Genomic DNA, 57,671 nt, shown 5'->3' on the forward strand with positions numbered 1-57,671 from the left:
TCCTGTCGATGAACCTTCCTTATACCATGGATGTGGAGCAGGCGGCCAGCACAACCCTTGACTTTAAGCCCAAGGTGATTTACCCCTACCACTACCGCGGCCAGAATGGGTTGAGCAACGTGGCGGCTTTCAAGAAAATGGTAAACGACAAGTATAAAAACATCGAGGTGCGGCTCCGGGACTGGTATCCCGCGAAATAACCCCATCTAAGATTGCCTAAAAACAGAAAGGACCGAAACGATTGCTTCGGTCCTTTCTGTTTATAGGTATGGCCGGTTTACCAGGTGAGCGGCACTTTCTGGCCTGATTTGGCTGCCTCGTAAATAGCCATCAGAATCTTTACGTCGCGCATACCCATTTCGCCGGGCACGATGGAGGCCTTGTTTTCCATGATGCTCTGCGCCTGTCCGTCCAGCTGCCGGGCCTGCTGATTCACGTGCGGGAAGTCCATCCGGCCTTCGCTCGTCTCGCCCTGCAGGCCGCCGTACGCATAGGCCGGGTTCAGTTTCCACCAGCCATTTTCCGCTTCTCCGCTCAGGTAGCTCTCACTCGCGTTGTAACTGCTGCGGCAGTCTGCCATTGCCCCGCCCGGAAATTCCATCTGCCAGAAAATGGTTTCTTCCACCTCATCAAAAAAGTCGGGCTTTGTTACCTTCCCGAACCGCGCGGTAATGGACACTGGGCTCTCGCCGGTGGTATAGCACGCCCCCTGCACGCAGTAGATGCCCATGTCCATCAAAGGGCCTCCGCCCGCCAGTTCCTTGTCCAGTCGCCATATATCGGGGTTGCCCACCACAAAGCTGTTGCCCGACTCAATTTTCCGCACCGCCCCGAAGACCTTTTGCTGTCCCAGTTCCATCACGCGCTGGTTGTAGGGCTCGTAATGCAGGCGGTAGCCGATCGAAAGGGTGACGTTGTTCTCGTTGCAGGCGTCAATCATGCGCTGGCAGTCCTCTACCGAGGTGGCCATCGGCTTCTCGCTGATCACGTGCTTGCCCGCCTTTGCTGCCCGGATGGTATACTCGGCGTGCATCGCATTGGGCAGTACCACATACACCACGTCAATAGCGGGGTTGTCTTTGATCTGGTCGAAGTTCTCGTAATTGTAGATATTCTGGTCGGGGATGTTGTATTTCTGTTTCCAGGTCTCCGCCTTGGAGGGAGTGCCCGTTACGATGCCGGCCAGGTAGCAGTTTTCGGTTTCCTGCAGGGCAGGGGCCAACTGTCCGGTGCTATACCCCCCGAGGCCTACCAGCGCCACGCCCAGTTTTTTTCGCGACGAGCCGTTGGCTCCTTCGCGCTGCTCTTGTTGCACGGTTGCATCCGAAGAGCCTTGTTGGCAACTGCTCATAGATAGCAACGGAAGGCCCAGGGCTGTGGTGCCAAGCGCCAGCGACACGCCTTTGATGAATTCGCGCCTGTTCGGGGATTTGCGGAAATGTTTGTTCGTCATGTCTTCGTACAGTTTGTTGAGGAGATTGTTATATAGGGGGTATATGGATTCAAGACCAAAAGGTTAGCCATTTTTAATCAGTAGTGCACAGTACCAGTGCGTGGCGTTTCACGAAGCCGGCATATTAGGATTCCGGTTGCTGGCGTAGCAGCGGTATCCGATTGATTTTGCTTTTTATACATCACAAAAATGTATAGCTTTAGTTGTTGTTCGCGCTTACCGCCTTTGGGGTGTAAAGTTTGCTGCAACATTGCTTCTATATCCAGCTAAACTATACGCAACATCAAAAACTGCTCTCCATGATTCAAAAGTTTCTTGTTACCCTATTATGCTTGCTCTCGGTGCAAGTTGTCTCCCGGTGCCAAAGTAATGTGGCCAAAATGAACCCCAATCAGTTGGATCTGGTATGGGAGGTGAAGCAGGAAAAATACCAGGGCAAGACACAGACGCTCTCCACCCTGACGCTGAAAAACACGAGCCAGCAGACGCTGCCCGCCACGGGCTGGAGCCTGTATTTTAATGCGTCGCCCTCGCTTAAGCCTGACGGGACCAATGCCCCCGTAAAAGTGGAGCACATTAACGGCGACCTGCTGCGCATGGTGCCCGCCGCCTCCTTCAAAGGATTGTCTCCTGGCAGCTCGCTGCCCATCGCCATCGTGACGGGGGGCCAGATGATCAATGAGTCGCGGGTGCCGGACGGTTTCTATTTTGTTTGGGATGAAGACAATACGAAAGGGTTGGCGGTAGGAGACGTGACCTATCTGAAGCCGTCACGCAACGACGTGGGCTGGATTAAAGCCGAGGAAATTTACGCCCAGAACAGCACCATCACCGACATCCCGGAAGCTCAGTTGACGAAGATTTTCCCGAGCCCGGCACAGTATACCGAAACCGGAGCCGCCTTCACACTCACAGCCGACGTCCCCCTTGTAGCCGATGATAGGTATAGCAATGTGGCAAATCTGCTCGCTGCGTATCTGGGCACGGTGTTCGGCCGCAAACCGGCGGTGCAGGCCAGTGGTTCCGGAAAGGCCATTCGGCTGCAGCACAAGGCAGGTCTTGGCCCGGAAGCGTATACGCTGCAGGTGACTTCCGAAGGCATCCTGATTTCGGCGTCTACCCCGGCGGGTATGTTTTATGGCACACAGTCTGTTAAGTCGCTTATACCACCCGCTGCGCTGGCCACCACGCAAAAAGCGCTTACTATCCCAGGCGTTGAGGTGCAGGACGCGCCCCGCTTTGGGCACCGAGCCTTCATGATGGACGTGGCCCGCAACTTTCAGAAAAAGGAGCAGGTGCTGAAAGTGCTGGACCTGATGGCGCTGTATAAACTGAACGTGCTGCACTTCCACCTCAACGACGACGAAGGCTGGCGACTGGAGATCCCCGCTCTGCCGGAGCTGACCGAACTGGGAAGCAAGCGCGGCCATACCCTCGACGACAGTCAAAACCTAGTGTCTGCGCTCGGTTCCGGGCCCACGGTCGATGCCTCAAGTGGCAGCGGCTATTATTCAAAAGCCGATTTTATAGAGATACTGGCATATGCCACTGCCCGCCATATCCGCGTAATCCCGGAGATCGAGACGCCGGGCCATGCCCGTGCCGCCATCAAGGCGATGGATGCCCGGTATACGCGGCTGATGGCCGAGGGAAAAAAAGCTGAGGCTACCCAATACCTCCTCCGCGACCTGAACGACAAGTCCGTTTACCGCTCGGTGCAGAACTGGAACGACAATGTGATTGATGTCGCGCTGCCTTCCACCTATACTTTCCTTGAAAAAGTGGTTGACGAGATGCTGGCGATGTACAAGGAGGCAGGCGCGCCCATCCAAACGGTACACTTTGGCGGGGATGAAGTGCCGCAGGGGGTATGGACGAAATCGCCGGCGGTGCAGCAGCTGATGGCCAGTAACCCGAAAGTGAACAACACCGATGACCTTTGGTATTATTATTTCGGCAAAGTAAACGACATGCTGAAAGCCCGAAAGCTATACCTGTCTGGCTGGGAGGAGATTGGGATGAGGAAGGTAAAGCAAAATGGCAAAACAGCCTACATAGCCAACCCCGACTTTGCCAACGAGAACTTCCATGTGGATGTATGGAACAACCTGGGCAGTAACGTAGATCTGGCTTACCGGATGGCCAACGCTGGCTACAAAGTCGTGCTCACCAACGTAACGAACCTCTACCTGGACCTGGCCTACCAGAAAGCCTATGAGGAGCCGGGCCTGAACTGGGGCGGATACGTGGATTTGGACAAGCCATTTTATTTTATACCCTTCGACTACATGAAGAATATGAAAGTGGACACGGAGAACAAGCCGATCTCAGCTTCTGCTTTTGCGGGAAAAGAGCGTCTCACAGAAGCAGGGAAGAAAAACATTGTGGGCTTGCAGGCACCGCTCTGGAGCGAAACCGTCACCACCCCGGAGCGGCTGGAGTATATGCTGCTGCCCAAACTACTTGGCCTGGCCGAAAGAGCCTGGGCACCCGACCCATCCTGGGCGACAGAAACAGACGCGGCGAAAAGTGAGGCAGCCTATGCCAGGGATTGGTCTTCGTTTGTGAACGTGCTGGGCAAGCGCGAACTCCCGCGCCTGAACTACTACGGCAAGGGCTTCCAGTACCGCATCCCGACGGCCGGGGCAAAAACTGAGAACGGGAAAATAGTGGCAAACGTGCAGCTGCCCGGCCTAACGATACGGTATACCACGGATGGGACTGAGCCCACAACGCAAAGTAAGCAATATACAGGCCCCATCGCTGCCAAAGGCACTGTCAACTTTAAGGTTTTTGATGGTACCGGCAGGTCGGGCAAGGTAACTACGGTTGGCGCCAACTAAGCACCTCAAAAAGCACTTATCCTATACCACAAACCGCAGTCTTCGGACATACATCTGAAACATATATGGCAAAACCACGCATCGAAATAAATTACTGTACCCAATGCCGCTGGCTGATGCGAGCAGCCTGGATGGCCCAGGAGCTGCTAACTACTTTCGAAACTGAAATAGGAGAGGTGGCCCTGGTACCGGGCACAGGCGGCGTGTTCGACGTGCGCCTGAACGATGCGTTGATTTACTCCAGAAAAGAGGCAGGTCGGTTCCCGGAATCCAAGGAGCTAAAGCAGCTTGTCCGTGACCGTATAGCCCCGGACAGGCCCTTGGGCCACAGCGACCGTCAGACTACTTAATACTACTATCAATTAGAATTTGCACAGTCAAATTTGAAGTTACGCAGGAGAGTCGTGAAGTTCGTAAAAGTCCCCCTTTGAAGGGGGCAGGAAGTGTCATCCCCCTAACCCCCTTCAAAGGGGGACAAAAGAGGGCATGGCGTAACAGAAGGTAATATACATTGCACGAAAATACTTCAATACGCTAAATCCAGTCGATAATAGTATAAAAACTGGTAAACGGTTTGTGAAGGAAACAGAAAGGCGAAGGTGCTCATGCGCCTTCGCCTTTTTAATGAATCTTTCCCTGATGCAAACCAACCCTTTTACAGGCCGGCTTCCTGGTTGATGTTTTCCTTGGCTTCGGTTGCGATCCTGTCTACACGGGCATGATCCGCGTGCACACGCACTTCGCGGAGGCGCAGGCGCTCTTCCACGGCACGCGCTATAATACGGCTCCGATTGCGCACCTTTTCTGCCCGAACCTCGCGTTTAGTTTTGGCGAGCACGTCTTCTGTCTGGGCAACAGGCTGTGGGGCTTTCTCTTTATCAGAAACGGGATTTGCGTTCGAAACAGCATTTTCGTGTCTGCGGGTGCGCTCGTCCAGGTTCACGGCACCGTACTCGTCCAGGATATCGGCTGCTTTCTCGGCGTCAGGGGTGTTCAGGGTATGCACCGTCACGATAGAGCCGGAACGGGCATAGTCTGAGTACTCTTTCGAGCGTTTTTCGCTGCCAAAAAGTGAGCGAAAAAAATTGCCGATGCTGTCCTCGCGCATCGCATCGTCAAACTCCAGCTCGTCGTCCGCTGATTGGAGCGTCACGTCGATATAATCCTCGGCAAAGCCACTGTTGATGAGATGCTGCACGGCTGTTTGCGCTTCTTTGGAGCTATCAAAAACTCCTACTACTGTATGTGCCATAAGTGAAATCAAGTTTGGTGGTTACTAAGTTTGTTTGTGTGCTTTTAAGGTATTCCTGCTACAAGCGTTTCCGTGCCTGAAATGTTTAGCCATTGACGCTACACACGCGGCATTTCTGCATACTTGCCCTGATACGTAACGATTTGGTGTTTTGACAAAGCATTCTGATGCGTGTTGTCTTATTTAAAAGGCTTTGTAGTATAAAATCTGAAAGAGAGGGAATTCAACTTAGACTTGTCGGAAGGAATAGCGCAGAAAAGCACTTCAGCCTTACGTACGAATGCACAAAAATAAAGTTATAGGTATGAAGAGCAATAATAGGCATCGGGTCGAAAAAAGAAAAGCCCAAACACTTGGTTTGGACTTTTCACTATCAGGCTGGGTTTGTAGACCATAACCCGGCTTCCTTCACGAAAACCCGGCGATTGAGTTTTAGCTGGGCAATCATAAACTCGGCCAGGTCCTCGGGGTGCATCACCCGTTCCTCATCGCTACCGATCAGGTTGTTGTTGTGGGCCAGCTCCGTCACGACAGTGCTGGGGGTTAGGGCGCTCACCCGGATGTTGTGCTTGCGCACCTCCTGCATCAAAGACTCCGTAAGGCCCATCACGGCAAACTTTGACGCACTATAGGCGCTCGTAACAGCCGCGCCGCGCTGCCCGGCTGTGGAGGATATGTTGATGATATCGCCGGTGGCACGCGAAATCATATCGGGCAAGACGGCGCGGGTGGTATAATAAACGCCCATCAGGTTCACCTTGATTATATTTTCCCACGCTTCAGGTTCCAACTCCAGGAATTTCCCGAAAGAGCCGGTACCGGCGTTGTTGATGAGGATATCGATCGGGCCAAGTTGCTCTTTTATACGTGACGCCGCCTGGTTTACTTCCTCTATATTAGCCACATCAGCGGTTGCAATGGCTGCTTTTACGCCGAGCGCTGTAATTTCCTGTGCCACTTCCTGTAACTGACTTTCCGTGCGGGCAAGCAAGCCCACATGTACGCCCTCCTTAGCCAGTGCCACCGCCACGGCACGGCCAATGCCTTTGCCCGCGCCCGTTACAAGGGCTACTTTCCCTGCTAATGATTCCATAAGTTTATGTTTAGGTTCTACAATGTTTGTAGCTACAAATATACGACGAATACTAGATTTCGATACGGCATGGGGGAGAAGGATGTGAAATGAGCGCGCGGCGAGGGCCCTAGCCCAGTATCCTTCTGATGTCGTTGGCCTTTTCCATCAGGGCTTTTGCCTGCTCTTCATCCTGCGCGTCGATGGCGTCTTTAAACTGCTGCAGTTGCGCGATGTACCCTGCCAGAGCCTCTGACACATTCTCCCGGTTCTGACTGAAGATAGGCCCCCACATCTGGGGTGAGCTTTTGGCAAGGCGCACGGTGGAGGAAAAACCGCTGCCCGCCATATCAAAAATGTTTTTCTCGTTCTTCTCTTTATCCAGCACCGTGAGCCCAAGCGCGAAAGAACTGATGTGGCTCAGGTGGGATACGTACGCAAAATGCAGATCATGCTCGGCTGCGGGCATATACCTTAAGTGCATGCCCAGGGTATGGCACAGTTTCTCTGCCCTGGCCAGGGCAGCCTGGTCAGATTTTTCCCGCTCACAGATAATCATGGTCTGGCCTTCCAGCAGTGTGGCAAACGCGGCCTCGGGTCCAGAGTACTCCGTACCCGCAATCGGGTGCATGGCCACGAACTGCCCTCGCCTGGGGTGTGTCTCCACAACAGCGCACAGCTGCCCCTTCGTGGAGCCGAAATCCATCAGGGCTGCTTTTGGCGGCAGGAGGTCCAACACTGTGGGCAGCAGTTGAAGGATGGCATTTACAGGTGTGGCCAAAACCACCACATCCGCCTCCGCAATCGCATGCTCCAGGGGCATGATTTTATCCACCAATTTACGCTTAAGCGCCTCGGCTGCGTGCGCCGTGTTACTGTCCACACCGATGATCGATACAGCGGCGCCTTTTGCCTTTAACCCCAATGCAAAAGAACCTCCTAGCAGGCCAAGCCCGATGATACTGATATTCATGCTATTCCTCCTGTTACCATGGCTGCCTGAGTCACACTGTGTGCGTTGCGCCATGATGGTTTTGGTACATCCCTGCAAATGTAGGAGGATTTGGGATAATTACGGGTCGGGGAGCTTAAAGAAACCGGCTGTGCGCAACAGACCAGTGCGGCAAAGCCAAACGCACATTCACTGGCCACACCTCATGACAAAAAAATTCCCCCTGACCGGCATTGCCAATCAGGGGGAATAAAAGGATGCTGGATACTACGTTTTGCTTACTGCTTTACAAACCGTTGCTGCATTTGCTTCTGCCCATCATGGATCTCAAGCAGATATATACCGGCTGGCAATGCCGAGATGTCAAGTCGGCCATTGCCGCCTTCCACCTTGCTTTGCAGGAGCGCTGCACCCGTCATGCTCATCACCTTCACCGTGGCATGCCCTGAAGGGATGGTCAGTTGGAGATAATCTGAGGCTGGATTCGGGTATACGGCCACTTCCTGCGCTGCTTCGTTGCCTAGCGCTACCGCCTGCAGCGGCTGGGCACTGGATACTGCCGCAAAGGTGTTTGTAATGTTCACGCTGTAATCTTCCACCTCGCCGTAGCCGAACGTTTCGCAGGCAGTCTGCGCTGCGTTGTACTTCATGGATACGCGCATGCGAGTTTTGCCCAGAGTGGCGGTGGTCGGAATCGTGAAGGTTGCACTCAGGGTGCCACTGCTAGTAGACGAACCGCTAACAACCTGCTCCCCGGCATCGTCAAAATCACCATCCTGGTTAAAGTCCAGCCATACCTTCCAGTACTCTGTATAGGCCGTGCTGGCAAAGGCTGCGCTGAAGTAGATGGTGTTGCTGCTCCCACGGGCCACGTTGGCTGTAAGGGCAGTGTTGTCTTTGTAACCACCGTCGCTACCCGAGGAGTTGGTAAATCCGCCAAACTGCACCAGGTCTATCCACTCGTAGCTGGCATTGCTGCCTTTAGAGGCACAGTAGCTGAGTGTGCTGGCCGCTGTGGTGAACGACTTGGATGCTGCGTATGCAGAACTTCCGCCGGGGCAGGTGCTGCTCACCTGAAACTCATACTGCTTGGAGGCAGTGAGGCCGCTCACATTAGAGGATGTACCTGTGACAGTGCTTGTCGTCCAAGCGGTGGTGCCCACGGCGCGCAAGCGCACGCTATATCCGGTGGCTCCCGTAACTGAAGCCCACGACAAGGTGGCGGTGGTGGCAGTGACATTGGAAGCCGCTAAACTGGCAGGCACTCCGCAGGCTGCCGGGGCGGTAAAGCTTACGGTATAATCCTCCACCTCGCCATAGCCGAACGTTTCGCAGGCAGTCTGCGCCGCGTTATACTTCATAGAAACCCGCATGCGCGTGGTACCGGATGCCGCGGAAGACACCGCAATGCTGCCGGTAACCGCAGTTTTACTCAATGCACCCGCATCATACACCAATTCACCGGCGTCTTCAAAATCACCGTCCTTGTTGTAGTCAATCCATACCTTCCAGTACTCGCTGTAGGCAGTGGCCGTAAAGCCAGGCGTAAGGGTAAGCGCATAGTTAGTGCCTGCAGTGAGATTTAGGGTAGAGCCGGTAAAGTCGGAGTAGCCCGCTGCGCCGGATGTGTTGGTAAAGCTGCCCACCTGCACCTTCGCGATCCACTCATCGGCGGTGCTGTTGCCTTTGGAGGCACAGTAAGCGATTTCGCCGAACTTGCCGCCCACGCCAACCGCGTGCCACGCGTTGGTCGTCTGAATCACCTGGTTTGCGCCTGCCCCAAAGAGGTCTTCCGCCGCCTGAATGGCATACGTGCGGGCATCAGCATACCCGGAGTTCGCCGTCATGTATACCGACTCCATGCGGTACACAATGGCGGCCGCATCGGCGATACCGATACCGGAAACGCTGTATGCCGCGCCGATGTCGTTTGTGCCGGCCTTGCCTACCGAAAGCACATAGAACCAATAGTTGAGCACCCCGCTGTTGGTGTGCACGCCGCCGTTGTCGGCGGTGCCGCTGTACCAGTTGATGCCTTTATAGGTGTCCGGCTGGCCTTCAGCCTTGGGGTTGCTCATCGAGCGGAGCGAGGGACGCTGCTTATCGATGTCCTCCCCAATCAGCCAGGTAGATTTTGTTGGGGCGGCATACTGCTCCACGGCCGCTCCCCAGATGTCAGACAGGCCTTCGTTCAGCGCGCCAGACTCGTTGCTATACACCAGGTTGGCGGTGCTGGAGCAAACGGCGTGTCCTATTTCGTGGGCACCTACGTCCAAGCTTGTCAGGGCATCGAAGCGGGTCGCCCCGTCGCCATACGTCATCACAGAGCCGTTCCAAAAGGCATTCTCATAGTTGAGGTCATAATGCACGTAGTTTTTGATTTTGGCCCCGGCATTGTCGTAGCTGTTTCGCCCGAAACGGTTTTTGAAATAATCGTAGGTCATCTGCGCAGCCCAGTGCGCATCCAGCCCCGCATTGTCTTTGGCAGCGTTGCTATACTCACCGGATGTCCAGTTATTGTCTGCGTCTACAAAGTCGGTGGCGATATTGTAGTTAGTGGTGGTCTTGCAATTATACGTTTCGATGCCGCCTCCTCTGGAAACATCGCGCAGGCGGTAGGAGCCGGCGTAACTGTCGGTGGTGATGGTGCGCGAGCCGCTGTAACGCGTGGCCGCGGTGGCTGCTACGGCAGCATGCTTAATGATGGCGTCCTTGTGTACGATCTTGCCAGTCTGCGCATCCACGTATACATAGTCGCGGCTAAGGGGCTGCTGGGCATACACGTTAAATTTCCAGGCCAGCACCTGCTGCGCGTCTTCTGTTTTAGCGGAGTTCATAAAGTTCTCCACGATCACCAATTCCCCCTCAGGGTAGAAAGTGGCTTTCGGGTTGTTCTCCTGCGCCTTGATCCAGGCTTCCTGCGCTGGCACCTGCCACATGTAGGTTTGGGCGCCCACAAACGCCAGGGCACGTCCTAGTGCGGCTTTCTCGCTCAGGGAAGGCTTGACGTTCAGCTTTTTGATTTTTTTGATTTCGCCGTTGATGGATTCTACCACGCCGTTTTTGCTGTGCACACTGTACACGCCATACTCAACGCGCACCCCTTTGTGATACTGTGCGAATCGCTGGTGCAGGTAGCCGTTGTTGTCTTTTTCCTGCTTCACCGGCTTCAACTCCTCGTCAGCCGACAACTCCAGAAACGAGGCCAGCACCGCGGGTGCCTGGTCTGCCCGAAAGGCTTTGTCTTTATTGTCTTTAAACTTGATGAAAGAAGGCTTGCCATTGGCATCCTCCAGTTTTTCCTTCACGTTGCTTTGCTGCTGCGCAAATGCTGAAGGCTGAAAAAACATACTTCCCGCAAAAAGAGAAGCATACACGTACAATTTCCTCATAAAGGTTAGATAAAGAGTAGAACATAAAAAATGAGGTGTTCGTGGACGTGTGTGTTTAGATAAGTGGCCTGCCCAAAATCAATGCGTTTGGGCGAGCCAAGGCAGCTGCGCGCAAAAAGTGCAGGCAGCAGATTTGGTTGTGGTATAATGCAATTGCAGGATGACCTGTATTAAAATTCCCCGCACTGTAATCTGAAGCTACAGTAGATTAATACGTACTATGTCATGAAGCTTGAGCCAATGTACAGGGATTACTTCTAAATGGCAAGTGCCCGAAGCCGATATTATTTTATTTTTTTATACCTCAAAATGATGCAATTTTCCCCCTTGATCCTGACCCTGGAAATGGATGAGGCAAGCCATACCTTTTTTAATGTGCTGCGGCAGGCGCACTTTCCCAAGGAACGTAATTATCTTCAGGCGCACCTCACCCTGTTTCATCACCTGCCAGGCTCACAGTTATCAGAGATCCTCCATACCCTGAAGGAACTGTGCCAGACGCAGGAAAAGCTCACACTTGAAGTTGTCGGGCTGAAGAACATAGGCAGGGGAGTGGCGTTCAGTTTGCAGAGCCCGGACCTGATCGCTCTGCATGGGCAGTTGCAGCGCCGCTGGCTCGCCTGGCTCACGCCTCAGGACAAGCAGAAACTCTGGCCGCATGTGACGGTCCAAAACAAGGTCCGACCTGCGCAGGCCCAGGAGTTGCTGCATGCGCTTTACAACACGTTTACTCCCTTTCCAGTCTCGGGTATTGGTTTTCAGGTATGGGCATATCAGGGTGGCCCCTGGGAACTGCTTCATACCCTCGCGTTCTCTGGCCAGGCATAGCGCAAGTTGCCCTGACGCGGCAAAATTTACCGGGCAGGCTAGCCGAATAAATCTTCTCTCAACTTAGAAACAATCGGATGGGTTGTCGCGAGCGGATGCCCCGCTATACTGCTGATGATTTTTATACCCGTTACGTTGCTGGCAAACACGGTGTCTGCTTCCAGTAAGGCATCGGTGCCTGCCATTTGTTCCGAAACCGGCGCTTGCCTGGTGGCGCACCACCTGAAGATGCTGCGCCGCAGCACGCCGTTCACACAGCCAGTTTCCAGCGGCGGGGTATAGAGCACCTCATCTTTAATCCACCAGACGTTGGCAGAAATCAGCTCTGACACAGCGCCATTTTTGTCCAGAAGCAGCATGTCATCCATTCTTCGGGCTTTTTTCTCGAGTCCTGCCAAAACGTAAAGCGGCGCATTAGGGCCTTTGAAATGGGAGAAAGGGGAGGGCAGGGTATGGATTTGCTGGCAAACGCCCACCTCTAGCAATCTGGTATCGGGGAGAGAAGCCGGTTGGGCCGTGGCCAGCCAATCGACCTGGTTTGTTTCGGGGGTATAAAGTCCGCCGCCTTTCCGCCAGATTTTTAATTTGATCCGGGCGGCGTGCACGGCCTGCTGCCCGTGGGCCAGCGCAAGCAGCCTATCGGTGAAGGCGTTGGAGAACAGAAGTGCGGGGAGCTCTAATTGCAGCGCCCGCGCGGCCTCCCGTATCCGTTCCAGGTGCGCTTCCCAAAAACTCACCTGGCCATTCCGGACCATGACTGTCTCAAAAAAACCGTCGTGGTATTGGAAAGCCCGGTTGGAGAGGGGCAATCGCAATTCCTCTTCCGGTATAAACTGATTGTTGTATAGCAGCAAATTTAACTGGTTCTGGTGATGTGTTCGCCAAAGATAAATGCCCGCGGCAGCACTACAAACTAAATCCGGCGCTAGTTTGTTGACGTACTATCTAACGACTTAACGAAAACATATGGTACACTCTAAATTATACTTACTTCTTCCGCTTTTTTTCCTTTTCTCTTCCTGCTCTGAAGCCAGTACTGAACAAACTGCCAGCCTGCTGCGAGATGACGCCAGCATGATGCCGGATACCACAGGCCTTGCTAAGGCCACGTTTGCAGGTGGGTGCTTCTGGTGCACAGAGGCGTATTTTGAGCGGGTGGAGGGCGTAGAAGCGGTTATCTCGGGATATTCTGGTGGAAAAGAGGCAAACCCAACTTATGAGGAAGTAAGTGCCGGAAGAACGGAATATGCAGAAGCCGTTCAGGTATACTATCATCCGGACAAGATTTCATACCACGAGTTGCTGGAGGTTTTTTTTGCCACACACGACCCGACAACCCTCAACCGGCAGGGCCCCGACTATGGCAAACAGTACCGCTCCATCGTGTTTTACCGCACGCCTGAAGAGAAGCAGATGATCGACGCCTATATTGCCGAACTGGGAAAAGCCGGGACGTACAAAAACAAGATCGTGACGAAAGTGCAGCCGTTCCGCAAATTCTGGGAAGCGGAGGATTACCACCAGGACTACTATATACATAACCCCGGCAACCCATACGTGCAGTCGGTCGCGAAACCGAAAGTGCTGAAATTTGAGGCCAACTTCCGCAACAAGCTCAAGCCTGAGTACCGGGACTAAGTAAAAAAGCCATCTTAATGCCCGCAGCGCCCGTAGTACACAGGTATAAACAAATCAAACTCTGAAAAACTATGGGATTTATTATCAACCTGCTTGTGAGTGCTGGCGTCATCTTGCTGATGGCCTATGCCTTGTCGAGCGTTCATGTAAAAAGCTTCGGAACCGCCTTATGGGTAGCCTTTTTAGTGGGTATCCTGAACGCAACGATCGGATGGATATTGAGGGGAGTGTTCAACTTGGTTTCTTTTTTCCTGTTGGAGGCCATCGTGTCCCTGTTTGTGACGGCCATCGTGATAAAGCTGGTAGACGTGTTTGTCCGCAACTTTAAAATCGATGGTTTCTTGCCCGCCCTGATCATTGCCATCGTTAATGCTCTGGCGCTTGCTTTGGTGGGGTATATATTTTAAGCGGTATCTACTAATTACGTTATGAGGCCGGCATCATGTGATGCTGGTCTTTTTTGTTAGGACAGGTTTGATGAGAAGTGATATAATGTAGATTCTTGCCATTGAAGATATTTACTGTCAGAACAAAGCAAATGGCGGGTTCCGGTGCCGAACGTAGTGAGGCATTGCGCAGCGCAGCGAGCAAAAGGACACGGCACAGCGCCGAGCGGGAAAACGCGCCCCAGCGGGCGTGGAGCGCAAAGCAAGCTATGAAATAAGGCCGTCCCAGTTTTGAAGTAAGGTCAATATTACTGAGTACACGTTAAATCCTAACAATAGCGACACAAGCGGACGCTTGCGCCAGAAATTGTAGATTCAAAATGTGGCAGCTTATTTATTCTTCTACTTAACATAAAGTATATTATAAGTGACACTTTAAATAAAGGTTTATACCGTATATTATAAGTCTTATAATTTATATTATGTTAAGTAAGATATGGATATAGGCTCTTATACCTTGTATGTGTCGTCTTAACTTACTATGCGAAGCTCAACAGTTATACATTAAAAAAGGGAAGCAATCTGCTCCCCTTTTTTAATATGGTATGAAATATAAAATTACTTGTTAATCATGGCACTGATTTTCGCTGCATCAGACTTACGGTCCAGACGTGTGTATAGCTTGATCAGGTTCTGCATGGTGGCCTGGTCTTCAGGCTGAATCTCTAAGGCTTTCTCAAAATAAGGCAATGCTTCCTTGTAATGGGTTTTTGCCTCGTTCTCAAGCGCTTTGCCTTTCTTCTGGTATGTCGCATAGTCCATTTTAGCCGCCTTGTTGTTGATCTCAGCACCTTTGTTGAACTCTAACACACCTAGGTTGTAGTATGCGTCAAAATTAGTCGGATCGATCTGTATGGCTTTTTTATACGTGGCTGTGGCACCGTCCAAATCATTTTTACGCTCCAGCAGATTGCCTTTCACTGCTAGCAGGCTCGCGTTGTTTGGGTCAGCAGAAATAGCTTTGTCCAGCTTCTGCATGGCTTCCTCGCCACGGTCGTTTTTCAGGTAATAACGCAGTTCTTCCTGCATCATGTACACACTGTTCGGGTTGGATTTCAATCCAGCGGCCAGGGTGTTCATCACATCCTCTTCACTGGCTTCAGTAGCCTGCAGCAACTGGATTTTGTTTTTGAAAACATCTTCCGTCGTGTGGCCCATCCCGATCAGTTGATCATAAAACCCGATAGCTGCCGGATAATCTTTGTTAGCTGTAGACGCATAAGCGGCATACAAAACTGCCGTGGTGTCAGTCGGGTTGATTTTGCTGGCCAGCTTATACTTGGCGACGGCGTTGTCCCAGTCCTGATTGTTGTGGAACTCCACTGCCTTATTCAGCACCTGACCGTAAAGGATTTCCTTGCGCTCGGGCACCTGCTTGCCAAACTCGCCGTCTTTCCCATCAAGTTCAATCGCCTTGTCATAAGACTCCAGCACAATGTTCGGCGTGTTGTCGTCGGTCAGCTTGCCGTAGATCGGGTTGCCGATCATGTCCTGGTAAATAACACCGCGGTAGAACCATGTTTTGGCTTTATCCTTGGTTTTCTTATGCTCTGTGGCCTTTTCGATATCAGCCTGCGCTTTGTCCAGTGTGCCGTTCTTATGGTTCAGAATGGCGCTGTTTACAGCTGAGTTTTGCGCGCTTGCAACCGAGATACTGGCGGCTGCCAAGGCTGTTAGAAATATTTTCCTCATGTTTAGTTTTAGGTTTGTGATTGAATGTGAAACGTTTAATAACTGAAAATAATTCGATTATGCTTCATCTTCCGTCTTTTCCGGATCTATTAAGTCATCCGGTTGCAGCGAATCATCGGGTGTCAGCTCAGACTGGTCCAGCACGGCTTCCACAACGTCGTCTTCGTTTTCCATCTCTATTTTTGCCACCGAAGATATCTGGTCTGTCTCATTTAGCTTGATCAGGCGAACACCCTGTGTGGCGCGGCCAATCACGCGAATTTCGCCTACCCGAAGCCGGATGGTGATGCCCGAACGGTTGATGATCATCAGGTCGTCTGTGTCGATAACGCCTTTGATGGCTACCAGCTTACCGGTTTTGTCGGTCACGTTCATGGTCTTTACGCCTTTGCCACCACGGTTCGTGATGCGGTACTCATCCATGAGCGAGCGTTTTCCGAAGCCGTTCTCCGACACTACCAAAAGCTCAGTGCTCTCGTTTTCTACACAAACCATACCAACAACTTTGTCGTCGGGTCCGCCAAGCGTTACGGCACGTACCCCGGAGGCGTTTCGGCCCATGGAGCGCACCTGACTCTCGTTGAAGCGAATGGCTCTCCCCGACTCCAGCGCGATGATGATTTCGCTGCTTCCGGTGGTCAGCTGCACATCCAGCAAACGGTCGCCCTCGTTGATCGAAATCGCGTTTATACCGTTTGTGCGCGGACGCGAATAGGCCTCTAGCACTGTCTTCTTGATCGTTCCCTGTTCTGTGATAAAGACCAGGTTGTGGTTCAGTACGTAATCCTGGTTCTTCAGGTCGTGCACATTCATCACCGCACGCACTGTGTCGTCTTTCTCAATCTGAATAAGATTCTGGATGGCGCGCCCTTTGGACGTCTTCCCTCCTTCCGGCAACTCATACACCTTCAGCCAGAACACGCGGCCCAACTGCGTGAAAAACAGCATGTGGTTGTGCGTGTTGGCGATAAAGAGATGCTCGGTAAAATCGTTTTCCTTGGATGCAGCCACTCCTCTGGAGCCGATACCGCCCCTGCTCTGGCTGCGGTACTCGCTGAGAGAGGTGCGCTTGATATAGCCCTCGTGTGAGATCGTGATCACCATGTTCTCCTCCGGGATCATGTCCTCGTAGGAAATATCGCCGGTGCTGGCCTCAATGCCGGTGCGACGGCCGTCGCCGTAGCGCTCGCGTATCTCAGTCAACTCGTCCTTGATGATCTGCATGCGCAGTTCTTCGTTGTTGAGGATGCTGTTCAAATGATCGATCAAAGCCATAATCTCCTGATACTCCTGCTGGATCTTGTCGCGCTCCAGGCCGGTGAGGCGCTGCAGACGCATGTCCAGAATCGCGCGGGCCTGCAGTTCTGACAGGGCAAAGCGCTCAATCAAACCATTGCGGGCAATCTCAGGGTCGCGGGAAGAGCGGATCAGGTTGATCACCTCGTCGAGGTTGTCCAGCGCAATCAGCAATCCTTCCAAAATGTGTGCGCGCTTTCTCGCCTCGTCCAGTTCATACTGCGTTCTGCGGATAACCACCTCGTGGCGGTGCTCCACAAAGTACTGGATAAGCTCCTTCAGGTTCAGCGTCATCGGGCGGCCCTTCACAAGGGCCACGTTGTTCACGCCGAAAGAAGACTGCAGGGCAGTATACTTGTAGAGGTTGTTCAGCACCACGTTAGGTATGGCGTCGCGCTTCAAGTCGTAAACGATACGAAGTCCGTCACGGTCCGACTCGTCTCTCAGGTCAGCAATCCCCTCAATTTTCTTGTCGTTCACCAACGCGGCAGTTTTCTCAATCAGCGAGGCCTTGTTCACCATGTAGGGAATCTCAGTCACGATGATCTGCTCTTTGCCGGATGGCAATACCTCGAAGTTGGCACGCCCGCGCATCAGCACACGGCCACGGCCTGTCTCGAAGGCAGCTTTCACGCCATCGTAGCCATGGATGATGCCGCCCGTCGGGAAGTCTGGGGCCGTGATAAACTGCATCAGCTCGGCGATCGTGATCTCGTGGTTGTCGATGTAGGCAATCACGCCGTTGATCACCTCAGTCAGGTTGTGGGGCGCCATGTTGGTGGCCATACCCACGGCGATACCGGACGTTCCGTTCACCAGCAGGTTCGGGAACTTGGCAGGCATTACGCTCGGCTCCTTCAGGGAGTCGTCGAAGTTCGGCACGAAGTCAACCGTGTTCTTTTCTAGGTCGGCCAGCAGCTCGTCGGCGATGCGCTTGAGGCGGGCCTCCGTGTAACGCATGGCAGCCGGAGAGTCGCCGTCGATAGAACCGTAGTTACCCTGTCCATCCACGAGCGGGTAGCGCAACGACCATTCCTGGGCCATGCGCACCATGGTCTCATATACCGAGGAGTCGCCGTGCGGGTGGTATTTACCCAGCACCTCCCCAACGATACGGGCCGATTTTTTGTAGGATTTGTTATAAGATACCCCCAGCTCAGACATTCCGTAAAGCACGCGGCGGTGAACCGGCTTTAGTCCGTCCCGAACATCAGGTAAGGCTCTTGAAATGATAACAGACATTGAGTAGTCGATGTACGCGCCGCGCATCTCGTCTTCAATGTTGATCGGTATAATTCTTTCGCCTTCGATCATGTCTAAAATTATAGATAAATATAGGTTGGTTGTTGTGTGTTTTTAAAAGGCAAGTTAGTCAAAAAAGGCCTTATCAGCTATATAGACTATTGCTTATTTCTGCTTTTGTCCGTTCTGTTCCGCGTTTTCTCCTGCGACACTTTGTCCAGCTTTTGCCCCATTTTCGGGTTTTGCTTTTTCCAGAATGGCCTTCCCCGGAACTCCTTCTCGCCGTGCGGGTGCACCATGCGCACCTGGCAGGAACGGATCGGACAAGCTGGTTTACAAGAAATTAGGGAGGCAGAGAGGAGCGCGATGAAAAGACCGGGGAGAAATCGGGTAGTAGCCATAGGTTTAAGTTCAGAAAAGGCCTGCTGTTGTCAGCAGGCCTTTAACTCTTTAGCTTACAAAAATAAACAATTCTGCACACATATACCAGCATTTTGAGGGGTATAGTTTGCGTTATCAGCCCCCTGCCCTAATTTAAAGCGGGTGGAAACCGTTGATGGTGAAACCTCCGTCTACCGCCAGGGTCTGCCCGGTGATGTAGGCAGCGGCGGGCATGCACAAAAAAGACACAGCCCCAGCCACATCCTCGGGCTTGCCTACCTGCCGCATAGGGGTGCGGCCCACCACCGCGTCCAGAAAGTCTTTGTTTTGCAGCACCGTTTGTGCCAGCGGGGTGCTGATATACCACGGAGCCACCGCGTTCACACGGATACCGTCCGGGGCCCACTCAGCCGCAAGATTACGGGTCAGTTGATTCATGGCGGCCTTGGTCATGCCGTAGATGCTGCCGGTGCGCACGTGCGTGAGTCCCGCCACCGACGAAACATGTACGATGTTGGCCTGCTCTGACTGTTTCAGCATGGGGTATAGTAGCCGGTTGAGCTCAAAAGCCGAGCGCAGGTTCGTGTTCATCACAAAATCATACTCCTCGGCGGTATAATCGGCGGTGGGTTTGCGGATGTTGGTGCCGGCGTTGTTCACCAGTATGTCGAGTTGGCCCCACTCCTGCCTTACCCACTGCTCCAGCGCCTCGCGCCCTTCAGCCTCGCTCACGTCGGCGGCCAGCACATGAAGCCGCTCGGGATACTTAGCGCGCAGTTGCTCCAGGTCTGCCTCCTTGCGGGCCACGGCCAGCACAGTGGCGCCCAGGGCTATGAAATCATCCACGATGGCTGCTCCAATTCCCTTGGAGCCCCCTGTTACGACTGCGGTTTTACCGGTTAGTGACCACCTGTTTTCCTTCATTTCTCTCTATTTTTCTTGCTTAATATCATCCATGGCAACAGCTGCCATGAAATTACTTTACAGATAACACCGTTTTTTGTTCAGGATGCTTAAATTACCAAAGCGCTGGCACCTTTTTTTGGCCAGTTCATGCAATGGGCATATAACTGCTCCCTGCCAGGTTTTAATCATACCCCATGAGGTATGCCTGAGAAGGGCGCAGACTTCATTGTGCTTCAGAAGTATGGAGTAAGAAATGCTTTTTATACCTAAATTTAATACACTAACCTACATTTCATCATTTTCACCCTACCCTATGAACAAATTTGCCCTTCTGTTTCCGGCCCTCGCTATTTCCTGCGCCGCTTTCTCACAGTCTGCCGAACCCAGCGGGATTGACGCGCAACGAAACCTGATGGAGCTCGGCAGTCCGCCCAATTCATCGGTGGTGCGCGTGTACGACAACCGGTATGAGGGAGTGAAAGGAACGCCTTTCTTTTATATCGACTGGATGAAAGCGACCATTACCTCCGGCAACAAGCTCTACGACAACCTGGAGGTGAAATACAACGTGATCGACAACGAGCTGCTTTACCGTAACCCAGACGGGAAAGAGTTTGTACTGAGGCCTCAGTTTGTGGATAGTTTCACGCTGCGAGACAGTTTGCTGACCCCTGGGCTCACGTTCCGGAAATACGCCGCCCTCGCTAACGTGGACCCGGCGCTCAGCAACCGCTTCGCCGTTTCGCTATACCACGGAACGAAGCTGCAACTGGTGATGGTGCCCCAGAAAAACTTTATCAAGGCTAATTTTGAAGGACCCTACAGTTCGGGCAACAAGTACGATGAGATCCGGGATGACCAGCGCGTATACCTGCTTGCGCCTGAAAACAGCGTTCAGCAGGTGAAACTCAGCAAAAAGAACCTCCTGAAGGCGTTGCCGGACAAACAGGACGAGGTGCAACGCTATCTCTCCGCAAATAAAACCGACGCATCCACCACCGCTGGCTGGATCAAGGCGTTGGCCTATTACGAGTCGCTGTAAATAGCGGGCTGAAGCAGAGAGTCGAAGCTGGCGTTTCAGGAGTTTCCCAGTATCCTGCGCCAGTATGCCTTGAGGTATGGCTTGTCTACTTTCGGCCTGTTGTTGATTTCCTCCAGCTGCAGGACACCCTGTGCATCCTGCCATACATGGTACACAAAAACGTAGGCGCCTCCCTCCGCGCGCCATCCGTCAAACTTGCCGAAACGGAGATCGTTGATATAAACGCCACGTTCTGGCGCAGGGGCTACGGCATAATAGCCCTTCGTGATCTCTAGCAGGCGCTCCAGTTTAGGGTGCCCCCTGTAAGGCGCAAGCAGCTGCCTGTTTTGCGGCTCATACACAAACTGAACGGTCGGGATTTTGTCGAGCAGCGAGTAAAAGCCGTTGTAAAATCCGTCCTCCCCTTTCGCGGTGACTGACCAGAACACCGTGTTCAGCGGCGTGGGTTTGCTGATGTAATCGGTATAGCCAAGCTCCTGCCGCTGCAGGTTTTTCTCGAAGGTATGGTTGGCCGCGGCCTTCGCGCCAAAGGAGAAAAGCAGATAGCCTGAGCTCAAGAGTAGCCCCGCATAGTTCAGGTACCGCCTTTTTGGGCTTAGGCGTGGGTAAAACGCAACGGCCAGCACACAGACCAGAAAAGGCACCGTGTACAGCGGATCTACCACAAAAATATTGTAAAACGCGACGCCATACGTGCTGAAAGGCCAGAACAGCTGGGTGCCCCACGTGGTGCAACTGTCCAGGAGGGCGTGCGTGGTGAAGCCCAGGAAAAAAAGCAGTGTCCAGTCGCGGAAGGTGGCGCGCTGCTGGGGGTATACCCGACGGAGCAGCAACCCAAGCAAGGGCGCGGCGAGCAGCGCAAACAGGAAGGAGTGCGTGAGTGACCGGTGAAAGGCCAATTGCTCTACCATATCCAGCCAGGGGTTTGCCAGTATGTCGAGGTCCGGTAACGTGCCGGCTATACCTCCCCAAAGCAAAGCCTTGTTGCCGAGTTTCCGCCCTGCAACGGCTTCGCCCACCGAGGCGCCCAGTACAATCTGTGTTAAAGAATCCATTTTCGCAATGCTGAACTGTTTGTAGTTTACAGATTTGATGGCAACCTGATTGTGACCAGCCCCGGAGGCACTTGAAATGTGAGGCTAGTGCTTTGTCAAATTAAAAATTAGAAATTAAGAATTAGAAAGGAGGCATAAAAGCTGTTTCTATTGATATAAAAACGAACGCTAATTCTGGTAATTAAATGGGTCGAGTACTAGCTGCAAGGAATTTCTAAGCAAATTGAGAGCAACTTGCCGAACAGCCGCTATCAGCAACAACATAACCGGCTGCGGGGTATAACCGCATGCGGCGTCCCGATGCGGCGCAACTCATCCTATACCCTCGCAGCATGGATTCGACACTTAGCTTTGTAACCGGCGTCACGATCGTTCTTCTGACCATCATCGACCTTGTGTATACCACCTTTGCCCCACGGGGTGCCGGGTTCATCAGTGGCCCCGTCACCGTGGCGGTATGGCAGCTGTTCCTACTCCTGGGGCGCCTGACTAAAAGCAGATCGGCCCTGACGGGGGCGGGTATCGTGATCGTGTTCACAATACTCTTCACCTGGGTGGCGCTGCTGTGGGTCGGAAACGCGTTTATATACTCCGCTTCAGATAAAGCCGTCGTGAACAGCACCACCTCACTGCCCGCCACCCTCATGGAGCGCATTTATTTCACGGGCTATACCCTCTCCACTCTCGGCAACGGCGATTTCAAGGCAGGCACGGATGGATGGCGCATTTTTACGGCGTTTATCTCGTTTACCGGGCTCATGTTCATCACCATTGCCATCACCTACATGGTGCCGGTGCTGTCGGCCATAACCGCGCGGCGGGCGCTCAGCATCCGTATCTCGTCCATCGGCCACAGCCCACAGCGGATTTTGCTCAACTACTGGAACGGCACTGACTTCAAGAAACTGGAAACGCCGTTTCAGAGCCTGACGCAGGACATTGTGCAGCAGGGCCAGATGCACCTCTCCTATCCGGTTTTGCACTACTTCCAGCAATCCGACAAAGGCGCCTCGCTACTGCCCAACCTGGCGGCGCTGGACGAAGCCCTTACCCTCATGCTGCTGTATGTCCCGGCTCATATGCGCCCCGACGACCAGTACCTCATACCGCTGCGCAAGGGTATCACCACCTTCATCTCCTCCCTCTCCTCGCTCTATATCGACTCTGAAAAAGACGCACTGCCGCCCATACAGGCAGATCAACTGCAGAAAGCCGATCTACAGCTTCTGGAACCCGGCGTGCAGCAATTTGAGCAACTGGCTAAACGCAGGCGGGCCTTAAAATCGCTGGTGGAGTATAACGGCTGGGATTGGGAAACCATCTCCGCCAAAGTGCTGCAAGAGGACATGGACATCCCCGCCATGCTCTAGCGGATGATCGGCATCCGCTTAAACTCCTTCGTCCTGTCGAACAGGTAGCGGTAGGTAAAGTGCGTTTTGTAGATGCGACTGCCTACGCGTTCCACCACCTTTTGCATTTTGGGGTTAAAGTCCCCGATCCAATTCATTTGCAGGTCTTTGTAGGGTATGCTTTTGTTGTTGATGATCAACTCGCCCGCGGCCACGATCATGGCGGCCTCCACGCCTTTGCCCTGCTGCTCCGGGGCAATGCCGAACACAATGCCATACATGGTGGTGCAGGCCCCGCGCCAGCGGTGGAACACGAACTTCAGCTTGCCCCACAGGTCCATCTTGCCGTTGGCATACTTAAAAAGCTGGTTCAGCTCCGGTATGGCGATGAAGAATCCGACTGGCCGGCCCTCAAAATAAGTGAACCACATGATGCGCTCATCCAGTATCGGCTTAAGCGTGTTCATGATCGTGATTGCCTGCGCCTCCGACATCTCCTTTACGCCCTCGTGCTTCGCCCACCCTTTGTTGTATACCTCCCGGAAATCACCGGCGTATTTCTTCAGGTTGGTCTTGTCGAGGTGCTCGCAGCTGTAGCGCTTGTCTGAAAGGATGCGCTGGGCTTTCTCGCGGTATTCTTCCGGCAGCGGGTCATGCACCATGCGGTAGTAGGTATACTGTTTGAAGTATAGCTGAAAGCCGTAGTTCTCGAGCAGTTGGGTATAGTAAGGGAAGTTGTAGGGCATGCAGTACGTGGGCGGGTAAAATCCGTCTGCCAGCACTCCCCACCACTTGTCGCGGTCGCCGAAGTTTATCGGGCCGTCCATAGCCTCCATACCGCGCGCGCGCAGCCATTCGCGGCAGGCATTAAGCAGGATGTTAGCGCTCGCCTGATCATCAATACAGTCAAAAAAGCCCATGCCGCCTGTCGGTTGCTCAAATGAGTGGGCGGTTTTCTTGTTGATGAAAGCGGACACCCGCCCGATATACTTGCCTTTCTCATTTTGCAGCACCCACCGGATCACTTCCCCGTCGCGGAGAAGCTTGTTTTTCTTCGGGTCAAACACAGCGTCAATGTCTTTGTCCAGCGGACGGATATAGTTGCGGTCTTTCTTATACAGTCGCACCTGCACCATGATAAACTCATGGGCTAGTTCAGGTGTGTTTACCTCAATCAGTTGCATAGTTAGGTCTTTGCGAATTGAAGCGCTAAATACGGCATTATCCCAAAGAAAAGGAAACAGAATAACAGGCGGTAGCAGCGTGCGGCCTTTACCGACAGGTATAAAAGGAGGGGAATCAGAGCGGGATGAGGTGGGGGGACAGGAGATGCGTGAAAAAGAAAAAGCCTTCAGATTTCTCTGAAGGCTTCGGGAAATGAGCCCCCTGCCGGGATCGAACCAGCGACCTACTGATTACAAGTCAGTTGCTCTACCAGCTGAGCTAAGGAGGCCTGTACTAATGTTTTACTGAAAAGCCGCCGCAGTACAAACAGATGCTTTTTGGAGTGGAGCCCCCTGCCGGGATCGAACCAGCGACCTACTGATTACAAGTCAGTTGCTCTACCAGCTGAGCTAAGGAGGCTTACACTATAACTGCGCTTTATTGTTTTAAAGCGTTGCAAAAGTAGGCGTAAGAATACTATCATGCAAATGCTATTCTGAAATTTTTCAATGGTTTCAGGTAAGCATTTGATGTTCAGGGGGAAATTTTTTATCCTCTGAAAGCCTGTAACTGGTGGTTTAACTGATCGATGCGCTTTTGTGCATCCGCGATTCTGCCCTCATACTCCTGGCGCAGTTTGTCCGCGTTTTTGGAGCGCGCAAAAAACTCGATGTTGGTGCGCAGTGTCTGGATGTCGTTCTGCAGCTGCGTGATCTCACGGCGGATGTGCTGCTCCCGTTGCTGCAGTTTTTGGCCTGCGTCAGGGCTGTGCTTAATTCGCTCCACCTGTAGCTTGACAAGCAGGTCATTCCGCTCCTCCAGACTGAGCGAGGGCACGCGCTCCAGATATTTCTCCATCAGGGCCAGGAAGTTTTCTTCCACCTTGTGGCTGCTTCTTTTCTCGGTGCCATCCAGGGCGCGCCATTTTTCGGCATAGGATTCGAAACCGGAGAGCGAGCTCGCTGCCTTGGGGTCTGACAGCTGCTCGGCAATGCTGTCGCACAGTTCCATTTTTTCGGCAGAGAGCTTCTCTACCTCCGTGTTTTTCTGCTGCTCATTGGCCTGCTTCCTGTCGAAGAACTCGTTGCAGGCTGCCCGGAACCGCTGCCAGATCTTGTCGGAGTGCTTGTCGGGCACGCGGCCGATGGTTTTCCATTTTTTCTGAAGCTGGATCAGCTTTTCTTTCGTGGTGTTCCAGTCGGTGCTGTCCTTCAGGCTCTCCGCCTCCTCGCAAAGGGCCGTTTTCACGCGCAGGTTCTCCATCTTCTGCTCATCCAGCGATTTGAAGAAGTGGTTTTTGTGCTGGAAAAAAGCCTTGTAATTTCCCCAGAAGGTCTTGTTTACATCCTCGGCATACTCTTTGGGCACCAGGCCGGCAGCATCCCACTCTTCCTTCAGCTTCTGAATCTCGTCTGTCTTGTCGCGCCACTCATTGATGCGGTCGGTGTTGAAGCCGTTGAATGCCTGGAGGCGCTCCAGCAGGAGGCGCTTTTTTGTCAGGTTTTCCAGTTCGCGCTTGTTTCGCTCTTCGTGGTAGGCCCGGCGGTGCTCATGCACCTTTTCGGATGCCTGTATAAACCGCTCCCAAATCGGGTCGCGCTGCTCGTTTGGCACCGGGCCGATGTTCTTCCACTCCTCGTGCAAATGGCGCAGCTCCTGCAGGGCCTTATTAATGGAAGGCTCGCTCTGAAGGGCCTCCGCGCGCTCTACAAGTTGCAGCTTGGCATCCAGGTTGCGCTTGCGGTCCAGTTCCTTCATCTCGAAGAACATGCTGCGGTTGTTGTAGAAAATATCGAGCAGGGCATGGTAAGAGTCCCACAGTTCCTGCGCGTCACCGGATGGTACCGGCCCGATCGATTTCCAATCAGCCTGTAGCTTTTTCACTTCATCGCCGCTGTTGGTCGTCTCTGCCGACTCAACCAGTTGGCGCAGCTGCACGAGCAACTGCTGCTTCAGGCCCAGGTTGCGCTGGCGCTGTTCTTCCACGCTTTGCCGCTGCTGGTAGCGGCTATCGCGGTAGGTCGAAAGCAGTTTTTCCAGGTCCTGGTGCTCCCCGGAGGTATGGTAGGCAAAATCATCTTCGGTGCCTCCCTCCTGCTTAAACTTTTCCAGGGCCTCTGCGCGCTCAGCCAGAAATTTCTGGTCATAATGCCGGTGCAACTCCATGATGGTGCGGTATCGCTTCGCGGCATCCGCTCCTTTAAGGGCAATGCTCAGGTGCGCGCGCAGTTCCTCAATGGGCAGCTGACTGAAGTCTGTTACCTCCGCCTCTACCTCTTCTTCGTCTTCTTCCTCTTCGCTGGAAATAGCTGCGGCTTTCGGAGGCGTCGATTCTTTTACCTCAGTTGGTGCGGAAGTGTCGTCCGGAGTCTCCTGAGGCTGTTCTGCAACCGGGGTCTCCACCTCGTGCGCTGTTTCGTTACCTGGCGTTTCCGCTGCTACCTCGTCTTTCACGTTGGTGTTCGCCTCCACAAAAGCTGTTGTAATTTCTTCTGCCGTTTCTGTTTCCTGGGCAGTACTCAAGGATGGCTGTATCTCAGGCTGTTCCTCTTTGGGCACTTCTGGCGCAGGGTTTTGATTTGTCTGTGTCCGGGCGTCTAGCTCGGCAAGCCGTTGCTCCAATATACTCTTAGGCGATGCGTTGTTGTTTTCAGGTTGGTTCGCAGCATCTTTGTTCTCAGAATTGTTAGCCTCAGCTCCGGTAGTGTCCATATTGTTTTTTTGTGATGTCATGTCAACGGTCTTTAATTATGACAAGCGCGCGCTCAGTTTAAGCGCGGATCGACTGGATAATTAGAAAGCACCTTAAATTTACCCCCCATTTCGCGCAGCACATTGCGCCATAGGGTATCGGAGTCCAAATTAAATAATTTATTCGCAGCATTGTTGTTCACGATCCAAACATTTTTGTCAATCTCCTCCTGCAGCTGGCCAGCTGTCCAGCCGGAGTAGCCCAGAAAAAACTTTATGTCATCGGTCTGTATCAGCCCGGTGCTGATCATGTTGCGCAGCAGGTCAAAATCCCCGCCCCAGTATAGCCCCTCTTCCAGTTTCACAGACTGGGGCAGGGTTGGCAAGCGGTGGACGTAGTGGAGGGTGTTGTACTGCATGGGGCCTCCCACGCCCAGCGTCATGTCAAAAATTTCCTGGTCTATGTCCATCACGTCCGAGAGTTTGAGGTTCGACGTGCGGTTTAGTACCAATCCAAAGGAATCGCCCTGTTCAGAGTGGCTGCATAACAAGATGACAGTCCGCTCAAAATTCGGGTCCCCTAAAAAGGGCTCCGAAATCAGAAGGCTTCCGGTTTGCGGTTTTAGTGAGTTTTTATCTTCCATCAATTTCTCTGCGCTTAGCTGTGAGGCCTGAAGGACGAAAAGGGGCTGTGTTGCCCGGAATCCTACAGTTCTGTATGTCTTTATTCTTACGCAAAGCAGCGAATATGGTAACATATTTAGGAATTGCATCACACAAACCATACCTCCTGCAGTAGAACGCATCAATTCGCTGTTTCAGCGCCCCGGCCCGACCAAATGACGATATAATTGTTCCTTGGAGCATATAATTTTATAATTTTGATCAAAACTACGCATATGGCCCTGAATCATAACATTGCAGCAATCCGGAAGAACTACGCTAAGCAGGCCCTGACCGAGGCGTCGGCGGCGGCAGATCCGGTGGATCAGTTTAACGTGTGGCTGAACGAGGCCCTTCAGGCCGAGGTGGACGAGCCTACCGCACTGGTTTTGGCCACCGTGAGCGCAGACAACAGACCCTCTGCCCGTGTCGTGCTGTTAAAAGACGTCTCCCCCCAGGGGTTTGCCTTTTTCACGAACTACGACAGCCGGAAGGGCCAGGAGCTTGCCCAGCGCCCTGCGGCGGCGATCACCTTCTTCTGGCCCGCGCTGGAGCGCCAGGTGCGCATCGAGGGGAATGTGGTGCAGGTATCCGCGGAAATGTCAGACCGCTACTTCCACAGCCGCCCCAAAGGCAGCCAGATTGGCGCATGGGCCTCTGCGCAAAGTGTCGAGATTGAGAGCCGCGAGGCGCTGGAGGAAGCCGACCGGCAGTTTACGGAGCGATTTAAGGATGAGGAAATTATACCTCGACCAGCCAACTGGGGCGGATACCAACTACAGCCCACACAGGTGGAGTTCTGGCAAGGACGCCCCAACCGCCTTCATGACCGCCTGTTGTACACACAGCAACCAGACGGCAGCTGGGAAATAAAAAGGCTGGCTCCCTGAGCGAGCGAAACTTCCCTTCCAACTCTATACCTATACCACCCTATGGCCGAGATACTCCCTTTGCGCGCCTGGCGCTATAACCATACCCTGGACCAGCAGATTGACGACCTGACCGCCCCGCTCTTTGACGTGGTGTCGGAGAAGCAGCGGCAAGCGCTGTACCGCAACCCGAACAACAGCATACACCTATCCGTGCCCCTCGGCGACGACCCCGCCGCCGAGGCCGCCAGAACACTCCAACGCTGGAAAGCGGAGGGTATACTCCTGCAGGATCACCTGCCGGGGATTTATGTATATTACCAGTATTTCCGGTTGCCGGGGGTTGAGAAGGAATTTGTCCGGAAAGGCTTTGTCTGCAACATCAAGGCCTACGATTGGCATGAGCGGGTGCTGCTCCGCCATGAGAACACCATTCCGAGCGCGGTGAATGACCGGATAGCGCTGCTGGAGGAAACTGAGCTGAACACCAGCCCGACACATGGCCTTTATACCGACCCTACTTTTGCGCTGGAGCCATACCTGGACGAAAGCATTCGTTCCCCGTTGTATGAGACGGAGGATTACCAGGGGGTGCGCGACGTGCTGGCCGTCATACACGACCATCGGGTGATCCGTTTGTTCATGAACCTGCTGCAAAGCAAGCAGGTGCTGCTGGCCGACGGGCATCACCGCTACGAGGGCTCGCTGGAGTACCGCAAAAAGCGCATGGCCCAAAACCCGCACCATACCGGCCTGGAGCCTTACAACTACCACCTGATGTACCTCACCAACTCCGAGCACGACGACCTGCGGATACTGCCCACACACCGGGTGCTGAAGCGCATGGACATGACCGACGAGGAGTTTTTGGAGCGCTTGGAGGAGTATTTTGTGGTCACGCCGAAAGAGGACCCTCTGGAGCTGAACGAAGTGATTGCCGGCAAGCCGTGGGCCTTTGGCCTTTTTCTGAGCGGCAACGCCTATAAACTAAGGCTGAGGCCCGAAGTGCATACGCAGATCGACTGGAATTTCCCGCAGGAGGTAAAAGACCTCGACCTGACCGTGATGCACTACTTTATCTTCGAGAAGATATTGGGCATCTACCGCAAGGCGCAGCGCGACTACCCCGACCTGAGCTATGTCCGCAGCTTTACTGCCTGCATCCGGCAAGTAGACTCCGGGGAGGCGCGCATGGCCCTCATCACCAACGAAATCACCATGGAGCAGGTGAAGCGCGTGTGCTACAGCGGCGCGATCATGCCCCAGAAGTCTACATTCTTCTACCCGAAGGTGATCGGGGGATTTTTATTTAGCTCAATCAAAGAAGATGAATTTGTCACGGCCGCTGCTGCTTGCCTCTAACTCCCCGCGCCGCAAAGAATTGCTGGCTAGCCTCGGGATCGCTTTTGATGTTAAAGTAAAGGAAGTTCAGGAGGACTTCCCCGACCATTTAAAACGCGCTGAGATTGCCGAGTACCTGGCTGCGCACAAAGCCGAGGCCTACCGTGAGAACCTGCAGGGCGAGGCAATCATCACTGCCGACACGATTGTGTGCCTCGGCGACCGCGTGCTGAACAAGCCCATCGATTATGCGGGTGCGTTTGAGATGCTGCAGGCCCTGTCGGGGAAGGCGCACGAGGTGATTACGGGCGTATGCATCCTCACACAAGAGCAGAAAACTGTTTTTCACGACACCACCACGGTATATTTTAAACCTCTGTCCGAAACCGAGATCTCATACTACATCAAGCAGTATAAACCCTACGACAAAGCCGGCGCCTACGGCATTCAGGAATGGATCGGGATGGTGGGTATAGAAAAGATCGAAGGCTCTTACTTTAACGTGGTCGGGCTGCCAGTGCAAAAGCTCTATGCGCAACTGCAGGCACTGGGCCTGCTTGCCTGATCAAGGCTGCGGCAGGGCATTCCATATTTGTAGTTTTGATTCCGTACTTTTGCAGGCGGTGGCAGGAATGCCCAGTAGCAGTCACGAACATCACGATATTCTAACGCATGTCTTTTATAAAATTATACCTTGCCCCGGGCAAAGAGCACTCCTTGCTGCGCCAGCACCCCTGGGTTTTTTCAAGGGCCATCAGAAAGGCCGACGGCGAACCTGCTGAGGGCGATGTAGTGGAGGTTTACTCGAGCAAACGAGAGTTTCTGGCTATGGGCCACTATGCCCCAGGCTCCATTGCGGTACGCATTTTCTCGTTTGAGCAAACGCCCCCCGACTACGAATTCTGGAAGCGGAAAGTGCAGCAGGCCTACGACTACCGAAGCCGCCTCGGCCTGACCGACAACCCAAACACAGATGTATATCGCCTGCTTTATGCCGAGGGCGACGGAGCTTCCGGCCTGATCATCGACGTGTACAAAGACACTGCCGTTATACAGACCCACACCGTGGGGATGTATCGTGAGCGGGAGCACATTGCCCGGGCACTGCAGGAAATATACGGAGACAGGCTGCGGGCCTTTTATGACAAGAGCGCCGAATCACTGCCGGCGAAAGCGCCCGTGGAAGCAGAAAACGGCTATCTTTTTGGCACCTCCACGGGTGGCGTGGTGGTAACGGAAAACGAAACCCGGTTTTTTGTGGATTGGGAAAGCGGCCAGAAAACAGGCTTCTTTATCGACCAGCGCGAGAACCGGGAACTGCTGGCGCATTACGTGAAAGGCAAGTCCGTGCTGAACACATTCTGCTATACCGGTGGTTTTTCGGTATACGCCCTCAATGCAGGCGCCAGCCTGGTGCATTCGGTGGACGTGTCGAAGAAGGCGATTGAGCTGACCGAGAAAAACGCCGCGCTGAGCCAGGCCCCGGATCGGCACGAGGCCTTTGCCATGGACACATTCGAGTTTCTGAAAGGCAAGGAGAACCTGTATGATGTGATCGTGCTGGACCCTCCGGCATTTGCCAAAAGTCAGAAAGTGCGCCACAATGCCCTGATGGGGTATAAGCGACTGAACGCCGAGGCCATGAAAAAGATAAAGCCGGGTGGTATACTCTTCACCTTCTCCTGCTCTCAGGTAGTAGACAAATACTTGTTTAACAGCACCGTGATGGCCGCCGCCATTGAGGCAGGGCGCAACATCAAGATCATGCACCACCTGTCGCAACCCGCCGACCACCCGATCTCTATCTTTCATCCCGAAGGAGAGTACCTGAAAGGGCTGGTGTTGTTTGTGGAATAAACCTGCATCCCACCGTCTGGCCGCATGAAATTTAGCCTGCCCTTTAGGCTTGGTTCATGCGGTCGGAAGGAGGATAAATCAATCCGGCACTCTGAACTTTTCGTGTGTTGGGCAAAGCCTTGTAGAGGGAAAAAATTCCCCCGACAGTTGACAAACGGAAAGCCGGCAGATGGACCCTGGGATTTATACCCATACTGCCGGGAATTTAACGTGGCCCGAGCTTCCGCCGAGACTGAATTAAGCTTGCCTACTGTTGCAGCAGGCTGAAATCAGGCAGCTCCTGCGGCAGGTCCATCCGGATGCGCCATTCCTTTGGGTAGTAGTTATTCATTCGGTTGCCGATTTGCTTTGCCCAGCCCAAAGGCGTGCCCTTGTACTGAAGTAAAACCCAGTCGATACCGTTGGTGCCCAGCCGGATATCCTCTTTGCGCAGGTAGCGCAGCGCCTGTTCCAGGTCCAACTCGGCAGTTTCAAATGCCGCCTTCTGCAGTCCCTGCGAAAGCGCCAGGGCCTGCAACGGCTTCAGTTTCTTGCCCTTCACCTCGGCCACCTCGGTACCGGCATACAGCACATATAAATTCTGGTATAGCTCATCGGCAGCCTCAAACAGGCTGACTGGCAACGCCGAGATAACCTCCCCGTGCTGGAGCCATACATACTCCTCCGGAGCCAACAGCCAGTCCTGCACCAGCGCCTGCTCCTTCTTGCCTGCCTTGTTCAGTTTATACTGCCTCTTCTTGCTCTTGCCATGGTTGGGGCTGGGCGCTTCCCCCGTTTTGCGGACCACAGCCATAAAGAAGCCCTCGCCCTGCACCTGGTGCGGGTAAAAACGATACCCTTCTATACCCTGCTGCTGTGATGCCACTACGCCCCACTCTGGCTGCAGGTCCAGGTGCAGGGGCTCGGCCTTTTCCTCAGCTGCAAGCCAGGCCATGTTCGCTTCGTTTTCCTGCTCATTCCAGGTGCAGGTGCTGTAAATGAGGATGCCGCCGGGTTTCAGGGCGCCCCATACGTCGGCCAGGATGCGTTGCTGGCGCTGGGCGCAAAGCTTCACGTTCTCCTCCGACCATTCCGCCACTGCCTGCGGGTCTTTCCGGAACATACCCTCCCCGCTGCAGGGGGCATCCACCACCATCACGTCGAAAAAATCAGGGATCCGTCCGAAGTCGCGCGGATCGTTGCAGGTAACCGCCACGTTCCCACTCCCCCATTTCGCCACGTTCTCTGCCAGTATGGAGGCACGACTCCGAATCACTTCGTTTGACACCAGCAGGCTGTCTTTGGAAAGGAGACTGGCCAGATGGGTGGATTTGCCGCCTGGAGCCCCGCAAAGGTCGAGCGCGTGCAGCGGCTGGTCTAACGCAACCACTTGCCGCAGCGCCTGCTCCACAAACATCGAACTCGCTTCCTGCACGTAGTACGTGCCTGCGTGCAGCAAAGGGTCCAGCGTGAAGGCGGGGCGCTGCGGGAGGTAATACCCGTCTGCGGCCCAGGGCACGCGGTCGAGGTTCGGAAGGAAAGAGGTTTTGGCCCGGTTGAGGCGGACACTGACTGGGGGCGCCTGCTGCAGGGCATCCATAAAGGCACTGTAGCCGTTGCCAAGCAGCCGTTGCATGCGTTCGGTAAACGTAGTTGGGTATTCCATCACGGCACAAAGGTACGCCAAATTAGAGGCAGTTGAAAAGCCAAATTTATACCTTGCTCAGAAGTCTGCCTTGCCCAGATACGCCTCTACAATTGGCACATCAGGGTGGCACCAGGTATAGCGCCGCAGCTCCGCCGGAAGGCACCAGCGGTATGCCTTGTGTTCTGAAAGAATGAGCTGCCCGCCTGTGCGGGTGCATCGGTATGGAATGAGCTCCAGCCATGTTCCCGTTGGCAGTAGATGCCGCACCGGAGTCATGCGGCTGACAACACGAATCGTTAGGCTAAGCTCCTCCCCAATCTCGCGGTGGAGACAGGCTTCTTCCGTCTCGCCGGGCTCCATTTTGCCCCCCGGAAACTCCCAAAGTAGCGGCTCAGGCATACTTTCACTCCGTTGCGTAATCAGCACGGTTCCCTTATCTTCAATTACTGCGCATACAACCTTCAGCACCATATGAATTTTACATAGACACGTATTCGTCCAGCTTAAATTTATTTATGATTTAAAGCATAATTAATCAGCAATTTATGTAAATTTTGATGATTCCTTTTATCTTGTGCAGGATACCTAATACACTGCATCTGGCACAAAATGCCAAGCGTGATTTGGGTATCTGCTTTTAGTTTATTGCCGGTTACCTCACCGAAAGCTTTTGTGCAGGTATCAGCTTGAAAGGGGTCATTGAGAGTTGTAATGGTATAAACGGATGGAGTGGGTGCTGTATGCAGATTAGCGTAAATTACAGGTTTCTGATGCGGACTACCCTGACCATGACTCTGGCGACAGCCGTGCTGGGCGTTCTGATCATCGATCTGCTGGGGCATCATGATGAAATGGTGCCGCTCTGGGGAAGGCAAAGCATGGCCACCGACCTGCTCGCCTTCAGTCTGGTGTTCGGGGGCCTGTTATGTTGCCTCGTCACGCGCCTGACCAGGAAGGCGATTGAAAAAAGGAAGGTGGTGCCGCTGCACTGGCATCTCAAGAGCCAGACACTGATTGACCGGCTGCCCTCCACTGTCCTGCACCGCGCCTTTATGCTTGGCCTGGCCGGGGTGTTGCTGGCCACCATCATGCTGGAACTGCTGAACCTGAAGCATGTTTCCAGACTGCCCTACCACGCGTATCTGCTACTTTTTGCCATGCATGCCGTATCCCTGGCTGCCACTATTACCGTGATGGCAGTATACCGCGCCCTCAGCGACAGGCGAATAACACCATTGCCTGCCGAACCACAAAAAAATAAGCCCGCTTTCTGAAAAGCGGGCTTTGCTATACCTTGGTAGGATGAATTTATAGAGAAACGCCGCAACCGAATAGCAGCAATTGATGTGAAACCAAAGGCTTGTTACTTTAATTTATCTTTCAAAATCTCAAACTCCACTGCCGGCGAAATGCGCTCATATAGGACATGGTATACCCCCGTGGAAATCGGCATGGACACTTTCAGCGTCTTGTTCAGCTCAAATATGCTCTGCACCGCATAATAGCCCTCCGCAATCATGTTCATCTCAACCTGCGCCGACTTCACGGTATAGCCCCGGCCAATCATGTTACCAAAGGTGCGGTTGCGGCTGAACTGCGAGTAGGCCGTCACCAGCAAATCCCCCAAATAGGCGGAGCCGCTGAGATCGCGGTGGATCGGCATGATGGCATCCAGGAAACGCTCGATTTCAAACATGGCGTTCGATACCAGCACTGCCTGGAAATTGTCGCCATAGTTTAGTCCGCGCGCAATGCCACAGGCCAGCGCAATCACGTTTTTCATCACGGCGCAGTACTCAATACCGTCCAGGTCGTCGAGGGGGTTGGCTTTCACGTAACGGTTGCGGAGCAGCTCGCAAAAACGCTCCGCCGTTGCCAGGTCATGCGAGCCGATGGTCAGGTAAGATTGCTTTTCCAGGGCCACTTCCTCGGCATGGCATGGGCCGGCAATTACCAACTGGTGTGAGTTGGGCACCTGATACCGCTGCTCCATGTATTCCGTGATCAGGATATTCTGCCCCGGTATCATGCCTTTGATGGCAGAGATGACCACTTTGCCACGGAAAGCGTCTTCGGGCAACTCGGCGAGTGCCTGCTGCACAAACGCTGCAGGCACGGCCAGTATAACCCAGTCGGCGGCAGCCACCACCGCCTGTATGTCGGCAGAGGGTTTGGTATAGCTCAGGTCAAAAGACACCTGGCTCAGGTAGCGGGGGTTGTGCTTATACTGTATCAGGTGCTGCACGTCATTTTTGTTGCGCATCCACCAATGCACCTGCGACTTATTCTCGGAGAGGATTTTGGCAAGCGCCGTGGCCCAGCTTCCTCCCCCCAAAATGGCTACTTTTTCCAAACCTATATGCTGTTATTCCTTCTTATCGGTTGCCGAGATGGCCTGCTTGTTTAATGACTTTTCGTCTTTCACCGCAACCTTGGCCTTGTCAGCAAGCGTCTGTGACACTGCTCTGAAAGGCCCTGACACGACCTTCTGGCCGGCTTTGAGACCACTTAGGATTTCGATATTCTCGAAGTCACTGATGCCTGTCTTCACTTTCACGGTCTCCACGGTGTTGCTTGTGCTGTCATACACAAAAACGACCTCCTCTACCGGGCCAGTGGGAGCCGCAGGTTGTTGTGCGTTTTCCTCTGGCTTTTCCTCTGTGGCTGGTTTTGCTTCGCCACCCGGCATGTTGGGCGAGCGCGTCGTCACGGCAGACAAAGGTACAGATAAAACATTTGATTTCTTGTCGGTGATAATGTCTACGGAGGCTGTCATGCCCGGGCGGAAAGGGCGGCTCGAAATGTCTCTCAGGTGGCTGTAGGAGTCGTTGATCAGGCGGATGCGCACCTCAAACTCGGTCACGGCCTCCAGGGTGGTCGCGTCTTTGGCGGTGTTGGCAATGGCCGTTACTACTCCTTTGAATTTCTCGTCCCGGCTGGAGTATGAGTCCACGTCCACCAACACGGAGTCGCCGAGGGCCACGCGGATGATGTCGTTCTCGTTCACGTTGACACGCACCTCCATGTTGTTGAGGTTGGCGATGCGCATGATCTCGGTGCCCGCCATTTGCGAGGTTCCCACCACGCGCTCGCCCTGCTCCACGTTCAGCTTCGACACGGTGCCGCTTACCGGCGCGTAGATCGTGGTTTTGTTCAGGTTTTCGCGCGCGTCTTTCAGCGAGGCCTGGGCATTCTGCACGTTAAACTCTGAGGCGCGCACGCTCTGTCTGGTAGACTCTACTTCCTGCTTTGTGGCCTCGTAGTTCGATTTGATCTGCTGCCACTCCGACTGGGAAATCACTTTCTGGTCGAATAGCGGTTTGTTGCGCTCATAGTTTTGCTGAATCTGCACAAAGTTCGCCTCCCCCTGGCCTAGCCGCGCCTTAGACTGGGCCAGGTTTGCGCGCATGGTGTTTACTGACGCCTGCTGCGCATCCACCATCGACTGATAGTTGTCGGGCCGGATACGGAGCAAAAGCTGTCCTTTCACCACTGAGTCGCCTTCCTCTACGTGCAGCTCAATGATCTCCCCGGACACGTCCGGGGAGATGTTCACCTCCGTCTCCGGCTGAATCTTGCCCGAGGCGCTCACCTTTTCAACGATCTCTGTAGTTTTTGCCTCTGCCAGCACCACTTCCGTGCCTTCGTCTTTCCCGATCCAGCCCGATTTTTTAGCGACGAGCACGCCGACTAGCACGAGTACAAGAACGCCAATGAGAATCGGAATCAGCTTTGATTTTTTAGTAGCCATAATTTTAGAGTGATATGTCTTCGCCTTGATAGAAATCAAGCACTTTCAGTTTAAAGGTGTACTCGTATTTTGCCTGCAGCAGGTTAGATTGCGCGGAGCGGTAGGTGTTTGCTACAATGTTAAAGTCCACGGTGTTGATCACACCCGCGTTCAGCCGTAACTGCGCGTTGCTGTAGTTCTTTTCAGTTGCCCGGAGCTGTTCTTTTGCCGCTACATACCGCCGCTGCGCAGCCACGGCATCGAGATAGGCCTGCTCAATGGTTTGCCGCAGGTTGTTGCGCGCAATGTCGGCGTTGATCTGCGCGTCCTGCTGCTGTAGCTTGGCACGCTGCACGTTGCTGCGCGCCTGCAGGCCGTTCAGGATCGGGACTTGCAGCGAAAAGCCGAAGTTCTTGCCCACACCGTCCTGCAGCTGATCCAGGTAGGTATAAGTTTCTCTTCTGAAGGTGGTAGAGGGGGTATAAATGATAAAGGGGTCCGTGCCCTCAGAATCCCTGAACCCGATGGAGGTGGGTTGGAGAGAGCCTTCTTCCGGGAAACGAAAGTCCCGGGCGCTTGAGTAAAAGGTATTCAGGCCCGCAAACAGCGAGAGCCGCGGGTAATACGCCCCTTTTGCCACGTCAATGCCTTTGGCGGCGCTGAGCACCCGCAAGTCGGCTGCCTGTATGGACGGAAGCGTCTGCACCGCCACATCATACACCTGATCCCCATTCACCACCACAGGGTTCTGATCCGGGTCCGGAATATCCGGCACCTCAATCTCAAATTCCTGCGAGGCAGGCAGGTTCAGCAACTGCATGATGGCCAGCTTGGAAATGTCGCGCTGGTTCTCGTTGTTGATCAGCTCCAGGTTGTCTGCGGCTAACTGCGACTCTAGATCCAGCACCTCGTTTTCAGCCACGCTCCCCGCATCAAAGAGGATCCGGGTCCGGTCGAGCTGCTGTTGGGTAAGATCGCGCGTTTGCTGCGAGAGCTTGATGAGCTCGTCGGCAAACAGCACATTGAGAAACGAGGTGACCAGCTGGATCGTGATGTCGTTCTGGGCCGAAAGCACGTCCTGCTCCACGGCCTGCAGGTCCAGCTCATTTTGCCGGATGCTGTTTACCTGCTGAAACCCCATGAACAGCGGCACAGAGCCGTTCAATGCAAAGTTGTTGGTGCGGCTTTGCTCCGATCGAAGATCAGAAGTTGTCGGGTCGATGTACGTGCCGTAGTTGAAGTTATAGGAGGAACTCCCGTTAATGGACGGCAAGCGCCCGAACTTCGACTGAGTGAGATCCACCTTCGAAAGATCCCTATTCAGGACGTTGCGCCTTACCTGCAGGTTATTGGCCCGAGCGTAATTCACCGCCTCCTCCAACGACCATACCTGATCGGAGCCGTTACCCTGTTGCTGTGCCATGGCTCCGGCCATACCTGTCAGGGAAAGGCCGAGAACCAACAGCAGTTTTTTAGACATTTTTTTCATAGTGCATTTAGCTTAAAGGTCAATATTAGGGATATAAACCACGTGTTTTACCCAACTCAGTTGCCGCAGGTATTCCAGGGTGATGGGTTTTATACCTGAGTCCATCTCGATGAACTGCCGGGCCTTCTCGTTGCGCCCTTTTCTGGAGACGCTCATCGTGGCGATGTTGCATTCGTCGTGGGCCAGCACGGAGGCGATAAAGGCGATACTTCCTTTTACGTCGCCGGCGTCGATGATGAGGGTATGCAGCGTGGCCGAGAAACTGGCCGTGAAGCCATCCACCTCCACGATGCTGATCACGCCCCCGCCGCGGCTCTGCCCGATCACCTCCACCGTGGCGTCGCTGGCGCGCAGGTTCAGTTTGATGGTGTTGGGGTGCATGGCCGAAGCGTTACCGACAGACTTGAAGGTATACTTCAGGCCGCGCTCGGCCGCATGGGCAAAGGCGTCCTTGATACGCTTGTCATCGGTTTTCATGTCGAGGAGGCCCGCGATAATCGCCCTGTCACTGCCGTGCCCCTCGTAGGTGCGGGCGAAAGAGTTATAGAAGGTGATGGTGGCTTCCTCGGGCGCGGCCCCCAGGATGCGGATGGCCGCCCGGGCAATACGCACCACGCCCGCTGTGTGCGAGCTGGATGGGCCGATCATCACCGGGCCGATCATATCAAAAACACTGCTTTTCTCCGCCATAAGTATAGCACGACATTAATATCGCTAAAATCAAATTTAGGAAGAAAGTAAGAGTTTTGCTGTTTTAATCCTGCAAAGAATCTTTGATTTCTACCAAAGCCGCTTTTCCATCGATTAAAGCTGAAGCCATACCCACAAAATAAAGGGACAAATCGAGTCTTGGCCGGATGACCTGGTGCTCAGAACAGTCGCGTCGCTTCCGGTTGGAGGTATGGGACCTGGGGCCGGGGCGCGGCGGCCGCTGAATTATTTGCCTGTAAACTGGATGCTCTTGCGCAGAATTGCGTTCTTTGTGTTTCCTAAAATCTACTTTGCATCACAAAAAAAGCCTCTAATGGAGCACCAATTTAACCCGGACGTGCTGGAGCAGCTGAAGCGGCTGGAGGAAAAATACGTGCCGCTGGGCCAGAACCTGGCGGCCTACCTCGAAGGACTCTACCACACGGACTTCCTCAACTATTGGGATTACATACACCTCGACACGCTCCTGAGCCTCCAGAACCCGCGCACCAACATTCCGGACGAGAAGATCTTCATCATGTACCACCAGATCACGGAGCTTTACTTTAAGCTTTGCCTGGAGGAGTATAAACAGATCGGGGACGATCCCGATATCACGGCTGCCTGGTTTCTGCGCCGCATCACGCGCATCAACCGCTACTTCGATAACCTGGTGAGTTCCTTCGACGTGATGGTAGATGGGATGGAGCAGCAGCAGTTTCTGCAGTTCAGGATGGCGCTGATGCCAGCCAGCGGCTTTCAGTCGGCGCAGTACCGTATGATTGAGATCGCCTCGACAGACTTGCGCAACCTGGTGGACAAGGCAAAGCGGGCAGCCCTGGGGCTTCAAAGCACCCACGAGGAAATGATCGGCTGCATCTACTGGAAAGAGGGCGCCACCGAGGTGGCCTCGGGCACCAAAACGCTGACCTTGCTGCAGTTTGAGGAAAAGTATACCCGCCAGCTGATTCAGTTTGCGCAGGAGTACGCCGACAAGAACGCATGGGCGGTATATAAAAAGCTGCCCATAACGGACCAGCAAAACCCGAAAATCATGCAGGCCCTGCGCGCCCTCGACAGCAACGTGAACGTGAACTGGCCGCTGATGCACTACAAGTCGGCGGTGCGCTACCTGCAGCGCGACCCCGAGATAATAGCCGCGACCGGTGGCACCAACTGGCAGAAATACCTCCCCCCACGCTTCCAGAAACGCATCTTCTACCCCGAGCTCTGGAGCGAAACAGAACTAAATGAATGGGGCAAAGGCTGGGTAGATAAAGTGCTGCAGGAGGATTGATGGTTGCTGGATGTTGATTGTTGATTGTTGATTGATAATTGTTGGTTGTTGATCATTAGTCAAAATATACAATTTGGTGTATACAAGTGTCAAATGCTTTGCTATATGCACCACAGGTTATTATATACACTCACCTTTGTGCATCAACATCACAAACGAACTTACCACGATGTGTTTGTGTTGTGAAACACGATTCAATTTGAACAATAAGCAATTAACAATTAACCCGGTTTAAGGCTAGATCCCTTACCCACCCTGATATGAGAAAAAAAGAAGTAGAACTGGTGCTGGCACCGGAGCTTGCCTTTGATGCGCAGCAGCTAGAGCATGAGATCCTGAGAAGCGCTAATTTAAAGGCCGAGGATGTAAAGTTTCTGCACCGGGTGAAGCGCTCGGTTGACGCGCGCGGCCGCGACGTGCTGGTGCGCGTTCGGGCAGACGTATACCTCGATTCCCCTCCCACTGAACTCCTCTCGCCGGTATACCATTACCCCGAAGTAACTAATTCAAAGCAAGTTGTGATTGTTGGCGCTGGCCCGGCAGGCTTGTTTGCGGCCCTGCGCTGCATTGAGCTAGGTATAAAACCGTTGGTGCTGGAGCGCGGGAAAGATGTCCGCAGTCGCCGCCGCGACCTGGCTGCCCTCAACAAAGAGCATTCCGTGCACCCCGACTCGAACTACTGTTTCGGGGAAGGCGGCGCCGGCACGTACTCTGACGGCAAACTCTATACCCGCTCTAAAAAGCGTGGCGATTTGCAGCGCATCCTCCAGATTCTGGTGCAGCACGGGGCCACGCCCGATATCCTGTTTGATGCCCACCCACACATCGGCACCAACAAACTCCCCAAGATTATCGAGGCCATCCGTGAGACCATTCGATCCGCTGGGGGCGAGGTGCTGTTCGACAAACGCGTAACGGAATTTGTGGTGGAGCAAGGCGAGATGCGCGGCGTGGTAACCCAGGACGGGCAGGCGTATATGGGCGAAGCGGTCATTCTGGCCACAGGCCACAGCGCCCGCGATATCTTCGAGCTATTGTATGCCAGCCAGATAACCGTAGAGGCGAAACCCTTTGCCATGGGCGTGCGCGTAGAGCACCAGCAAAGCCTGATCGACAGCATCCAGTATAAGTGCGCCGACCGTGGGCCATACCTCCCTGCGTCGTCGTATGCGCTGGTGCACCAGACGCACTACCAAAACCGACAGCGCGGCATCTTCTCCTTTTGCATGTGCCCGGGGGGCTTTATCGTGCCGTCGGCCACTGCGCCCGGTGAGGTAGTCGTCAATGGCATGTCGCCGAGCCGCCGCGACTCCCGTTTCTCCAACTCAGGCATCGTGGTGGCTGTGGAGCTGGAGGACATGGACCTGCAGCAGTATGGGCCACTGGCGGGATTGCGCATGCAACAGGCCCTCGAACAGAAAGCCTGCCAACTGGCGGGAGGGACGCAGGCAGCGCCCGCGCAGCTCCTGCAGGATTTTACGCGCCGGAAAGCAGGCGGACAGCTTTTGGAGACGTCGTACCAGCCCGGCCTGGTTGCCGCGGATATGAATGCGCTTTTTTCGGAGGATATGGGCTACCGGCTTCGCGAGGGGTTTAAGGCTTTTGGCAACAAGATGCGCGGCTACCTCTCCAATGAGGCCCAGATTGTGGGTGTGGAGAGCCGCACTTCCTCCCCTGTCCGGGTGCCCCGCGACCGGGAGACACTGGAGCATGTGCAGGTGAAGCGCCTGTTTCCGTGCGGAGAAGGCGCGGGCTATGCCGGCGGCATCGTGTCGGCGGCGATGGACGGGGAGCGCTGTGCCGAAATGGCGGCGCTGAAGGCGGGCGTTTCATTAAAAAAATAGCCTCCGCTATACCCGGCTCCCCAAGCCATACCTGCTCTCCAACTATTTTACCCCGGTATGAGTAAAACGGAGTGACATTTACTTGGACTTAGAAAATCGAGCTATGAAAAAAACTGTTGTATTGGGCGCGAGCGATAACCCTTCGCGCTACGCCTATAAAGCCGTGCATCGGCTGAAGCAACACGGCCACGAAGTGGTGCCGGTGGGTATAAAAAAAGCAGAGGTTGGTGGCCTGCCCATCATTACCGACAAATCGCAGGAAATTGAGGGAGTGGACACCGTGACGCTTTACGTTGGGCCACATAACCAGCCCTCCTGGTATGACTATATCCTGAGCTTGAAACCGAAGCGCATTATTTTTAACCCCGGCACCGAAAACCGCGAGCTGGAGCGTATGGCAGCCGATGCCAGTATTGAGACACTGCACCACTGCACCCTGGTCATGCTGGCAACAGATAGTTACTAAATTTTTTGCGGTAAGGCTAACCTGGTAATTTTGGCAACGTATAGAATAGAAATGAGGCAGATGGCATTTGTTGTCTATGCTCAAAAAAAGAAGGGACCTTGAAAAAGGCCCCTTCTTTCATTTTATGGCATGTCGCTTCTGCTTTATACCTGTTCGTGTGTGGTTTCCCGCTCTTCCTGTTGCTGGGTTTCCTCTTCCATCAGATGGCGCATGGTGGCGGCTAGTGAGCTGTCGGACATCACGCCGGAGGCAGAGGCCTGCAGCTTGTTCATCATCCCGGAAACAACCCGCATTTCTCCGCTCATCAGGGCGTTATACCCATCCAGGGCCACATCGGCAGGCTCAGACAAAGTTCCGTTTGCCGCTCTGGTATCTGTGGCTCCCGCTCTGCGGAAGAACATGGTGTTGCTGGCCCCTGGGCACAAGGCCGTTACCGTGATGTTGGTGTCCTGGAGTTCGTTGGTCAGGGCTTCGGAGAAAGAAAGCACAAAGGCTTTTGTCGCCCCGTAGATGGCCATTAGCGGTGAGGGCATAAACGATACCAGCGAGGCTACATTCAATATTTTACCTTCGTTGCGCAGCTTCATGTCGCGCAGAAACAGCTTGGTGAGCGCCACCGGGGTATTCACGTTCAGCTGTATGATGGCCTGCTCGCGCTCCAGGTCAGTCTCGTGGAAGAAGCCATGCACCCCGGCCCCCGCGTTGTTGACCAGCACATCTACTTTAATGCCACTGCTGCGCACGGCGTCATATATCTCCTGGGCCGACTCCGGGCGTGTCAGGTCCGATGTGATAGTGCATACATGGGGGAGTTGGTATTCGTCCTGCAACTCGTAGGCAAGTTTTTTCAGCCTGTCGGTGCTGCGGGCCACCAGCACCAGGTTATACCCGTCCCGGGCAAACAGCTTCGCGAATTCCATCCCGAACCCATTGGATGCCCCGGTAATCAGTACAGTCTTCTCTTTTTTCTCCTCGTTCATTGTTCTCATAGTCGGTTTTAAATTTCGGTTTTGTGTTAAAACATGTTCGTAGTGTTTACCAGCAAGCCGTTAATTAAGTTACCAGAATAAAGCGGAACAACTGAAAGATCACTCCAGGCGCATCTTACAATCGGTATACCCCTCACCTCAGGCGTATGTGCATAAAGCAGTGAAGCCATACCGATGGGGTATGGCTTCGCTGGCGGAGGGTATGAATTGAGGCGCGATTAGTTTTCGCGGCGCAGCACCTCCAGCGGGGGCTTATTGAGTATACTCCGGCTGTTTAGCATTCCGATTAAGACGGTCAGGGCTGTGATGCCAAAGAAAACCGGGATGAGCGGAAGCAGGTCGGGTATAAAGGGCATCTCAAAGCTGAATACCGCAAGTGCCCAACTCGCTGCCACCGACAGGATAATGCCGGTACCGGCCGCCAGCGCGCCCAGCAGCAGGTACTCGAACGCGTTGATGCTCAGGATCTGTCTTCGGCTGGCCCCCAGCGTGCGCAGCAGCACACTCTCCTGCACGCGCTGAAACTTGCTGATGTTGACCGAGCCGATGAGCACCAGCAGGCCAGTGCTGATACTGAAGAATGCCATAAACCGGATTACGAAGGCGATCTTGCCGAGGATGTCATCCAGCGTTTTCAGGATAAGCTCCAGGTCAATGGCCGATACATTCGGGAAGCGTTGCACCAGGTTTTGCTGGAACCGGGCCGACTGCGCGTTGGACTGCGTGCGCGTCATCAGCACATGAAACTGCGGGGCTTCCTCCAACACACCTTTCGGGAAGAGCACCAGAAAGTTGCTCTGCACGCGGTTCCACTCCACCTTCCGGAGGTGTGCCACGCGCGTTGGCATTAAGGCTCCTTGCACGTTAAACAACAGGGTGTCGCCCAGGCTTACTTTCAAGCGCTCGGCATAGCGGTCCTCCAGCGAAATAGGTATGGGGCCGCTATCCAATGAAGCCACGCCCTGCCACGTGCCCCCCACCCCTTTCTCCGAGTCTATGAGGGTGTCGCGGTACGTCACGCGGTACTCCCTGGTAAAGGCCCAGTCCGGTATGCCAAGCGTCGTGTCTTTGCGCACATCGGCCGCCGTCAGGCTGTTCATTTTGTCCAGGCGCATGGTTACCACCGGCACGAGCTGCAAGACCGGCAGCCCTTGCTGGCGGGTAAGCTGCGCAACCTGCTCTTTCTGGGAGTTCTGGATATCGAACAGCACCAGGTTCGGCTGGTTCTCGCTTCCGGCAATGGCCACCTCGCTCAGCAGCAGGCGCTGCACCAACAGCAGCGTGGCGATAAGCGTGGTGCCCAGCCCGATCGAAACCGTCAGGAGCAGCGTTTGGTTGTTGGGCCGGTACAGGTTGGCCAGGCTCTGGCGCCATACATAACCCCAGTTAGTCGGGAAGAAGCGTTTGACGAGCCACATCATCAGGCGGGCAATCAGGGCCAGCACCACGAAGCCCACCAGCACGCCACCGGTAAAGGAAGCGGCCCGCAGCCAGGTGCCCAGTTGCAGGTAGGCAAAGCCAAAGACAAAACTCAGGATGAGGCCATACACCACCCAATGCCATACACTCGCCTGATTGGCCTTTTGCCCGATACCCGCCCGCAGCGTAATCAGCGGCGATACATCCCGAACCGTGAGCAAAGGCGGCAGGGCAAACAAGACAGACACAATCAGACCGATGCCCACGCCCTGCGCGATGGCTGCCCACGACACTCCCACCGTCACCTCGACAGGCAGGAACGACTGGAACAGCTGCGGCAGGTATAACTGGATCAGTGTGCCCAGCAAGGCTCCCACCAACGAACCGATCAGGCCCATGGCCGCCACCTGGAACAGGTAAATCAGGAAGGCCTGCGTACCGCTCATCCCCAGGCAGCGCAGCACCCCAATAGTGGCCAGCTTTTCGCGGGTATACACATGCACCGAGCTGGCCACGCCCACGCACCCCAGCAGCAACGCCACAAAGCCCACCAATGCCAGGAAGCTTGCCAGGTTGGCGTAAGACTCTCCGGTGCTGTCCTTGCGGCTCTGCACGGTGTCGTACCCAAAACCGGCCTCTTCGAAGCGTGGCTCCAGCTTTTCTACCAGCTTGTCGGCATCGGTGGTGGAGGGCAGCTTGTAGTAGTGATAATAGCTGATGCGGCTTCCGCGCTGCACCAGCCCGGTTTCCTCCAGGTAGTGGCGCGGGATGTATACCGCCGGGGCAATCGTGGCTGTCATGGCCGACTGGCCGGGGATCTTGTGCAACGCCCCCGCAATCTCAAAAGTCAGGTTACCTACCTTAATGGAGTCTCCGGGCTTGGTATTGTACTGCAGCAGCAGCGTGTTGTCCACTAGGGCTTTACGGCCACCTTGCCGAAACAGGGTGCTGGCCTCCTCGGGCTCCGACTCGATCTCGCCGTAATACGGGAAGCCGCCTTCCTCCAGCGCGCGCACCTGCACCAGTCGGGTGCCCTTCGAGGCCTGAAACACCACCATCGACACAAAGCGCACCTCATCCGAGCGCTCACCGCCAACGGCAAGGGAATCCAGGAGCTGCTGCATTTTCGGCTCGATTTCCTTATTGCTGGCCACCACCAGGTCCGCCCCGATCATTGACTTGGCTTGCTTGTCTATGTCGGTGCGCAGGTTATCGGAAAATGAGTTGATAGCCACCAGCGCCGCGATGCCCAGTATGATGGAGGAGATGAACAGAGCCAGGCGTCCACGGTTTCGCCTGCTGTCGCGCCAGGCCATCTTCAGCAGCCAACGGATGTTCAGGTTTCTTTTTGCAAGGGTAGATAGTGGGGTATCAGGCACGGGCGTTTGGTTTAAAGTAGGTATGGGCAATGCCAACGCAACGGTTGGAGGCGCGATTCAGTGGCAGAATTATTGGGTATAGGTTGCCTGCTGGAAATTCTTCTTTGGAATCATACAGCAGATTTACAGCTTCCCAGATGCAATTATCAGCGTTCTTCAGAACGGTCGATAGGCACGGTGGCCCCGCTGTCTGAAGCAACAGTGCCGCCCTTGATGCGGATTATCCGCTGCGTTTTCTCGGCCAACTCCAAATCGTGGGTAACCAGCACCAGCGTGGTGCCCGATTCACGGTTGAGGTCGAAAAGCAGCTGCTCCACTTTTTGCCCGGTTTCCTCGTCGAGGTTGCCTGTGGGCTCATCGGCAAAAAGGATGGTGGGTCTGTTGGAGAAAGCCCGGGCCAGCGACACGCGCTGCTGCTCCCCCCCGGATAGCTGCGTGGGGTAATGATCGTGGCGCTTGGCCAATCCCACCCGTGCCAAAAGCTCCATGGCCTGCTTTTGCACATGCCGCTCCCCGCGCAGTTCCAGCGGCACCATCACATTCTCCAAGGCCGTCAGGGTAGGTATAAGTTGGAAATTCTGAAAGATGAAGCCCACATACAGGTTGCGCACATGCGCCCGCTCGTCTTCCGATAGCTGGTCGAGCTGAACGCCGTTCAAGGTCACGGAGCCGGAGCTGGCCCTGTCGAGCCCTGCGCAAAGGCCAAGCAGGGTGGTTTTGCCACTGCCCGACGGCCCCACGATCGCGCAGGTGTCGCCGGCGTTGATGCGGAAGCTGATATCGTGGAGCACCTGCAGTTGGCGATCGCCGCTGTGGTAGGTTTTCTGTAAGTCTTGTATGTCGAGGATTATGGACACGGGTGCGTTTTAAAGGGTTGCTGAATTGACATGCGGCTTTGGTAGCCCCATGAAACAAATTTATCAGTTAAATCAAATAACTCTTCCCGCTCGTTATTAGTTTTGAGCCGAGGCGTATAAATTTAGCAAACATAGCCCAAAACGAATGATTAAAAATATTATTTTGATACTTCCCCTGGTTTCCCTGCTGATGCTGGGAAGCTGCGGCGAGGTAGAGCAGGCTGACAGCCCAACAGCTGTGCAAGAGGGCAAGGCTACCACCGAAACCCCTGAAAAAACACAAACAGCGGAAGAGACGAAAACCATCCTGTTTTTTGGCAACAGCCTGACGGCTGGCTACGGACTTGAGCCCGACCAGGCGTTCCCGGCCCTGATTCAGCAGCGCATCGACTCACTGGGCCTCCCCTACACAGTAATTAACGCAGGGGTTAGCGGTGAGACCACGGCGGGTGGCAGGGGCCGCATCGACTGGTTGCTGAAGCAGCAGGTAGACGTTTTTGTGTTGGAGCTGGGCGCCAACGACGGCTTGCGCGGCATCAAGACAGAGGAAACCTACAGCAACCTGAAAGCCATCATCGACAAGGTGCGGCAAAAGAACCCGGAAGTGCAGATCGTGCTGGCGGGAATGCAGATCCCGCCGAGCATGGGCCAGAAGTATACCCAGCAGTTCCGGGAGGTATACACGCGGCTGGCGGAAGAGGAACAGGTGGCGCTCATCCCGTTTCTACTCGAGGGCGTTGCCGGTATCCGCGACCTGAATCAGGGAGACGGCATACACCCTACGGTGGAAGGCCAGAAAATAGTAGCCGAAAACGTATGGCAGGTGCTCACTTCCGTGCTCCAGGAAGCCCCGCAAACGCTGCATGAGCAGGAGGGATAAAATATTTCGATTATTTTTTGCAATCGGTATAACTTTCAGTGGGTGGTACCGTTTATATGAATGGCTAAAAGTTGAAAATTGAATTACAAGAAGGCAGCAGAAATTTCTGAAAAGAAAGTTTTGCTGCTTTTTTGCTTTACCCCCCTCCTGCCCTGCCAGCACCCGAGCTACTCCTGTTCAGATAGCGTGCCAGCAGTTTTTCTAAAATCCCCTCCTACTTATTTTTTTTAAGCCGAAATTCCCCGGCCTCCAGTTGTTTGCTTACGGATAACTCCCAAGAATGCCGCACGTTATTTATTTACACCCTTTGTGTATCAGTGCTTTATGCCGATTTGCTTGCTGTTTGAGATAAATTTCTTAAAATTATAGGTATAGCGGGCAACCATCTTCCATACCCCTGCATCTAAGGGGTATAAGCAATTTCACACAGCATTTGACAAAACTTTACGAAGCGTGACGGAAGCAGAATTGATAGCGGGATGCCAAGAGGCAGACACCAAGGCGCAAAAGCTCCTGTACGAGCGCTTCGCCGCGCAAATGTATGGGGTGTGTATGCGCTATCTCAAAAATGAAATGGACGCTGAGGAAGCCCTGCTGAACGGGTTTATGAAGATTTATCAGCACATCGGCAAATTCGAGTCTAAAGGCAGCTTTGAGGGTTGGGTTCGCCGCATCATGGTAAACGAAGCCCTGGGCTTTCTGCGCAAAAAGGAGCCTTTGCACATCGCCATAGAAGACAACCACGTGCAGGTGGCCAGCCCGGGCACCGCCGATCAGGAACTGGCAGAAGGTGAACTGCTGGAGCTTTTAATGACGTTGCCTGCCGGGTACCGCGCTGTTTTTAACCTTTACGCAATTGAGGGGTATGCCCATAAAGAGATAGCCGACATGCTTGGCATAACCGAAGGCACCTCAAAGTCGCAGCTGAGTAAGGCCAGGGCCATGCTGCAGCGCCGGCTGACAGGCCAGGAGGTGCAGGCTATTTAACGATACATATGAAGACCATGAGACCAGAAGACATAGACAAGTTATTTAAGGAACGCCTCGGAAACGCCTCCCCGACCCCTCCCGCCGCCCTCTGGGACCGCCTGCAGGAACGGATGCAGGAAGAGGGTATGGCAACTCAGGATGAGGAGAAAGTACGAATTATACCTATACTTCCGAAGAAAGAGAAGCCAGCCTATACCTGGATGTACTCATCCCTTGCGGCCGCTGTGTCGCTGCTGCTCTCGGTGGGTGTCGTGTTCTACAACATCAACTCCGGAACACCCGAAGTGAGCGAGGCGCTGGCTGACAAGGGCCGCACGCTGGAGCTGCACGAGAAACCCCTGACACCGGACCAGGCTCCTGCCCCGCTGGCACAAACCGGCACAGAGCTGGCGGAAACCGTAGCAGAAGAAAATAAAGTTATACCCCAGGCAACCGATGCAAGCACACCCGCATCTGGTATGGCAGAGGAGGTTGTTACCCCGGCAGCGATAGCAAAAGCTGATGTGCGCAAACCAGCAAACGCTACTACCGCCAGACAACCTCGGGCAACTGCGCAGCCGGCCAGTCCCGCCCCGAAACGCCCCGAAAACACCGCCAACATTGTGGAGCCTGTAGCAGAAACCGTTGCCAAGCCCGCCGCGGCCTTAGCCAAAGCAGATGCCAACCTGAACGCACAGCCGGTGGAGATCACGTTTTCCCGCGCAGCGTCCGCACCCGTAGCCGCAGCGGAAGAAGCACCGAGCGGGCTCGATAAAAAAGCGAAACTGGCCAAGAACATCTTCAAGCAGATGCGCAATCTGGCCAGCGGTGATGGCGTCGAGCTCTCTGAAATAGGTATAAACGCGGATCAGGTGGCGCTCAACACCCAGATCGGCAAACAGAAATTCTCAAAAGTAATCAAACTCTAACCCTACAAAACATGAAACGAGTACTACTTCTCCTGGCCATTTTCATGGCCACCGCTACCGGTGTGTTCGCCAAAGGCAACCTTACCGTGGGCCAGCGCCTGGGCACCGACCAGGACACAATCGTCATAAAAATGGCTAACGGAGCCAAAATGATCCTCCAGCTGCAGAACATCCAGCAGCTGAAAGCTTTCCAGAACTACAGCCTCGACTCGCTGATGCGGGAGCTGAACACCTACGTGGACCAGGTCGAGCAGATGGGGGATTCCACATCACGCTCGAAAGACATGACCGTCACGTTCAACACCTCTAAATCGGCTGACGGAAAGAGTGAGCAGGTAACGGTGACGGTGCAGGAAAACGACCCTAAAACGGGCCAGATAAAGAAAGAGCGCCACGAGATCCGCATCAACAAAAACTTTAAAATTGACGTGGAAGTGGAGGAAGACGGCGACAACACCAAAGTGAACGTGGACGTGCCCACCAAGGCAGAGCGCGACAGCACCCGAAACGCCCACAAGGAGGAGCATTACAAGGCCACGCGCTTTGGGTTTGATGTGGACCTTGGCCTGAACGCGTTCACGGGAGATGCCCCGAACCTGATCGATCTGAAAGCGGGAGGCTCCCGGTACGTAAGCCTGAACTGGCGGCTGAAATCGCAGGTGGGTGGCCAAAAGAGCCCCTTCCATGTGGTGTCCGGTCTGGAGTTTGCCTTCAATAACTACATGTTCGAGAACAATGTGATTCTGGAAGAAGAAAACAATGTCACCGTGTTCCGTGAGGTGACGGACGTGAACTTTGAGAAGTCGAAGCTGACGCAGTCCTCGATTAACCTGCCGCTGATGGCCTCGCTGGAGTTCAAACGCGAAAACGGCCACGACGGCTTCACGATTGGCGCGGGCCCCTTCATCGGCTATCGGCTGGGCAGCCATACCAAGCAAAAATACGATGAGGGTGGCAGAACCGAGAAAGACAAAACCCGCGACTCCTTTAACCTAAGCGATTTTCAGTATGGCGTGGAGGGCGTTTTAGGGTATGGCGGGATCGACCTGTTCGCGAAATACAACATGAACGACCTGTTTAAGGAAAACCGCGGTGTGCAGGCAAACGTGATAAGCTTCGGCTTCAGACTATTGTATTAAGGGGACACAAAATAAGGACACAAGACGCAAGATATAAGACGTAAGACACAAGATGAATTCATAAAAGCAGAAGAGGAGCCTGATGAGCTCCTCTTTTTTTATGCCGGTGTGTTTCGTTTGAAGTTATCGATGATGATCGCGGTAGCCGTGGCCACGTTCAGGGACTCAGCGCCGCCAAATGCCGGTATTTTGATGAGTTGGTTCACCTGGGCGGCCACCTCGGGGCGCAGACCGTTGGCCTCGTTGCCCAGCACCACAATACCCTCCGGCCTGAGCTGCATGCCATGCAGGTTCTCGCCAGCCAGCGACGCGCCGTATACCTTGTGGGCATCGGTGTGCTGTTGCAGCCAGGCTGCCAAATCGAGGTAGTGCACTTGTATGCGGGTGAAAGAGCCCATGCTGGCCGCGATGACCTTCGGGTTGTAAAAATCGGCGCAGGTTTCGGAACAGACAACCTTCCGGATGCCATACCAGTCGGCAATGCGGATGATGGTGCCCAGGTTGCCCGGGTCGCGGATGTCGTCCAGGGAAATCACCAGCTCGTCTGGGGCAACGGTGAGGGGCGGCGACTGCCACATGCGCGCTACCGCCAGAGCCGCGTTGTTGCTGGCAAAGGTGCCGGCCTTCACCAGCTCCTCTTCAGTGACAAGGCTAACCGCGGGGAGTTTGTCAAACAAATGACTGTGCTGTTCATAAAAGGTATCGGTCACGAACACATATTCAAGTTCAAGGCCGGCCCGCAGCAGTTCCAGTACGCTCTTGCCCCCCTCCACCACAAAAGCCTGGTGTTGGGTGCGGTATTTTTTTATTTGGAGGGATTTGATATACTTTACAACTGCTTTTGATAACATAGTAGCGCTATACGTTTGAAACCACGATTATACATATCTGTACTTGCATTTACAATGGCGTGCCTGCAGGCCTGTATCCCCACCCGGTATTTGGCCGAAGACGAGAAGCTGCTGGTTGGCATACAGCCCAAGGGCCTCGAAACCGTAGACCCCACTGCCATAGAGGCACTTTACCGGCAGGAGCCCAATCGTTTGGTGCTGGGCTCGGCCCCATACCTGGCGCTTTACAATTTCGGCAAAAAGTTTTACGATCCGCAAAAGATTCAGCAACGGATAGAAAAGCAGGAGGAAAAGCGCGCGCGCAAGATTGCAGACGCCGGCACAGACGCCGCAAAGATACAGCGCCTGCGGGCAAAGTTCGACAACCGCGTGAAGCGGCTGCAGGATAACAAGAAAGAGGGAAACCTGCTGATGCAGATCGGCGAGCCACCTGCCATTTACGACTCAACGCTGATGGTGGAGACGATGCAGCAAATCGGCGTATACCTCAACGCGAAAGGCTATTTCAACCACAGGGCGAGCTACGAAAAGGAAGTGAAAGACGAGAAGCTGGTCACGGTTACGATCAATATCGAGGAAAACGCCCCCTATCGCTACACAGACTTCAGCTACAGCATACCCGATTCGGCCATGCTGCGGCTGGTGCAGTCCACTTCGGGGCGATCGCTGCTGCAGTTGGGCGAGCGATATGACGAGGATAAGCTAAGCGCCGAACGTGACCGGCTTTACAACCTGATGAAGAACAGCGGCTACTACGACTTTGCCCGCGCCTACCTGGCCTTTGAGGTTGACACCAGCTTTGCCGGCAAGACGGCCCACGTCAAAACCATTATCCAGCGGCCCGACCAGGGCGGCCAGCACCCGCTCTATACCCTACGCAACGTTTACTTTAAGACGGATGCAGACCGGTTCGGGATCGCGCGCGACACCATCCTGTACAATGGCATCCACTACGTGGCTTACAGGCACCGCTTCTCCCCGCTCATCCTCGACAAGAAGGTGGACATTTACCCGGGGCAGCTCTACAGCCAGCTGAAAACGGCCACCACGCAGCGAAAACTCTCCGACCTGGATGTGTTTCAGTTTAACAACGTGCTGTACAACAAGTCTGCGGAAGCCACCGACTCCAGCGCTGGCTTGCAGCTTGATGCGTTTGTCAATGCCCTGCCCGCGAAAAAATTCCAGGAAACGATAGAGCTTGGCCTCAACTTCACGGAGCGCACCCCCGGCCCTTTCTCCAGTGCCCGGTTGCGTGTGCGCAATCTGTTTGGTGGGGCCGAAAACCTGGACATCGGCCTGCGGGGCGGTATAGAGGGGCAGATCAGCATCGCCAACAACAACCAGACCGTGCTGATCCGCGAGTTCGGCGCCGATGTGGCCCTGTCTTTCCCGGTCATCCTTTTCCCTTTCTCCGACAAGAACCTGCTCTCGGCCTACAGCCCGCGTACCCGGATATATACCGGGTATACCAACAGCGACCGGCAACAGTACATCCGCACCAATTACGAACTCGGCCTGGACTACATCTGGCAGGTGGCGCGCAACCCCTTGCGTCCGCCCGTCATGCAGTTTATCTTCTCGCCTATAAATCTGAATGTGGTACAGGGAGAGATTCTGGACCGGGATTTCGCCCGCAACCTGATCGAGAACAGTGAGGGCAGCCGCTCCCTGATCGAAAGCTTTTCAGACGGTATCATCTCGTTTGTAGGCTTCAGTTTTATCTACAACACCAACGATTTTGCGCAAACGCGTAACGCCCGCTACTTCCGGGGGTTAGTGGAAATCGGCGGCCTTTCCAAAGAACTGGGCCTCGACCTGAGCAACAACCAACTGCAGACGTTTCAGTATTTCAAGATCAACCCCGACTACCGCCGCTATATCCCGCTGGGTGGGAAAAGGTTTTTCGTGTACCGCCTGAATGCCGGGGTGGCCTCGCCGATCTTCGACTCAACGGTTTTGCCCTACGAAAAGCACTTTTTCTCGGGAGGGGCCAGCAGCATACGGGCCTGGCAATCGCGGCGCCTGGGGCTTGGCTCCTACGCAGCGATAAACGCCGTGGAGGAGACGGAGCCATACCGGGTAACCACCACACGCGATTACGATCTGGAGCAGCCGGGTGAGGTGCTGGTGGAGGCAAACGTCGAGTATAGGTTCAACTTCTTCAGCTTCCTGAACGGGGCTTTGTTTGTGGATGCGGGGAACGTATGGCTGTTGAAGCCTGACGCGAACCGGCCCAGGGCCAATTTTGAGTTTAACCGGTTTTACAAAGAACTGGCCGTGGGCACGGGCGTTGGTCTTCGGCTTGACTTGTCGGTGCTCATCCTGCGCTTCGACCTGGCCACCAAGGTATATGACCCGGCCGGGCTATACGGTAAAAAATTCGTGCTGAATGATTTCAACTTTACCGATTTCTTTACCCGAAACAACCAGAGCACTTTGCAGATCGGTATCGGGTATCCGTTCTAAGCATGAAATGCATTTAGGAACGTTTGAATAAAAAAAGGAGGCTGCCCACATACGGGCGGCCTCCTTTTTTTATTCAATGTAAAACTCGTGAATAAATGCTTTTGCCTAATACTCCAGCAATTCAGCCATAGCAGCGGCTACCTTATCAGCGTTTGGCAGCATCATCTTCTCCAACTCCACATTCAGGGGTATGGCTGGCAGGTTGGCGGCACCGAGCGTGAAGATCGGGGCGTCCAGCCTTTGGAAGCAGTCCTTGGACAAGCGACCGGCAAGTGACTCGGCAAACGAGTTCATCAACGGTTCCTCCGTCAGCACAAGTGCTTTGCCGTGGCGCAGCACCGAGGCCATCACCGTGTCATAATCCAGTGGGTTAAGCGTGCGCAGGTCCACGATCTCTACCGAGCCGGGGAATTGCTTAGAGGCTGTCTTCGCCCAGTATACCCCCATGCCATAGGTGATCACGGTCATGCTGTTGCCGCTGCGCAGTTCCTCATCTGCGGCGTGCTGCACGATGTTCGCTTTGCCAAGCGGAAGGATGTATGCCTCGTCCGGCTCTACCGTTTTGGCATCCTCCGTACCCGGCACTTTAGACCAGTATATGCCCTTGTGCTCCAGCATCACTACTGGGTTCGGGTCAAGGAAAGCGGCTTTCATGAGGCCCTTCATGTCGGCGGCATTGCTCGGGAACACCACTTTTATACCCCGGATGTTCAGCAGCGTGGACTCGATGCTGCCGGAGTGGTATGGTCCGCCGCCGCCATATGCCCCGATCGGCACCCGGATGACGGACTGCACCGGGAATTGGCCGTTGGACAGGTAGCAGCTCTTGGACAGCTCCTCTACCAGTTGGTTGATGCCGGGCCATATATAATCCGCGAACTGAATTTCCACGATCGCCTTGGCCCCCACCGCCGACATACCCACCGTGGAGCCAATGATGTAGGCCTCTTGTATCGGGGTGTTGAAGACGCGTTCCTCACCGTATTTTTTTGTCAGCAGCGCGGCCTCCCGGAAAACCCCGCCCAGCTCGCCGCCAACATCCTGCCCATAGAACAGCGCCTCGGGGTGGGTGCGCAGCATGTCGTCTACGGCATGCAGGGCGGCATCCACCATCGGCACCTTCTCGGCACCCGCGGGACTGCGTTCTCCCTTCTCTTCGGTTACAGGGGTCGGGGCAAACTCATGCTGGTCGAACGTGGCGGGGTCGGGGTTGGGGGCAGCCAGGGCGCGCGCATAGTCTTCGGCAACTTTCTCGCGGGCCTGCCGCTCCAGTGCGTCAACCTCATCGGCTGCCACGTCGGCGTCCGTCAGCGCCTGCCGCAGGTGCGGGATCGGATCCTGCGCCTGGTGCTCCGTGAGGTTTTTGCCGCGGTACCACTCCCGCCGCACGCCGGAGGTATGGTGGCCCAGCAAGGGCACTTTGGCATGCACCAGAATCGGACGGCGCACTTTGCGGGCGTACTCGAAAGCAATGCGCATCGCTTCATACGACGCCACAAAATCAGCCCCGTCCACGCGCAGGCGCTCCATACCCTTAAAGCCACCGGCATACTCATAGGCGTCCATGGCGCGCATCTCTTTTCCCGTAGCCGAAATGCCCCAGTCATTGTCCTGGATCAGGTATACAATCGGGAGCCCTTTCAGCACAGCCATCTGGAACGCCTCTGCCACCTCTCCCTCAGTTACGGAGCCATCCCCCAGCGAGCAAAGCACCACCGGCTTCTCCTCGCCATGCAGCAGCCCCTGCCCTTCGAGGTATGCAATGCCGTGCGCCATGCCTGTGGCCGGTATGGCCTGCATGCCCGTGGCGGAGCTTTGGTGCGGTATGGTAGGGAAGCCCTCCCGCTTGAGCGACGGATGACCATAGTACGTGCGGCCGCCCGAGAAGGGGTCGTCGGCCTTTGCCATCAGCTGCAGCATGAGCTCATATGGCTGCAGGCCGATGCCCAGCAGCATCGCGTCGTCGCGGTAATACGGGGAAGCATAGTCGTAGGGGTGCAGGTGCAGGGCGGCAGCCAGCTGTATGGCCTCATGCCCGCGGGAGGTGCTGTGCACATACTTGCTGCAAACGGCTTTGTTTTCTTCGTAGGTATCTGCCAGGGCCTTGGCAGTATGCATCAGTCGGTATGCGTTTTTTAACAGATCTACGTGCAGCTTGTCGGCTGCCAGAGTCATATTCGGCATGTGTGTCTATCGGTTTGCACCAATGTACGAATTTCCAGACCGGATGTAAAATATGCCTTTACGCTCGGTTCTCCCGCCTTTATTTGGTAATTTTGTAGGATGAAAAGCAGATCGCGGGACTTATTGAAAAGCATGTAGCCGACCGGCTGCTCTGTTTGTAAATTTAAAAAAAATGCCCGCTTCCTCGTTCGTTTTCATAATCCATATTTTTTTTGATTTCTGCGTTTACCGATATGTTTAGAGAGAAAGTCGAAGCCTTCATGCGCCAGTTTCAGGCAGATTTGTGCCAGGCCCTCGAACAGTGCGATGGCGGGGCCACGTTTCAGTCTGATGTATGGGAGCACGAGGGCGGCGGCGGCGGCGACTCGCGGGTGATCCAAAACGGCGACGTGCTGGAGAAGGGCGGCGTCAACTTCTCGGCGGTGGAGGGCGAGCTCTCCCCTGCCTTCCTGCAAATGCTGCAGATGCCCGACCCGGCCTATTTTGCCACCGGCGTGTCGGTGGTGATGCACCCCCACAGTCCCCGCGTGCCCATCACGCACATGAACGTGCGCTATTTCGAGGCGGGCAACGGGCAGGCCTGGTTTGGCGGCGGCATCGACCTCACCCCCATCTACCTGGATATGGAACAGGCGCGGGCGTTTCATGCGCAGCTGAAGGAGGTATGCGACAAGCACCACCCTACTTATTATGCCGAGTTTAAGAAATGGGCCGACGATTACTTTTACAACGCGCACCGCGACGAGACGCGCGGCGTGGGCGGCATTTTCTTCGACCGCCTCTCCGAAACCCACGAGATCAGCCTGGAAGAGCGCTTTGCCTTTGTGCAGGACGTGGCCTATGCCTTCATCCCTTTTTATACCTCCGTCATCAACCAAAACCGTGACCTGCCCTACGGGGAGCGCGAAAAGCAGTGGCAACTGCTGCGACGCGGCCGCTACGTGGAGTTTAACCTGGTGTATGACCGCGGCACGAAGTTCGGGCTCCTGACAAAGGGGCGCATCGAGTCGATTCTGATGAGCCTCCCGACCAACGCCTCGTG

Annotated in this window: 47 protein-coding genes and 2 tRNA genes (2 of these 49 cut by a window edge); 22 read left to right on the plus strand and 27 right to left on the minus strand. The window is 54.4% G+C overall.

From position 1 onward, the window contains the following. Window positions 1-200: the end of an MBL fold metallo-hydrolase gene (locus MKJ04_RS01745; protein WP_241638668.1), read on the plus strand. The gene continues 562 nt to the left of window position 1, outside the view; the window shows 200 of its 762 coding nt (coding positions 563-762); the start codon falls outside the window, past its left edge; its stop codon occupies window positions 198-200. Window positions 201-277: 77 nt separating this feature from the next. Here MKJ04_RS01745 and MKJ04_RS01750 read toward each other — a convergent pair whose 3' ends face one another. After that, window positions 278-1,453, minus strand: coding sequence for a Gfo/Idh/MocA family protein (locus MKJ04_RS01750; protein WP_241638670.1), 1,176 nt, complete (start codon window positions 1,451-1,453; stop codon window positions 278-280). A gap of 380 nt (window positions 1,454-1,833) precedes the next feature. On the opposite strand from MKJ04_RS01750, the gene MKJ04_RS01755 reads away from it, so the two are divergent. After that, window positions 1,834-4,296, plus strand: coding sequence for a family 20 glycosylhydrolase (locus MKJ04_RS01755; protein ID WP_241638673.1), 2,463 nt, complete (start codon window positions 1,834-1,836; stop codon window positions 4,294-4,296). A 65-nt stretch (window positions 4,297-4,361) separates the two neighbouring features. Beyond that, window positions 4,362-4,646, plus strand: a complete 285-nt coding sequence (locus MKJ04_RS01760) for a SelT/SelW/SelH family protein (protein WP_241638677.1) — start codon at window positions 4,362-4,364, stop codon at window positions 4,644-4,646. A 305-nt stretch (window positions 4,647-4,951) separates the two neighbouring features. Here the strand turns inward: MKJ04_RS01760 and MKJ04_RS01765 are convergent, their stop codons facing one another. The 4 genes from MKJ04_RS01765 to MKJ04_RS01780 form a co-directional block, all read right to left on the minus strand. Continuing rightward, window positions 4,952-5,548 carry a hypothetical protein gene (locus tag MKJ04_RS01765; RefSeq protein ID WP_241638679.1) on the minus strand — a complete coding sequence of 199 codons (597 nt, stop codon included), beginning with the start codon at window positions 5,546-5,548 and terminating at the stop codon, window positions 4,952-4,954. 373 nt (window positions 5,549-5,921) lie between these two features. Then, window positions 5,922-6,641, minus strand: a complete 720-nt coding sequence (locus MKJ04_RS01770; protein ID WP_241638681.1) for a 3-ketoacyl-ACP reductase — start codon at window positions 6,639-6,641, stop codon at window positions 5,922-5,924. A 109-nt stretch (window positions 6,642-6,750) separates the two neighbouring features. Further along, entirely contained in the window at window positions 6,751-7,647 is an 897-nt protein-coding gene (locus tag MKJ04_RS01775) for a prephenate dehydrogenase (protein WP_262918042.1), read from the minus strand. Window positions 7,648-7,850: 203 nt separating this feature from the next. Continuing rightward, window positions 7,851-10,964 (minus strand): M4 family metallopeptidase, encoded by a 3,114-nt coding sequence (locus MKJ04_RS01780; RefSeq protein ID WP_241638685.1) that lies wholly within the window; start codon window positions 10,962-10,964, stop codon window positions 7,851-7,853. Window positions 10,965-11,273: 309 nt separating this feature from the next. Between MKJ04_RS01780 and MKJ04_RS01785 the strand changes: the two genes are divergently transcribed. Further along, window positions 11,274-11,792, plus strand: coding sequence for a 2'-5' RNA ligase family protein (locus tag MKJ04_RS01785; RefSeq protein WP_241638687.1), 519 nt, complete (start codon window positions 11,274-11,276; stop codon window positions 11,790-11,792). A 38-nt stretch (window positions 11,793-11,830) separates the two neighbouring features. On the opposite strand, the gene MKJ04_RS01790 is transcribed toward MKJ04_RS01785, so the two are convergent. Next, window positions 11,831-12,646: an aminotransferase class IV gene (locus MKJ04_RS01790; protein ID WP_241638689.1), complete on the minus strand. Its 816-nt coding sequence runs from the start codon at window positions 12,644-12,646 to the stop codon at window positions 11,831-11,833. 112 nt (window positions 12,647-12,758) lie between these two features. Here MKJ04_RS01790 and msrA point away from each other — a divergent pair, with 112 nt between their 5' ends. Continuing rightward, window positions 12,759-13,430 carry a peptide-methionine (S)-S-oxide reductase MsrA gene (gene msrA / locus MKJ04_RS01795; protein WP_241638692.1) on the plus strand — a complete coding sequence of 224 codons (672 nt, stop codon included), beginning with the start codon at window positions 12,759-12,761 and terminating at the stop codon, window positions 13,428-13,430. Window positions 13,431-13,501: 71 nt separating this feature from the next. After that, on the plus strand, window positions 13,502-13,837 hold the full coding sequence (locus MKJ04_RS01800) for a phage holin family protein (RefSeq protein ID WP_241638694.1): 336 nt from the start codon (window positions 13,502-13,504) through the stop codon (window positions 13,835-13,837). Between the two features lie 597 nt (window positions 13,838-14,434). Here MKJ04_RS01800 and MKJ04_RS01805 read toward each other — a convergent pair. The 4 genes from MKJ04_RS01805 to MKJ04_RS01820 all read right to left on the minus strand — a co-directional run bounded on the left by MKJ04_RS01805 (window position 14,435) and on the right by MKJ04_RS01820 (window position 19,411). Beyond that, on the minus strand, window positions 14,435-15,568 hold the full coding sequence (locus MKJ04_RS01805) for a tetratricopeptide repeat protein (RefSeq protein WP_241638696.1): 1,134 nt from the start codon (window positions 15,566-15,568) through the stop codon (window positions 14,435-14,437). A 57-nt stretch (window positions 15,569-15,625) separates the two neighbouring features. Next, window positions 15,626-18,178, minus strand: a complete 2,553-nt coding sequence (gyrA, locus tag MKJ04_RS01810; protein WP_241638698.1) for a DNA gyrase subunit A — start codon at window positions 18,176-18,178, stop codon at window positions 15,626-15,628. Between the two features lie 86 nt (window positions 18,179-18,264). Continuing rightward, complete coding sequence (locus tag MKJ04_RS01815) at window positions 18,265-18,507, minus strand: hypothetical protein (protein WP_241638700.1); 243 nt, start codon at window positions 18,505-18,507, stop codon at window positions 18,265-18,267. A gap of 133 nt (window positions 18,508-18,640) precedes the next feature. Beyond that, window positions 18,641-19,411, minus strand: coding sequence for an SDR family oxidoreductase (locus MKJ04_RS01820; protein ID WP_241638701.1), 771 nt, complete (start codon window positions 19,409-19,411; stop codon window positions 18,641-18,643). Window positions 19,412-19,706: 295 nt separating this feature from the next. Here MKJ04_RS01820 and MKJ04_RS01825 point away from each other — a divergent pair, with 295 nt between their 5' ends. Continuing rightward, window positions 19,707-20,435: a hypothetical protein gene (locus tag MKJ04_RS01825; RefSeq protein ID WP_241638703.1), complete on the plus strand. Its 729-nt coding sequence runs from the start codon at window positions 19,707-19,709 to the stop codon at window positions 20,433-20,435. Between the two features lie 35 nt (window positions 20,436-20,470). Here the strand turns inward: MKJ04_RS01825 and MKJ04_RS01830 are convergent, their stop codons facing one another. Next, window positions 20,471-21,490, minus strand: a complete 1,020-nt coding sequence (locus MKJ04_RS01830; RefSeq protein ID WP_241638705.1) for a metal-dependent hydrolase — start codon at window positions 21,488-21,490, stop codon at window positions 20,471-20,473. 332 nt (window positions 21,491-21,822) lie between these two features. Between MKJ04_RS01830 and MKJ04_RS01835 the strand changes: the two genes are divergently transcribed. After that, window positions 21,823-22,860, plus strand: coding sequence for a potassium channel family protein (locus MKJ04_RS01835; RefSeq protein WP_241638707.1), 1,038 nt, complete (start codon window positions 21,823-21,825; stop codon window positions 22,858-22,860). Here the strand turns inward: MKJ04_RS01835 and MKJ04_RS01840 are convergent. The 5 genes from MKJ04_RS01840 to MKJ04_RS01860 form a co-directional block, all read right to left on the minus strand. Continuing rightward, window positions 22,857-24,023, minus strand: coding sequence for a hypothetical protein (locus MKJ04_RS01840; RefSeq protein WP_241638710.1), 1,167 nt, complete (start codon window positions 24,021-24,023; stop codon window positions 22,857-22,859). The genes MKJ04_RS01835 and MKJ04_RS01840 overlap by 4 nt on opposite strands. 196 nt (window positions 24,024-24,219) lie before the next feature. Then, window positions 24,220-24,292: transfer RNA gene (locus MKJ04_RS01845), tRNA-Thr, on the minus strand. 55 nt (window positions 24,293-24,347) lie between these two features. After that, a tRNA-Thr gene (locus MKJ04_RS01850) sits at window positions 24,348-24,423 on the minus strand. A 129-nt stretch (window positions 24,424-24,552) separates the two neighbouring features. After that, window positions 24,553-26,736, minus strand: coding sequence for a DUF349 domain-containing protein (locus MKJ04_RS01855; RefSeq protein ID WP_241638713.1), 2,184 nt, complete (start codon window positions 26,734-26,736; stop codon window positions 24,553-24,555). Window positions 26,737-26,768: 32 nt separating this feature from the next. Beyond that, window positions 26,769-27,338 carry a YqgE/AlgH family protein gene (locus tag MKJ04_RS01860; protein WP_241638716.1) on the minus strand — a complete coding sequence of 190 codons (570 nt, stop codon included), beginning with the start codon at window positions 27,336-27,338 and terminating at the stop codon, window positions 26,769-26,771. 255 nt (window positions 27,339-27,593) lie between these two features. On the opposite strand from MKJ04_RS01860, the gene pdxH reads away from it, so the two are divergent. From pdxH to MKJ04_RS01880, 4 genes are all read left to right on the plus strand, one after another. Further along, window positions 27,594-28,247, plus strand: a complete 654-nt coding sequence (gene pdxH / locus MKJ04_RS01865; RefSeq protein ID WP_241638719.1) for a pyridoxamine 5'-phosphate oxidase — start codon at window positions 27,594-27,596, stop codon at window positions 28,245-28,247. 42 nt (window positions 28,248-28,289) lie between these two features. Then, window positions 28,290-29,588 (plus strand): DUF1015 domain-containing protein, encoded by a 1,299-nt coding sequence (locus tag MKJ04_RS01870; RefSeq protein ID WP_241638721.1) that lies wholly within the window; start codon window positions 28,290-28,292, stop codon window positions 29,586-29,588. After that, entirely contained in the window at window positions 29,554-30,132 is a 579-nt protein-coding gene (locus tag MKJ04_RS01875; protein WP_241638724.1) for a Maf family nucleotide pyrophosphatase, read from the plus strand. The genes MKJ04_RS01870 and MKJ04_RS01875 overlap by 35 nt, the downstream gene beginning before the upstream one ends. Window positions 30,133-30,239: 107 nt before the next feature. After that, window positions 30,240-31,424, plus strand: coding sequence for a class I SAM-dependent rRNA methyltransferase (locus MKJ04_RS01880; protein WP_241638727.1), 1,185 nt, complete (start codon window positions 30,240-30,242; stop codon window positions 31,422-31,424). 247 nt (window positions 31,425-31,671) lie between these two features. Here MKJ04_RS01880 and MKJ04_RS01885 read toward each other — a convergent pair whose 3' ends face one another. Both MKJ04_RS01885 and MKJ04_RS01890 read right to left on the minus strand, forming a co-directional pair. Further along, window positions 31,672-33,069 (minus strand): methyltransferase RsmF C-terminal domain-like protein, encoded by a 1,398-nt coding sequence (locus MKJ04_RS01885; protein ID WP_410896804.1) that lies wholly within the window; start codon window positions 33,067-33,069, stop codon window positions 31,672-31,674. A gap of 57 nt (window positions 33,070-33,126) precedes the next feature. Further along, window positions 33,127-33,522 carry a (deoxy)nucleoside triphosphate pyrophosphohydrolase gene (locus MKJ04_RS01890; RefSeq protein ID WP_262918043.1) on the minus strand — a complete coding sequence of 132 codons (396 nt, stop codon included), beginning with the start codon at window positions 33,520-33,522 and terminating at the stop codon, window positions 33,127-33,129. Between the two features lie 299 nt (window positions 33,523-33,821). Between MKJ04_RS01890 and MKJ04_RS01895 the strand changes: the two genes are divergently transcribed. After that, window positions 33,822-34,325, plus strand: a complete 504-nt coding sequence (locus tag MKJ04_RS01895) for a hypothetical protein (RefSeq protein ID WP_241638736.1) — start codon at window positions 33,822-33,824, stop codon at window positions 34,323-34,325. 89 nt (window positions 34,326-34,414) lie between these two features. On the opposite strand, the gene MKJ04_RS01900 is transcribed toward MKJ04_RS01895, so the two are convergent. From MKJ04_RS01900 to sdaAB, 4 genes are read right to left on the minus strand one after another with little or no spacing between them, the layout of a single operon-like run. Then, window positions 34,415-35,404 (minus strand): NAD(P)H-dependent glycerol-3-phosphate dehydrogenase, encoded by a 990-nt coding sequence (locus tag MKJ04_RS01900; protein ID WP_241638739.1) that lies wholly within the window; start codon window positions 35,402-35,404, stop codon window positions 34,415-34,417. A 12-nt stretch (window positions 35,405-35,416) separates the two neighbouring features. After that, window positions 35,417-36,802: an efflux RND transporter periplasmic adaptor subunit gene (locus MKJ04_RS01905; RefSeq protein WP_241638742.1), complete on the minus strand. Its 1,386-nt coding sequence runs from the start codon at window positions 36,800-36,802 to the stop codon at window positions 35,417-35,419. Window positions 36,803-36,806: 4 nt separating this feature from the next. After that, complete coding sequence (locus MKJ04_RS01910; protein WP_241638745.1) at window positions 36,807-38,270, minus strand: TolC family protein; 1,464 nt, start codon at window positions 38,268-38,270, stop codon at window positions 36,807-36,809. A 12-nt stretch (window positions 38,271-38,282) separates the two neighbouring features. Then, on the minus strand, window positions 38,283-38,960 hold the full coding sequence (gene sdaAB, locus MKJ04_RS01915; protein ID WP_241638748.1) for an L-serine ammonia-lyase, iron-sulfur-dependent subunit beta: 678 nt from the start codon (window positions 38,958-38,960) through the stop codon (window positions 38,283-38,285). Window positions 38,961-39,294: 334 nt separating this feature from the next. Here sdaAB and MKJ04_RS01920 point away from each other — a divergent pair, with 334 nt between their 5' ends. The 3 genes from MKJ04_RS01920 to MKJ04_RS01930 all read left to right on the plus strand — a co-directional run bounded on the left by MKJ04_RS01920 (window position 39,295) and on the right by MKJ04_RS01930 (window position 42,567). Then, window positions 39,295-40,257, plus strand: coding sequence for a tryptophan 2,3-dioxygenase family protein (locus MKJ04_RS01920; protein ID WP_241638751.1), 963 nt, complete (start codon window positions 39,295-39,297; stop codon window positions 40,255-40,257). Window positions 40,258-40,517: 260 nt separating this feature from the next. Then, window positions 40,518-42,101 carry an NAD(P)/FAD-dependent oxidoreductase gene (locus MKJ04_RS01925; protein WP_241638754.1) on the plus strand — a complete coding sequence of 528 codons (1,584 nt, stop codon included), beginning with the start codon at window positions 40,518-40,520 and terminating at the stop codon, window positions 42,099-42,101. Between the two features lie 103 nt (window positions 42,102-42,204). After that, complete coding sequence (locus MKJ04_RS01930) at window positions 42,205-42,567, plus strand: CoA-binding protein (protein WP_241638756.1); 363 nt, start codon at window positions 42,205-42,207, stop codon at window positions 42,565-42,567. 143 nt (window positions 42,568-42,710) lie between these two features. On the opposite strand, the gene MKJ04_RS01935 is transcribed toward MKJ04_RS01930, so the two are convergent. The 3 genes from MKJ04_RS01935 to MKJ04_RS01945 all read right to left on the minus strand — a co-directional run bounded on the left by MKJ04_RS01935 (window position 42,711) and on the right by MKJ04_RS01945 (window position 47,211). Continuing rightward, a complete protein-coding gene (locus MKJ04_RS01935) occupies window positions 42,711-43,556 on the minus strand; it encodes an SDR family NAD(P)-dependent oxidoreductase (RefSeq protein WP_241638758.1) in 846 nt (281 codons plus the stop codon). A 218-nt stretch (window positions 43,557-43,774) separates the two neighbouring features. Continuing rightward, window positions 43,775-46,354 carry an ABC transporter permease gene (locus tag MKJ04_RS01940; RefSeq protein ID WP_317246693.1) on the minus strand — a complete coding sequence of 860 codons (2,580 nt, stop codon included), beginning with the start codon at window positions 46,352-46,354 and terminating at the stop codon, window positions 43,775-43,777. 146 nt (window positions 46,355-46,500) lie between these two features. Continuing rightward, a complete protein-coding gene (locus MKJ04_RS01945; protein WP_241638760.1) occupies window positions 46,501-47,211 on the minus strand; it encodes an ABC transporter ATP-binding protein in 711 nt (236 codons plus the stop codon). A 145-nt stretch (window positions 47,212-47,356) separates the two neighbouring features. Here MKJ04_RS01945 and MKJ04_RS01950 point away from each other — a divergent pair, with 145 nt between their 5' ends. The 4 genes from MKJ04_RS01950 (at window position 47,357) to MKJ04_RS01965 (ending at window position 51,128) form a co-directional block, all read left to right on the plus strand. Beyond that, on the plus strand, window positions 47,357-48,091 hold the full coding sequence (locus tag MKJ04_RS01950) for an arylesterase (protein ID WP_241638761.1): 735 nt from the start codon (window positions 47,357-47,359) through the stop codon (window positions 48,089-48,091). Between the two features lie 453 nt (window positions 48,092-48,544). Continuing rightward, a complete protein-coding gene (locus MKJ04_RS01955; RefSeq protein WP_241638762.1) occupies window positions 48,545-49,078 on the plus strand; it encodes an RNA polymerase sigma factor in 534 nt (177 codons plus the stop codon). Window positions 49,079-49,095: 17 nt separating this feature from the next. Continuing rightward, a complete protein-coding gene (locus MKJ04_RS01960; protein ID WP_241638763.1) occupies window positions 49,096-49,989 on the plus strand; it encodes a hypothetical protein in 894 nt (297 codons plus the stop codon). Window positions 49,990-50,000: 11 nt separating this feature from the next. After that, window positions 50,001-51,128, plus strand: a complete 1,128-nt coding sequence (locus MKJ04_RS01965; RefSeq protein WP_241638765.1) for an outer membrane beta-barrel protein — start codon at window positions 50,001-50,003, stop codon at window positions 51,126-51,128. Window positions 51,129-51,226: 98 nt separating this feature from the next. Here MKJ04_RS01965 and MKJ04_RS01970 read toward each other — a convergent pair whose 3' ends face one another. Next, window positions 51,227-51,979: a TrmH family RNA methyltransferase gene (locus MKJ04_RS01970; protein ID WP_241638768.1), complete on the minus strand. Its 753-nt coding sequence runs from the start codon at window positions 51,977-51,979 to the stop codon at window positions 51,227-51,229. Window positions 51,980-52,033: 54 nt separating this feature from the next. Between MKJ04_RS01970 and MKJ04_RS01975 the strand changes: the two genes are divergently transcribed. Next, complete coding sequence (locus MKJ04_RS01975; RefSeq protein WP_241638771.1) at window positions 52,034-54,445, plus strand: BamA/TamA family outer membrane protein; 2,412 nt, start codon at window positions 52,034-52,036, stop codon at window positions 54,443-54,445. Window positions 54,446-54,550: 105 nt separating this feature from the next. Here the strand turns inward: MKJ04_RS01975 and MKJ04_RS01980 are convergent, their stop codons facing one another. Further along, the gene (locus tag MKJ04_RS01980; RefSeq protein WP_241638774.1) at window positions 54,551-56,629 is read right to left on the minus strand and encodes a thiamine pyrophosphate-dependent enzyme; all 2,079 of its coding nucleotides are present in this window, start codon (window positions 56,627-56,629) and stop codon (window positions 54,551-54,553) included. Between the two features lie 233 nt (window positions 56,630-56,862). Between MKJ04_RS01980 and hemF the strand changes: the two genes are divergently transcribed. Then, window positions 56,863-57,671: the 5' portion of an oxygen-dependent coproporphyrinogen oxidase gene (gene hemF / locus MKJ04_RS01985; protein WP_241638777.1), read on the plus strand. The gene runs 91 nt beyond the window's last position; the window shows 809 of its 900 coding nt (coding positions 1-809); its start codon is at window positions 56,863-56,865; its stop codon lies off the right edge, out of view.

This window comes from Pontibacter sp. E15-1, assembly GCF_022601975.1.
Taxonomy (GTDB): Bacteria; Bacteroidota; Bacteroidia; order Cytophagales; family Hymenobacteraceae; genus Pontibacter.

Bases quoted from the DNA above. Each gene is read 5' to 3' on its own strand.
- MKJ04_RS01770 (WP_241638681.1), bottom strand. From the start codon at position 6,641: ATGGAATCATTAGCAGGGAAAGTAGCCCTTGTAACGGGCGCGGGCAAA.
- MKJ04_RS01895 (WP_241638736.1), top strand. From the start codon at position 33,822: ATGCGGACTACCCTGACCATGACTCTGGCGACAGCCGTGCTGGGCGTT.
- MKJ04_RS01780 (WP_241638685.1), bottom strand. From the start codon at position 10,964: ATGAGGAAATTGTACGTGTATGCTTCTCTTTTTGCGGGAAGTATGTTT.
- MKJ04_RS01920 (WP_241638751.1), top strand. From the start codon at position 39,295: ATGGAGCACCAATTTAACCCGGACGTGCTGGAGCAGCTGAAGCGGCTG.
- MKJ04_RS01775 (WP_262918042.1), bottom strand. From the start codon at position 7,647: ATGGCGCAACGCACACAGTGTGACTCAGGCAGCCATGGTAACAGGAGG.
- MKJ04_RS01815 (WP_241638700.1), bottom strand. From the start codon at position 18,507: ATGGCTACTACCCGATTTCTCCCCGGTCTTTTCATCGCGCTCCTCTCT.
- MKJ04_RS01820 (WP_241638701.1), bottom strand. From the start codon at position 19,411: ATGAAGGAAAACAGGTGGTCACTAACCGGTAAAACCGCAGTCGTAACA.
- MKJ04_RS01760 (WP_241638677.1), top strand. From the start codon at position 4,362: ATGGCAAAACCACGCATCGAAATAAATTACTGTACCCAATGCCGCTGG.
- MKJ04_RS01905 (WP_241638742.1), bottom strand. From the start codon at position 36,802: ATGGCTACTAAAAAATCAAAGCTGATTCCGATTCTCATTGGCGTTCTT.
- MKJ04_RS01980 (WP_241638774.1), bottom strand. From the start codon at position 56,629: ATGCCGAATATGACTCTGGCAGCCGACAAGCTGCACGTAGATCTGTTA.
- MKJ04_RS01910 (WP_241638745.1), bottom strand. From the start codon at position 38,270: ATGAAAAAAATGTCTAAAAAACTGCTGTTGGTTCTCGGCCTTTCCCTG.
- MKJ04_RS01950 (WP_241638761.1), top strand. From the start codon at position 47,357: ATGATTAAAAATATTATTTTGATACTTCCCCTGGTTTCCCTGCTGATG.
- MKJ04_RS01755 (WP_241638673.1), top strand. From the start codon at position 1,834: ATGAACCCCAATCAGTTGGATCTGGTATGGGAGGTGAAGCAGGAAAAA.
- MKJ04_RS01965 (WP_241638765.1), top strand. From the start codon at position 50,001: ATGAAACGAGTACTACTTCTCCTGGCCATTTTCATGGCCACCGCTACC.
- MKJ04_RS01975 (WP_241638771.1), top strand. From the start codon at position 52,034: ATGGCGTGCCTGCAGGCCTGTATCCCCACCCGGTATTTGGCCGAAGAC.
- MKJ04_RS01860 (WP_241638716.1), bottom strand. From the start codon at position 27,338: ATGGAAGATAAAAACTCACTAAAACCGCAAACCGGAAGCCTTCTGATT.
- MKJ04_RS01930 (WP_241638756.1), top strand. From the start codon at position 42,205: ATGAAAAAAACTGTTGTATTGGGCGCGAGCGATAACCCTTCGCGCTAC.
- MKJ04_RS01750 (WP_241638670.1), bottom strand. From the start codon at position 1,453: ATGACGAACAAACATTTCCGCAAATCCCCGAACAGGCGCGAATTCATC.
- gyrA (WP_241638698.1), bottom strand. From the start codon at position 18,178: ATGATCGAAGGCGAAAGAATTATACCGATCAACATTGAAGACGAGATG.
- MKJ04_RS01880 (WP_241638727.1), top strand. From the start codon at position 30,240: ATGTCTTTTATAAAATTATACCTTGCCCCGGGCAAAGAGCACTCCTTG.
- MKJ04_RS01970 (WP_241638768.1), bottom strand. From the start codon at position 51,979: ATGTTATCAAAAGCAGTTGTAAAGTATATCAAATCCCTCCAAATAAAA.
- MKJ04_RS01885 (WP_410896804.1), bottom strand. From the start codon at position 33,069: ATGGAATACCCAACTACGTTTACCGAACGCATGCAACGGCTGCTTGGC.
- MKJ04_RS01935 (WP_241638758.1), bottom strand. From the start codon at position 43,556: ATGAGAACAATGAACGAGGAGAAAAAAGAGAAGACTGTACTGATTACC.
- MKJ04_RS01875 (WP_241638724.1), top strand. From the start codon at position 29,554: ATGAATTTGTCACGGCCGCTGCTGCTTGCCTCTAACTCCCCGCGCCGC.
- MKJ04_RS01960 (WP_241638763.1), top strand. From the start codon at position 49,096: ATGAGACCAGAAGACATAGACAAGTTATTTAAGGAACGCCTCGGAAAC.
- MKJ04_RS01765 (WP_241638679.1), bottom strand. From the start codon at position 5,548: ATGGCACATACAGTAGTAGGAGTTTTTGATAGCTCCAAAGAAGCGCAA.
- MKJ04_RS01805 (WP_241638696.1), bottom strand. From the start codon at position 15,568: ATGAGGAAAATATTTCTAACAGCCTTGGCAGCCGCCAGTATCTCGGTT.
- MKJ04_RS01870 (WP_241638721.1), top strand. From the start codon at position 28,290: ATGGCCGAGATACTCCCTTTGCGCGCCTGGCGCTATAACCATACCCTG.
- msrA (WP_241638692.1), top strand. From the start codon at position 12,759: ATGGTACACTCTAAATTATACTTACTTCTTCCGCTTTTTTTCCTTTTC.
- sdaAB (WP_241638748.1), bottom strand. From the start codon at position 38,960: ATGGCGGAGAAAAGCAGTGTTTTTGATATGATCGGCCCGGTGATGATC.
- MKJ04_RS01825 (WP_241638703.1), top strand. From the start codon at position 19,707: ATGAACAAATTTGCCCTTCTGTTTCCGGCCCTCGCTATTTCCTGCGCC.
- MKJ04_RS01785 (WP_241638687.1), top strand. From the start codon at position 11,274: ATGATGCAATTTTCCCCCTTGATCCTGACCCTGGAAATGGATGAGGCA.
- MKJ04_RS01800 (WP_241638694.1), top strand. From the start codon at position 13,502: ATGGGATTTATTATCAACCTGCTTGTGAGTGCTGGCGTCATCTTGCTG.
- MKJ04_RS01840 (WP_241638710.1), bottom strand. From the start codon at position 24,023: ATGCAACTGATTGAGGTAAACACACCTGAACTAGCCCATGAGTTTATC.
- MKJ04_RS01925 (WP_241638754.1), top strand. From the start codon at position 40,518: ATGAGAAAAAAAGAAGTAGAACTGGTGCTGGCACCGGAGCTTGCCTTT.
- MKJ04_RS01830 (WP_241638705.1), bottom strand. From the start codon at position 21,490: ATGGATTCTTTAACACAGATTGTACTGGGCGCCTCGGTGGGCGAAGCC.
- MKJ04_RS01835 (WP_241638707.1), top strand. From the start codon at position 21,823: ATGGATTCGACACTTAGCTTTGTAACCGGCGTCACGATCGTTCTTCTG.
- pdxH (WP_241638719.1), top strand. From the start codon at position 27,594: ATGGCCCTGAATCATAACATTGCAGCAATCCGGAAGAACTACGCTAAG.
- MKJ04_RS01855 (WP_241638713.1), bottom strand. From the start codon at position 26,736: ATGACATCACAAAAAAACAATATGGACACTACCGGAGCTGAGGCTAAC.
- MKJ04_RS01890 (WP_262918043.1), bottom strand. From the start codon at position 33,522: ATGGTGCTGAAGGTTGTATGCGCAGTAATTGAAGATAAGGGAACCGTG.